The organism is Brotaphodocola sp. (genome assembly GCF_050873365.1).
Taxonomy (GTDB): domain Bacteria; phylum Bacillota; class Clostridia; order Lachnospirales; family Lachnospiraceae; genus Brotaphodocola.
Genome location: NZ_JBNMIQ010000020.1, coordinates 1 through 57,671, shown reverse-complemented (window position 1 = coordinate 57,671; position 57,671 = coordinate 1). Strand labels below are relative to the sequence as shown.

The following is a 57,671-nucleotide window of genomic DNA, read 5'->3' as shown; positions in this document are numbered from 1 at the left end:
GGAAGATTTAACTGGCGCACTTTCTCCATCACATCCGGCACAACCTTTCTTGTAGCACGGATCATTCCCTGAAGCGTCGCCGGAATCAAGAATGACTCCAGATTTTTGAGAAATCTCTCCTCACCGAACGCCTCTCCATTTACATAGACATCGTACATGGTATGAAACTGTTGCGCCATCTCAAGAATCTCGAGCGCCTGCGTGCAGGTTAATTTTCTCTCGTCAATGATCTGATGCTCCTTGACATCCTCCACGACTGCTCCATTTGTCGTGATCGCATAGCGAATGCCCGGGAATTCCCGGATGAAATCAGGGATTCCTCCCCAAATTCGTCCGGTACACGGCACTACATGAATTCCACGGCGCACACATTCCTCAAGAACCGACCGGTTTCGGTCGGACAGTCTCTTCTGACTGTCCAGAAGAGTTCCATCCAAATCCAGAGCAATTAACTTGATATCCATCTTTCTCCCCTTAATATGATGCAAATAATCTTACAGCGTACACCTAGTACATAGATTTCGCTAGATTTCGCGTAAACTCCCTCCGACTTACAGAAGTCAGAGCTTTCTGCTTAAATAAAATGCTCTTCCTTCAGAATCAACAGACCATCCTTGTCATACTTGGAGGAAAACAGTCCCTTTAAACGATTTCCCATCGAAGGCTTCTCTGCGCGATCTGCGGCTTCCTCGATCAGATCCTCCGCTGCCGTCTTCGTCAACGCAATTCCATCCTCTTCCATGATCTCGATTCTCTCATAGAGTGCAAGCATGCTCTTTCCGGTGATGCTACAATCGATATCCGATGCATATTTGCAACAGTACTGTGCAAACTCATCGATATCCATCTCTGCACCATCATCCTCCGGATAATCTTCCTGCTCATACTCTGGATCCGGGTCCGGAGCGCGCATTGCACCGTCGGTTACCGGCTCAACCTGTCTCACCGGACGTTCTTCTTCCCGCTCAAACTCAAAGCCGTCATTTCTTTCCGGTCTTTCCAGTCTTTCTGATCTTTCAATTCTCTCCGGCTCTTCCTTCTTGGAAAGTTTTACGGTTGCAGTTGCATTTACCTTCGCTTTTGCCTTCTGAGCCTCTGCGTATCTTCTGCCATCCTCATAGTAATCCGGCTCTGCACTTCTACCTTCGGATTTTCTATTTCCACCATCACCAATCGGCGGAAGCTCCAACTCAATCTCTGTCTGCTGAGACTTCGCCGGATGAGCTTCTGTCATCTGCACTGCCTGTGCCCGAGAAACTGATTTTTCCGCCGGACGCACTGCTGAGGTTCCGGAAACATGGTGAAGGCTCTCCTCTTCTCTTCCACTCTCACAGGAAATACGCTCAAAACGAGCTGTGAGGAATGGATTCTGGCGATTCATCGTCTCCATCTGTTTCGGATTATCGATCAGGAGAATTCTCATTCCCGTCGTGTCGCGCTCAATCATCTGATCCAGCTCTTTCAGCATTGCAGAGGTCAGATCGCCTGCCTCCTCGACAATCAGATCCTTTCCTGCCAGCTTGGAAGCACTTGCAAGAATTCCTCTCTTGTTCAAGCGGGAACCTGTAATCTTTGCAACCGGGTTCTTTCTTCCGCTCTCTCTGTGAATCTCCTTGAGCATCTTGACTGCAAGCTCAAGTCCCTTCTCCGGAGTGCGCGCCTCAATCATCAGATAATTCTTGATGCTCGGCTCTGCCTCATCCTCCTCGTCGAGATCTTCGACGATCATCTCCGGCTCTTCGATCTTAACTGCCTTCTCTGCAATTTTTGAAGTTGCAGAAAACGCGCTCGATGAAGATCCCAAAGTGGATGATGTCGCCGGTACCGGAGATGGAGCACGGCGAATCTCGCTGAGCACTCTGGTCTTTCCAAGATCAGAATCTTCCTGAACCGGAAGATCTTTTAAGCGGGACATTTCCCGCGCCAGACTCTGCTCAACCTCCGCCTGCTTCACTGCAACTGCAATGTTCTCCTTCTCATACGGCAGATCCGGCTTCGGAAGCGGAATCTCCTCCGAGATTTCTTCCGGTTCTGCAACCATAGTCGGTGCGGTCACTCTCTGTGCGGTCTCCGGCTCGACTTCTTCCTGAACCTCCACACCCATATCCTGACTCGGGGCAGACTCCTCCCCAGCAACAGCATTTGCGGACTCGCAAACCGAACTCTCGGATTCTGCCACTGTGCTCTTTGCCTCAGTCTCAGCATCCTCGTTTCCATCTACATTTGCTACTTCTGCTACTTCTGAACTTGCCACTGCAACCGGGGCTGTCTTCTTTGTCGCCGTCTGCTCCGCTTTCTCTGCCGTTTCTGCATTCACAGTCTCCACAGGAGCCACAGCTTCTGCGTCTGCGTCTGCCTTCTCAGACACCTGAACCTGATTCTCGTTCTGATTCTCGGTCTGAACAGATTCAGCCGTCTTAGCAGTTTTAACACTCTCAGCCATCGCTGTGTTTTCTACTTCTGCAACAGCTTCCTCATTCTCCTCAAACTGCTCATCCTGAAGAAGATCTGCATCATCCACCTCATCAGAATCATTCTCCATCTCAAGAGATGCCATTCCATCACCGGATGCAAAGGACTGCTCCACAGCGCGCAGTTTCTCCTCATACTTGTCACGGTTCTCCACAAGATCTGTCTGGTACTTGTTGAGCGGTGCATACTGAACTTTCAGCTCCATCGCCTTGTCCACGTATTTGCCCAGACCAAACATCAGCATGATCTTATCGCAGGTTGCAACACAGCGCTCAGCATTTCCTGCCTTCTGATAAAGCTCGGCAAGCTCGTACAGCCACTTCTCATCAAGCTCCTCTGCATTGTAGCTCTCGAGAGAGTGAATCTGCTGTTCCAACGGTGCGTTCATCTGCTTCAGAATCTTATAGCGCAGTAACTGCTGGCGCGGATCATCTCCCGCCAAATCACAGAACTCCCGATAATAATCCTCTGCCTCCTTGATATTGCCCTCTTTGAGTGCCAGATCGGTCAGCTTGTACAGCAGACGTTTTCCGATCGGGGCACGCTCAAATGCCAGAAGCAGAATGTCCTTGGAATCCTGATACTCTCCGTTTTTCTCATAAATTGTCGCAACCATTGAAAGCAAATTGGCATTGCGAACCTTCTTCCAGTCAATCGTGTCTGCAATCTTCATTGCCGTCTCATAATCTCCACGATTGACGAGCTTTCTCATCTGCTCTATTTTTATGTTAAACTCATACTTATCCATCTTATGCACTCCTCATCCGCATTCCATTTTCCTTACATTTGCGATTTTTATTGCACCTGCCATCTCTAATGCACCTGCAAGTTCCAGTACTCCAGTACATTCGCGATTTCTATGCACTGCACTTTCTATTCGCGCTCTCGCATCTCAAATTAAAGTGGAATACGGCCCTCCAGCGCCCTTGAAAGGGTCACCTCATCTATATATTCCAGATCTCCGCCAACCGGCACTCCGCTCGCAATTCGCGTCACACGAATTCCCGTCGGTTTCACCAGTTTGCTGATATACATCGCTGTCGTCTCGCCCTCAAGACTGGAATTGGTCGCAATGATCACTTCCTTCACATCGCCCTGAAGACGTTGCATCAGCTCTTTTAACTTGATATCATTTGGTCCGATTCCCAGCATCGGGGAAATCGCTCCGTGCAACACATGATAGACCCCGTTATATTTTCCGGTCTTCTCATATGCAGCAAGATCTCTGGTATTTTCCACTACCATAATCGTTTTATGATCTCTCCGATCACTGCTACAAATCGGACAGAGTTCCTGATCAGTCAGTGTCCAGCACTCCTTGCAGTACCGGATATTGGCTTTCGCCTCTGTGATTGCCGAAGCAAGGCTATCCACCTGCTCCTGTGGCATATTGATGATATGAAAAGCAAGTCGCTGGGCGGATTTATTTCCCACGCCCGGCAACTTTGACAGTTCTTCCATTAACCGCGTAATCTGACTGCTATAATAATCCATCTTAGAACGGGAATCCTCCGCCCAGACCGCCAAGTCCGCCGGTCAGTTTCGACATCATTGCCTGAGACTCCTCATCTGCCTTGCGCATTGCCTCGTTTGTTGCTGCGACAATCAGATCCTGAAGCATCTCGATATCGTCCGGATCTACAACTTCCTCAGAGAGTGCTACGGAGAGAACCTCCTTCTTTCCGGAAACGGTCACGGTCACAGCTCCGCCACCTGCGGATGCAGAGTACTGCTTCTCCTCAAGCTCCTTCGTCGTCTCCTCCATCTGTCTCTGCATTCTCTGTGCCTGCTTCATCAGATTGTTCATATTGCCCGGCATTCCGCCCGGGAATCCACCACGCTTTGCCATGTGTTTTTCCTTCTCTTTCTTTTCTATATTTTTCTGAGACGGGTTTTAAATTAAAATAAATATCTTCCCGTATCGCTTCTATAAAATCTTCTTTAAAATCTTCTTTAAATTTTTCTTCAAACGAAATAAATCTGAGACTTTTCTCTAGTCCTCCACCTGAATCTCCATGTGGATCGCCTCTTTGAGTTCCTCGTCGCTGACATAAATCGTGTTTAAGCGCTCGCCTTCCTCTCTGAGACGTGTCTTGAAATAAATGTCTTTCCCGTATCGCTCTTTTACATGTTTTTCAAGCTCACCGAGAATCGTCGGTCTGCTTCCAATCTCATAATTGTCGCGAATCGAAAAGACGATGCAGAGACAGCTCTCTCCGCTCGGCTCAAGAATCGTGTCGCGAAAACTCGGTCGAATCGCTCCTCCGAGCTCCCGGATGATCTTTCCCCACTCCTGACGGATCAGGTTCAGATCCTCGAGCTGTGCCTTCGGAATTGCCACCTGTTCAGGCGCAACTAAAGCAGACTGCGAGACCATCTGCATCCCGTCACCGCCTGCGACCGGGTTCCCCGAAAATCCGGAAATCTCTGCGCCAGCACCAGTCTGTGCGCCGGCAATGCCATTTCCCGGATTTCCGTTTGCCATTCCTGCCATCTGAACATTCATCTGAGCACTCATCCGGGCGCTCATCTGTTGCATCATCGCCTCCGTCATCACCGGAGTCTCATCAAGACGTTCCTCAAGCTCATTCAAGCGTTGCAGGATCGAATCAAGATTCTGCTCCATCTGAGGCTTCGTCAGCTTGATCAGCGCAATCTCAATCAGCACGCGCTTCTGACTCGCATAGCGAAGCTGACCGGAGAGTTCCGAGAAAATGCGGATGTAGCGCATCAGGGTCTCCCCCTCAATCATCTGCGCCTCTTCCCGAAGCTGATTCAAGTTTTCCTCCGACATCTCAAGCATACTCTCTGCGTCATCCGTCGTCTTTAAAATCAGCAGATTTCGCAGATACCAGATAAAGTCGATGACGAACTGTCCGAGCTCGCGTCCCTGAATCACCATCTCCTCAAGCTGTCTCATGCACGCAGTCGTGTCCTTCGCGATCACAGCGCGCAAAAGGGCACTGAAAACGGACGTGTCGACAGCGCCGAGCACATCGAGGACGTTGTCATACGTCAGGAGTGTGCCATAGTGAAATGCCACACACTGATCGAGAAGACTCAGCGCATCTCGCATCGAGCCGTCGCCAGCCTTAGCGATATAACGCAGTGCCTTCTCCTCGACCTCGATCTTCTCCGCGGTCACAAGTTCGCGCAGACGGGTCGCAATCGTGTCAATCGTAATTCGCTTGAAATCATAGCGCTGACATCTCGAGAGCACGGTGATCGGAATCTTGTGCACCTCCGTCGTCGCCAGAATAAAAATTACATAGGACGGCGGTTCCTCGAGTGTCTTCAAAAGTGCATTGAATGCCCCGACAGAAAGCATATGCACCTCATCGATGATGTAGACCCGGTATTTTCCCTCCGTCGGCGGATACTGGACCTGCTCACGGATTTCACGGATATTTTCTACACCATTGTTGGATGCCGCATCAATCTCCACCACGTTCATGGAACTTCCGCTCAGAATACTCTTGCAAGTCTCACATTCGTTGCACGGGCTTCCGTTGACCGGATGTTCACAGTTGACAGCCCTCGAAAAAATCTTTGCAATTGAAGTCTTTCCGGTTCCTCTCGTTCCACAGAACAGATAGGCGTGACCGATTCTCTGGCTGATGATCTGATTTTTCAGTGTCTGTACAATGTGATCCTGACCGTAGACATCATCAAATCGGACAGGACGCCATTTGCGGTAAAGTGCGGTGTATGACATAATGTTCCCTCAATTCTATTCGTCTCCGAAACTGATTCCCACCATCTTTGCTTCCTGAATCATAGCGCAGTTCGGATCGACGGTCTTTAAGCGTCCGGCAACTTCCTCCAACGGAATCTCTGCGATCTCGTTGTTTTTCACAGCTACCATATAGCCATATTTTTTATTCTGAATGAGCTTTGCTGCCTCAGCTCCAAGGCGAGTCGCAAGCACGCGATCGTAAGGACTCGGCTCTCCACCTCTCTGCATGTGACCAGGAACCGTCACGCGGACTTCCTGACCGGTCATCTCGGTGATCTTTGCGCCAAGCTCATAAGCAACAGACGGGTAAACCAGTCCGCTCTTTTTCTTTTCTTTCAGTTCTTTCTTTGTCAGTCCGGCATCCTCTTTTGAGATTGCGCCCTCTGCGACAGCAAGGATCGAAAAACGCTTGCCCTGACGGGTTCTCTCTCTGAGTGCGCTGATGACAACATTGATATCATATGGAATCTCCGGCAGAAGAATGATATCTGCGCCTCCGGCAATTCCTGCATAAAGAGTCAGCCAGCCAACCTTATGTCCCATGACCTCGACGATGAAGACACGTCCATGGGAAGCTGCGGTAGTGTGGATGCAGTCAATCGCATTTGTTGCCACGTTGATCGCACTCTGAAAACCAAACGTGATATCGGTTCCCCAGAGATCGTTGTCGATCGTCTTTGGCAGAGAGACAATGTTGAGTCCTTCTTCTCTCAGGAGATTCGCAGTCTTCTGGCTTCCGTTTCCACCGAGAACCACAAGACACTCGAGTTTCAATTTGCGGTAGGTGTGCTTCATCGCTTCCACCTTGTCTAAACCATTCTCATCCGGAGTCCGCATGAGCTTAAACGGCTGTCTGGAAGTTCCGAGAATCGTGCCTCCCTTAGTCAGAATTCCTGAAAAATCAGATGGTTTCATGATTTTATAGTCCGCATACATCAGACCCTTGTAACCATCCTCAAATCCTACAATCTCCACATCCTCATACATCTTGTATAAAGCCTTTGCCACACCACGCATGGTTGCATTCAGGCTCTGGCAATCTCCGCCACTTGTCAGCATTCCTACTCTCATGGAAGACACATCCTTTCTCTTTGCTCTCTTTGAATGTTATCCGATCCTATCATGTTACTGTTCACACACCCTGCAAACAGCAACGGTTTTTGCTTATTTTCTCAAATTCTTTTTAAAATGGGCGAGACTTCACCCATTTTGATATTATACTCCAACAAATTCCCGTTTGTCTATCAATTATTATCTCCGTTTCTTACGGTTTCTTGAATAAAACCCAAAAAGAATGTGCCTTGGCACATTCTCGCGCCGAGGCGCGGTTGCTTCAACAACCATCTTCCCATGCGCCGAGTGCGCATCCTTGCGGAGCATTTTTTGTTTTATAGGATGCAATTTCCTATAAAACAAAAGAGAAACCTGACAGCCTCTCGGTCTATCAGATTCCTCCACCAATTCTTAATATCATGATCAATATGTAATATATCGATTTTTATAATTAAATCCGCGCATCCCGCTTTGTATAAGGCTCACAGGCGTTACCCTGACAGCCAGCTCGGCCCAGGCTCCCTTACGGCACACAGAAGGTCCCACTTAGTGCTGCTGCATTCCTGCCCTGACACGGTTCATGAGGTTCTGTTGCGTAAGACCCAAACGTCAACGCCGCTTATCAGGGGCAGCCCTGCAAGTCCATATCCGAGGCGGGATATCACCTCTGCTGGAGCGGATTGCAGATACAGGGCACCGCTATCTCCCCGGCTGCGCGGAAACTTTATAACGTAGTCATTTGGACGACAACGCACTCTCATCTCTTTCACGTTGTCTCGTCTTGCGATCATTTTATTTTATGAACGCTGTTTTCTTAGTATACCGTTCCGTCCTCATTTTGTCAAGAAAAACGTTACTGTTCACACTCCCTGCGCACAGCAACAAATTTTGCAAACAAGTATCTATTTCTTTTTTCTCAGACCCAGAAAGAAATTCGTCAAGAGATCCGAACAGGTTTCTCCGAGAATTCCCTCTCTCAACTCTACCTGATGATTCAATCCTTTCTGGTGAAAGAGATCCATCACCGATCCGGCACAACCCGCTTTTGGATTTCTGCTCCCGATCACAACAGTCGGAATCCTCGCCTGCACGATCGCGCCCGCACACATCGGGCACGGCTCAAGTGTGACGTAGAGCGTGCAATCTTCAAGGCGCCAGTCCCCAAGTTTTGCGCACGCGCGCCGGATTGCCGTGACCTCCGCGTGGGAGAGCACAGTCTTGTCGGCATTTCGGCGATTGTATCCGCGGGAAATAATTTTTCCGTCTTTCACAATCACACAGCCTATCGGCACGTCACCAAGTTTTCCCGCCTTTCTCGCCTGACGAACTGCCTCCCTCATAAAACCTTCATCCGCCACTCTCTGCGCTTCCAAAACCTGCAAGCGACGCTGTTCTTCCTGACGCTTTTTTTCCTGTCTCTGCTCCCAACGTCTCTGCCTCGTTGCCTCGCCCTTTTCTCTCTCTGCCCGCTTCTGTTCCTCTGTCAAAATCACAGTCTCCACAGCCAGATTTTTATCACCCTGTTTTTTCTGATCCATCCTCAATTCCATCCTCGTTCTGTGCCGTTTCGTTTTTTCTAATATTTTTCTCTAAAATTCCTTTACATGCTTTCTGAGCTTCCCCTTCACTGTCTGTTTTGCTGTCCATCCCTGCAAACATGCAAAAAAGATCTGAAAAGAAAGTTCAGAGCCTTTTTTACAGACGAATCTCCGTGTACCAGTAACCAAACCGCCCATCCTGATCCGGCTGTTTTCTCGCAAGCACAAAATGCGGAAATCCAAACATGGATGCGAGATATTTTTCATTGCTGAAATAATGCCCCGGCACACCGAGCAGATAGCGGTACGGACCCTGTGGATTGTTCATCCTCGCAAGAATCAGATGACGGTAATTGTAATAGCCGTGCAGGAGAAAACTGTTATTCCCGTAATGCCAGATCTCGCGCGGTAAAAGTCCGATGTCCTGCGGGCGAATGGAAAGAATCTCACAGCCCTTCTCATAGTCAAATGCAAGCACACGGACATATCTGTGCTGAAGCTGTTTCCAGAGATGATCAGCTCCATTGTTCTCGCGCTCAAGGCGATCAAGTTCTCTGAGAAAATCGGAATTTTCGAGTTCCGGAAATGGCTCTGTCTCCGCCCGTTTCCGCTCTCCTTTTTTTCTATCATTGTCATTTTTCTGATCTTTGGAGGAATCTGCATCCTTTTGTGGAATGTTTTTCTTCGTCTCATTCCACCGCTCTTTTAGCTTTTCTTCGAGAACATTTTTCTCAGGTTTTTTTGACTCTGATTTTGGAGTTTCCGATTGTGGAAATTCTGCATCCGTCTCATTTGAAATGTCGTTCCCAAAATTATTTTCCATCGCAACATTTTGTACGGTGCGAATTGCGGAGGAGAGAAGCCCAGATGCCGTCCCGTTTCCGGAAATCGCCGTGCGAATTCCCGCCATCAGACGGGCGACCGTATCCACCTGCCCGAGCGTATTCTGGACAGAATTTGCCTGCACCGCACTCTGTTCCTCTTTTTTGAAATCTTCTTTTTCGAAATTCTCTCTTTTGAGATTCTCTTTTTTGAGATTTTCTTCGGGCAACACCGTCCGTGTTTCGTTCTTTTCTCCCCACGGAGCGACCTCGTTTTGTCGCACTTCCTCCGCTATCAGTTCTCGCTCGATCTCGCTCGAAATCGGAAGTTCCTCGTCGGCAACGTCCCTCTCTTGATCGACAGGATTCTGCTGGCTCTGATCCTCCGAGACTTCCAGATCTTCCAAACTTTCTGAACTTTGATCTACTGCATCCTTTTGATCTACATCCTTTTGATCTGCATATTTTTGATCCACATATTTTTGATCTTCCTGATCCGGAATATCCCTCGTCTCAGAATCCGTCTCGATAGCGTCGTTCTCCTCTTCTTTCTGCGCCGAATCTACTTCTGGATTTGGCTCGCTCTGCTTCCCTTCTGTTTGACTTTCTTTCTGGTTTTCTTCAACCCAAATCGCATTTTTCTGTTCTGCATCAATCTTTCTCTGGTTTTCCGCAGTCACATCCGCAAGCTCAAGCTCCGCAGTCTGAGCAACCGCATCCTCCCAGATCGTCGTCCAGCACTGCCATGCATTCTCCACATCGTGAATCGTGAGTCCATAGCACTGATCAATCCGGCATCCACTTCCGTCAATATTATCCGGATTCACCTGAGTGCGATATTCTCCCGCTCCATTCCGGATAAAAATTCGCCCCAGAAGCAATTCCTCTCCCGGGGTCAAAAGATACACGCCAATCTCGCCTCCGCCCACATAGACATGCTTCACATTTGCCTGAATCCGGCACTGTCCACCACGGATCTCAATCTTTGCATACCCGATATTTTTTCCTTTTACACTGCCCTCATACGCATATATGTATGAAATAAGTCTTCGATAATGAGACATGCCCTCACCCCTTTTTTCCGTCCACCCAGCGTCCATTTTCTCATGACTGAAAAACACTTTTTTCGTTTTTTGTGCTGTCATTTTTATGGACAACTCTCTGCTTTTCGCACAGAACCAGGATCGTCCTGCGCTCTTACATATCAAGTGTATGAGTGACATATCTCATTTATGATTTTTCTTTTAAGTTCAAGTCGACACAAGCGCCACCGGCGCTTTGCACGCTACGCGGAGCGTATAACTCAGTAGGCTCATTAGGGGAGACAGTCCCTTTCTGAGTTATGCTTCAACGAGAAGATCCGTCAATTTTGCAAACTGTTCAAGCGTCAGCGTCTCTCCGCGGACTGCCGGCGGAAGTCCCATGCTCTCGATTGCACTTGCAATCTGCTCCTTTGTGAAATGCAGATCCGACGCATTGTTGAGTCCGTTCTGCAACGTCTTTCTGCGCTGGTTGAACGACGCGCGAATCAGGCGGAACATCATCTGCTCATCCTCTGTCTGAACAGGCGCATCCTTGTGACGCGTCAGGCGAATCACCGCAGAACCTACACTCGGACGCGGGATAAAGCAGTTCGGCGGAACGTTTGCGACGATATACGGCTCTGCATAGTACTGAACCGCCAGAGAGAGTGCACCGTAATTCTTTGATCCCGGTCCCTCCTGCATTCTGTCCGCAACTTCCTTCTGCACCATAACCGTGATGTTGTCAATCGGGACATGGCTCTCAAAAAGTCCCATGATGATCGGCGTCGTGATGTAATACGGCAGATTTGCGACAACTTTGATCGGACGACCGCCGTTGTACTTCTCTGCCAGCTCTGCGATATCCACCTTCAAAATATCATTGTGGATCACGGTCACGTTGTCGTAGTCCTTGAGCGTCTCCTGAAGAATCGGGATCAGGTTGTTGTCGATCTCGACGGCAACCACACGTCCGGCTGACTCTGCGAGATACTGAGTCATCGTTCCGATTCCCGGTCCGATCTCAAGAACCATATCATCCTTCGTCACGCCTGCTGACGCGATGATTTTTTCCAGTACATGAGGATCAATCAGAAAGTTCTGTCCGAACTTTTTCTGAAAAGCAAATCCATATTTCTGTATTACTTCTATCGTATTTTTCGGGTTTCCAAGTTTTTCTCCCATCGGCAATTTTTACTCCTTCTTGTGTTCGGTTTTTCCCATCCAAAATGCGTTTTCATTGTATCAGCTTTTATGCCCCAGTGCAAGATTGCGACAAACACTTATGCCAGCTACTTACGGCAGGCGATACATCTTCTTCGCGTTCTGATTTGTCGCCTCAATCACCTGCTCCTCCGGAATCTGTTTGATCCGGCTGATCTCTGCAACCACATACGGCAGATTCAGCGACGAATTTCTCTTTCCGCGGTTCGGCACCGGGGAGAGGTACGGGCAATCCGTCTCAAGCACAATCCGGTCGAGAGGCATGTACTCCACAACCTCTTTCAGTTTTTTCGCATTATTGAACGTCAAGACTCCGCCGATTCCCAGATAGAATCCCATGTTCAGATATTCCTTTGCCTGCTCAAGGCTGTATGAGTAACAGTGAATCACACCGCCGATCTCTCCCGCCTTCTCCGCCTTCATCAGATCCATCGTGTCTTTCGCCGCCTCACGGCTGTGAATGATTACCGGAAGTTTTGTCTCTCTCGCGATCTCAAGCTGTCGCACAAACCAGTGTTTCTGCACCTCCGGTTCCGGCTCTTCCCAGTGATAGTCAAGACCGATCTCCCCGATTGCGACAACCTTCGGCTCTTTTGCGACGTGTCTCAGCCAGTCGATCAGATGGTCATTGAGTTCTCCGGTCTCATTTGGATGCACGCCAACCGCGCCGTAGACAAACGGATATTTTTTAATCAGTTCCAGTGTATTTTTTGTCGTCTGGATACTCGCTCCGACATTGACAACCGCCTCGATTCCGTGCTCCGGAAGACTGCGAAGAAGTTCATCTCTGTCATCATCAAAGGCTTCATCGTCATAGTGTGCGTGGGTATCAAAAATCATCCTTTTTTCCTCCTGTAAAATAGTTCTAAGTGTAAAATAATTCTAAGTGTAAAACAGTTCTAAGTGTAAAATAATTTAATTCGTAACCGTCTGTTCATTGCTTCCACAATCACAAGCAAAAATCTATTAAAAATTATCTTCCCCTGCGCCGAGTGCACATACGCGCGGAGCATTTTTTGTATAATCGGACGCAATTTCCTATCATATAAAAAAATACTCTGACTCAGAATGATACATGATACATTCCAAGCCAGAGCATTCTTATCCGAGGATTCTCGCAATTCCTGCAAGGAGCAGAAGGTGAAGCGGATAAAACGCATAGAAGAGATATTTCCAATTTCCTTTTCCCCGCTCCCCATTGTAAAAATAGATCAGGACAAACGCGAGCGGTGCGGAATTCTCCCAGAGAACGGACAGTGCGCCAAAGATTGCCTGCCAGCGCCGGTTTTCCCTGAGCGCATAAAGGAGCACAATCAGAAAGACTCCGAATGCCCCGTAATCACAGTCGACCATCATCGCCATCAGACAAAAGCCCCCTGCCGAGAGCACCTGAAAGACCGATTTTCCCTCACACTTTTTCCACGCGCTCATCGCGCCGATTCCGAGCAAAAGCGTAAAGGCGACATTCTGATAATCCCAGTAAAACGCTCTCCCGAAAATCGCCAGATCAAACGGAATCTCCGAGACACAGGCGAGCACGGCGATGCGCATCGCATAATCCTTGACACTTCTCGTGTGGACAAAGCCCTCAACCAAGAGAAAGCAGAAAATCGGAAACGCGAGACGCCCGATCAGGCGCATCGCAAGATCCAATTTCCACCACGGTCCCGGCTGGGCGAGCGCGAGAGCATAATCCACCCCCGCTGTCTGTCCGCCGAGAAACCGGTTCTCAATCAGCACAACCGCACTGTGATCGATGAACATCGTGATCATCGCAATCCACTTGAGTGCATTTCCGCTAAAATAAGCAGTGCCGGGATTTCCTGTTCTCCCGTTCTTCTGATTTGTCTGTGGTCTGTATGATCTGATTTGACTGCTTGTTCTATTTTGCGCAGTCATTTAGCAGATCTCCGCTCCTGCCGGCATCTTCTTCTCCGGAACCATCAGAGACAGATTTCCATCTGCATCCTCTGCGCACAGAAGCATACCCTCAGAGAGCACACCTGCGAGCTTTGCCGGCTTCAAGTTTACGACAACCATAACTTTCTTTCCGACCATCTCTTCCGGTGAGTAATGTGCCTTGATTCCGCTGACAATCTGCTTTACCTGGCTTCCGATCTTTACCTGAGAGCACAGCAGTTTCTTGGACTTTTTCACTGCCTCACACTTGATGATCTCGCCGACCTGGAACTGAAGTTTTGCAAAATCATCGTAGGTGATCTCCGGCTTTGCCTCGATGTCGATCACCGGCTCCTCGTCGGTCTTCTCCGGCTCAGCCTCAGCCTTTGCACTTGCCTGCATTGCCTCAACCTTCTCCATCACTTCCTTGAGATCCATACGGGCAAACAGGATCTCCGGCTTGTCGGTCACATGCTCACCTGACGGATACAGACCAAACTGGTTCATATCAGCCAGCTCACGCTTCTGTGCATGGAGCTGAGCTAAGATCTTCTCGGAAGTCTCCGGCATGAAGGACTCAAGCAGGGAAGCACCGATTGTGATTGCCTCGGTCAGGTTGTAGAGAACGGTTGCCAGACGATCCTTCTTCTCCTCATCCTTTGCAAGGGACCACGGCATCGTCTCATCGATGTATTTGTTGCAACGACGGAAGATGTTGAAGATCTCGGTGATTGCATCTGCAACGCGCAGATCGTTCATCTTTGCATCGGTCTTCTTCACAGACTCGAGAACCACATTCTTGAGATCCTCATCGACAGCCTCGCTCACGCCACCGTTTCTGACCTCTCCGCCGAAGTACTTGTTCGTCATCGAGATCGTGCGGTTTACCAGGTTTCCAAGGATGTTTGCAAGGTCGGAATTCATGCGCTCAACCATCAGTTCCCAGGAGATCACACCATCATTCTCGAACGGCATCTCATGAAGAACGAAGTAACGAACGGCATCCACACCGAAGAAGTCCACAAGCGTATCTGCGTAGAGCACATTTCCCTTGGACTTACTCATCTTGCCATCACCCTGTAACAGCCACGGATGACCGAATACCTGCTTTGGAAGCGGGAGATCGAGAGCCATCAAAAAGATCGGCCAGTAAATCGTATGGAAGCGGATGATATCCTTTCCGATCAGATGAAGGTCTGCCGGCCAGTACTTCTTGAACAGATCACCGCTCTCGCCGTCGCAATCGTAGCCAAGTCCGGTGATGTAGTTGGTCAGTGCATCCAGCCATACATAGGTGACATGCTTCGGATCAAACGATACCGGAATGCCCCAGGTGAAGGAAGTACGGGATACACACAGATCCTGAAGACCCGGGAGCAGGAAGTTGTTCATCATCTCGTTCTTTCTCGATACCGGCTGAATGAACTCCGGATGCTCGTTGATGTAAGCGATCAGACGATCTGCGTACTTGCTCATCTTGAAGAAGTATGCCTCTTCCTTCGCCGGCTGTACCTCACGTCCGCAGTCCGGGCACTTGCCGTCTACAAGCTGAGACGGAGTCCAGAAGGACTCACACGGCGTGCAGTACATTCCCTCGTAGTAACCCTTGTAGATGTCACCCTGATCATAGAGTTTCTTGAAAATCTTCTGCACCTGCTTCTCGTGATCCTCATCCGTTGTGCGGATAAATTTGTCGTAGGAGGTGTTCATCAGATCCCAGATTGTCTTGATCTGTCCTGCCACCTTGTCTACGAACTCCTTCGGCGTAATGCCCTCTGCTTCCGCTTTCAGCTCGATTTTCTGACCGTGCTCGTCCGTACCGGTCTGGAACCGTACATCGTAGCCCTGAGCCCTCTTATAACGGGCAATGCTGTCCGCCAGCACAATCTCGTAGGTATTGCCGATATGAGGCTTACCAGATGTGTAGGCGATGGCAGTTGTGATATAATATGGTTTCTTACAATTACAATCCTGATTCTGACACATGAGCCATTTTCCTCCAAATATATAAACTAAAGTACTCAAACTATATCACAATCCGTGGCAAAACTCAAGAAACAAGCGAATGGGATTCCATCCCCGCTTGCCAGATCTCGTTTTCTGTGCTTATAATACGTTCTGGAAGAGGAATGGAAAAAATCATGATGAATACACTATAAATAATACGGAGGGATTTTATGAAGCAATCACGAAAACGGATTTTTTATCGAGTGCTTGCGATTCTTCTGACCGTCGTCTGTCTGACCGGCTGTCTGCCCCAGATTTTGAGACCATCAGAACATTCGCAGTCCTCTCAGAATTCCACTCAGACTACCTCGACGCTCGACGGAATCGACGGATCGAACTCTTCATCCGAAGCATCCGGGAAGGAACCATACGAGCAATATGATGAGAAAAAACTCGCGGAACAGAAACGCTTTTCCGAGGTCGAAGACGAGATTTTCAAGTGGGAAGCATCCCGCTCCCTGCTCGACCTTCATTTTCTTCTGAGGAACCCCTCAGATGCCGGCATTGACGGCGCCGAACATCTCTACGCGCCGGTCTCCCTCGAGGAACTCAAACAGAACCGCACCGACCGCGAAACACTCAAGAAAACCCTCGACTCGTTCTCCCCGTCTCTTCTCACCGATGAGCAGAAACTCACGCTTCAGATCCTTGAAAGTTTTCTGCGAACGGAGTCAAAGAGCGACGGACTTGAACTCTATGCCCAGCCTCTCGCGCCGACAATCGGCGTTCAGGCACAGCTCCCTGTTCTTCTCTGCGAGTACCCGTTTTACTCCCGTGAGGATGTTGAAAATTACTTTGAACTTCTTGGTGGACTCAGTGATTATTATACCCAGATTCTTGCATTTGAACAGCAGAAAGCAGAGGCAGGACTGATGATGAGCGACGTCTCTTTAGATCGCGTGATTTCGTCCTGTGAGGGCTATCTTCTCGTCCCGGGAAACAACTTTATGATCGACTCGTTTAACAGCCGTCTCGATGGAATCAGCGATTTAAGCGAGGACGAAAAACAATCTTTCCGCCAGAAAAATGCCGAGCTTCTCGAGAGCGCATTTGTCCCCGCCTACCAGACCCTGATTAACGGTCTGACCGCACTCAAGGGAAGCGGAAAAAATGAGAAAGGACAGTGCGGATACCCGAACGGCAAGAAGTATTATGAGTATCAGGTTTTCTCCGCGACAGGAACTTCGTTTACTTCGCTCTCCGATCTTGTCTCCTCGATAGAGGGAAGCATCCGCGAATCCCTGCTCGAGAGTTCAGAGATCTTAAAGAGACGACCGGAACTTCAGGATGCTTTCATGAATCCGGAATTCCGACAGAAAGATCCGTCCGCAATCATGGAGGAGATTAAGGAGCAGACGCTTCAAGATTTCCCTGCACTTCCGGAATGTAATTACACGATCCGGGAAGTCCCGAAAGCACTGGAACTCTCCTTGAGTCCCGCATTTTACCTGACCTCCGCGATCGACGACATCGAGAACAACGTGATCTACATCAATCACAGCGACCGCTATGCCTCCCAGCCACTCTACTCGCTGATCGCACATGAGGGCTACCCGGGGCATCTCTACCAGACGGTCTATTTTCACTCTCAGAACAAGTCGTCTCTGCGGAAAATCCTCTCATTTCCGGGATACACCGAGGGGTGGGCGACCTACGTCGAGCAGTACGCCTACACGCTCGACAATGGACTCGACTCCGATCTTGGAAAGCTAATCTCCGAAAACGCAAGTGCCTCCCTCGGCATTCAGGCGTGCCTTGATCTCTACGTCAATGCCTACGGCTGGGAAATCCCTCAGATCGAGGAGTATCTCTCCGACTACTACGAGAAACCGGAGGAAGTCGCCTCCGCACTGTTTGAGACGCTCGTCGACAACCCGGCAAACGCACTTTCCTACTACGTCGGATTTCTTGAGTTTGAGCAGATGCGAAATACCGCTAAGAAAAAGCTCGGGGAGCGATTTTCGCTGATGGAATTTCACCGCTTCCTCCTTGATATGGGAAATGCCCCGTTCGATGTGATTCAGCCTCATTTCTCAGCATGGCTGAACAGCCAGAAGTTTTAAAAAAGAAAATCTTGGGGAACGGAAAACCTGGGAACGAAAGAAAAACTTTTTATGAAACAAAAAAAGAGAGAGCAAAGATCCAATCTTATATTTCGATCTCTGCTCTCTCTTTTCATTTTTCTTTTTAATTTCTCTTTTGATTTCTCTTTTTATTTTTCTCTTGAGTTTCGCTCACTTATTGTTCGCTTATTTCTCTGTCTATCGTTCTCTCTTACTTGTCGCTGAATCCCTGCTTGTCAGCAATTGTCTTGTCTCCGACTTTGATCGTCAGATACTGCACATTCAGATTCTCGGTAAAGGTATTTACCACTGCCTGTACGGTCTGATCCTTTGCATCGTCCGGGAACTGGCTTAATTCCAGAGTACCGTACTCATCCTGCTGAGCCGGTGCCTCCGTCGGCATACCCGGCTGTGGCTTTGCAATTCCAGGTCCAACTTCCTCGCTTGCAACGCTTCCCTCTGTCTTGTAGGAAACTGCCTTCGTTCCATCTGCAAGAACGTTATACTGAACCAGCAGATCGACAAGAGACTGTGCATCGAGAGTCTCAACGGACTCCATCTTTACATTCAGCTTTCTTCCGTCCTCAGCCGGTGCATAAACGGATACAACCTCCAACTGCGGAGCGTCCATATCCGGATTCTTGTCTGTCACAACACCCGGACCCTGCGTGGATGTCGGTCCCTGTGCCTCTGTCTGCTTTACTTCGCCTGTCTTATTCTTCTCTGTCGTCGGTGTACATGCTACTAACGAGAAAACCATCATGGCTCCGATGAAACACATGATTGCTCTTTTCATTTTCAAAGTGCCTCCTTCTACTTTTGCTGACCGCGAAACCATCGGTTCAGCTTTGCCATCGCTTTTACCAGACTCTCTGTTTCTTCCTGTGTCAGATCTTCCAAAATGGCATTGATCATCTGACGATGGAATTCTTCATGGTGCCGGTAGGCCTTTCTTCCTTTTTCCGACAGAGAGATGTAGACCACTCTCCGGTCCTCCGTTCCGCGCTCTCGATTCACATACCCCTTTTTCACAAGGCTGTTCATCGCGATTGTCAGCGTCCCGACCGTCACCGACAGTTCTCGTGCTATCGTTGACATATTTTTGGGTTCATCCAGTCCGATCGCCTGAATGACATGCATATCGTTATTGGTAATATCTTTATATTCCTGCGTGATAATCGCTTTTTCTTCCAGGTCCATCACATCCCGGAACAGATTTACCAACGCATCATTCAGAGTCGCATAAGTATCCACAATTTTCCCTCGCTATCCATGAAGACTAGAGCTTCTTCCTGATTATACATGATTTTATTTTTTTCGACAACAGCCAGATTGTTATAAAATCCTTACATCTCTGTGATTTTTTTGTGAACCAGACCTCAAACCGACCTTGTTGCATTTGATTTTCCTATCGCGTGATCCACAAACTCGCGATAATTCCGGCAAGCGTCGCCACAAGCGCACCGGGTAGTGTCCACCCCGTCTTTCGGATCTTCACCGCCCCGAAATAGACGCTGATGCAGTAAAAAACCGTCTCCGTACTGCTCATCAGCACCGAACCTGCCATTCCGATCCTCGAGTCCGGTCCAAATGTCTCAAACAGATCGAGAAGGAGTCCGGTCGCCGCCGAGTTTGAGACAACGCGCACGAGCGTAAGCGGAATCAGCTCTCGTGGAATATGCAAAATCCCTGCGATTCCCTGAAGCTGTCCCGCGACCGCGTCGAGAAATCCGGATCTTCGCAGAACTCCGACCGCGATCATCAATCCCACAAGAGTCGGCAGAATCTCCGCCGTCATCTTCATCCCATCCTTCGCCCCGCCAAGAAAATCCTCAAACACCGGACGACGCGAAATCAGGGCAAATCCGACTATATATCCGACGGTCAGAGGCAGAATCATCTGAGAAATCCACACGAGCATCTCTCTCACCTCCGGGAAATTTTCTGCATGATTTTACAGAAAATCACAGCGGTCAGTGTGGAACACGAGGTCGCCAAAAGTGCCGGTCCGATGACTGCGCCGGGATCTGGCGAACCGTACTGACTCCGATACGCAATCATACTCACCGGAATCAGTTGGAGCGATGAGATATTCAGAATCAGAAACGTGCACATCGCATCTGTCGCCCTACCGTCTTTCTTCTCATCCATCTCCTGCATCGCGAGAAGTCCCGCCGGTGTGCTTGCCATACCGAGTCCGAGCATATTTGCAATGATATTGACTGCGATCGGTGCACGCGCCGGGTGAACCGGTTTCAGATCTGGAAAAAGGAAATTCAGGAGCGGATTCATTTTCTGTGTAAACCATTCCAAAAGTCCTGCCCGCTTCCCGACCTCCATGATTCCGCACCAGAACGTCATCATTCCGAGCATAGTAATACCCAGAGCCACCGCATCCTGCGCAGATTCGATCAGACCCTGGGTTACCTCTCCCAAATTCCCGCAGACCGCTCCAAAGAGCAGTCCCGCAAGAATCATAAAACTCCATAAATAATTCAGCATGTGCAAATCCTGACGCTTTGATCTCCCTAAACTCTATGAAGAAATCTCAGCCGACAGAACTTTAAGTCCCATTTCACGTTTTCACTTGATTCTCTCGGATTTCCTAAATTCCTGCGAGATCACGCATCACTGCGTCCACCGTCTCAATGCGATCACAGCGGTAGGCATTGCTTCCACAGAACAGAAGTGCCTCCGACAATTTGCCCTCTGCCGCATTCGAGAGTGCCTTTGTGATGCAGTACGGAATGTCCGCCGGATTGCAGTGCTCCAGACACTGATAGCAGTGCGTAATCTTCGCCTTCTCTCCGCGCGCCTTGCACTCGGTGATCTTGTCAAGAAACGCATTGCGGATCGCACGTCCCGGCATCCCGACCGGACTCTGCGTGATCACAATGTCTTCCTTCTTTGCATCGATGTATGCCTGTTTGTAAGCCATCGGAGCGTCGCACTCCTCCGTCGTCACAAAACGGGTTGCAACCTGAACGGCGTCCGCGCCGAGATCCATCGCATGCATGACATCCTCATGGGTGTAAATGCCACCGGCAATCGCCACCGGAATGTGTTTTCCGTATTTCTCCGCAAACTGGGAAATCACTTTCATGATGCCACGAATTTCCTCGTCATATGCACTCTGATTGTAGGTATCCGGAACATCTGCGGTGTCTGCGCCGTACTTGCTCAAATCCTCCCTCGAGAATCCGAGATGACCACCTGCAAGCGGTCCCTCAATCACGACAAGATCCGGAATTCGCTTGTATTTGCGATCCCAGAGTTTGCAGATGACGGAAGCCGATTTCGCCGTTGAGACAATCGGTGCAATCTTTGTCTTTGCGCCCTCCACAAACTCCGGAAGAGAGACCGGAAGTCCTGCGCCGGAAACGATAATATCCGCCCCCGCTTTCACCGCTTCCTTGACATACTGCGCATAGTTTCTCGTTGCAACCATGATGTTGAATCCGAGAATTCCCTTCGGTGCAATCTGGCGCGCTTTCTCAAATTCTGCGCGGATTGCCCGCATATTTGCCTCCATCGGTGCTTTCAGAAAATCAGGGTCCTGAAAGCCGATCTGAGCGGTCGAGATCAAGCCGACACCGCCCGCCTTTGCGACTGCTCCTGCAAGCGAATGAAGGCTGATTCCAACTCCCATGCCTCCCTGAATAATCGGGATGTTTGCAGTCAGATCTCCGATCTTCAACGGTTTTAACATTGTCATATTTTATATTCTCCTTACATGACCCGGAAACGGTCATAGCGCTGACTGCGAATCTCTTCCCCAGTCAGACCCTCGTATTTTTTGAAGAAGTTTTCCATCTTGTCTGCCATCGTCTGTGCAAGCATGGGAAGCGTATCCTCGTTTGCCGGATTCTCCTCCGGAATGATCTCCTCAATCAGTCCGCGCTCATAGAGATCCTCCGCCGTGATCTTCATCACGCGTGCGGCATCCGGTGCCTTCTTGCTGTCCTTCCAGAGAATCGATGCAAATCCCTCCGGCGACAGAATCGAGTAAATCGCATTCTCCATCATCCAGACTTCATTTGCAACTGCCATTGCGAGTGCTCCACCGCTTCCGCCCTCTCCGATCACAATCGAGAGTACCGGAACCTTCAGAGCAGACATCTCAAACAGGTTTCTCGCAATCGCCTCGCCCTGTCCGCGCTCCTCCGCCTCGATTCCACAGAATGCACCCGGCGTATCGACAAAGCAGATGATCGGGCGACCAAACGTCTCCGCCTGCTTCATCAGGCGCAGTGCCTTGCGGTATCCTTCCGGGGACGGCATTCCAAAGTTGCGCTTCAAGTTGTCCTTCGTCGTCTTTCCCTTCTGCTGACCGATCACGGTTACCGGAACGCCGTGGAAGCTCGCAATTCCGCCGACGATCGCTCCGTCATCTCCGAAGTAACGGTCTCCGTGGAATTCCATGAAACCGTCAAAAATCGCATGGATGTAATCGAGTGCGGTCGGACGATGGCTGTCGCGGGAGAGCTGTACCATATCCCAGGCACTCTTTCCACTGTTGTTCCATTTTTTTCCGGATTCTTCCACGGTGTTATCCACATCTTCCACAGAGGTTGTGGATACTGCGCTTGCAGTCGTCTCTTCTGTGGAAATGGTTGTCTGAGCCGTCTCCAACTTTTCTTTTTCCGGTTTGCAATGCAGTTTCAAAATCTGTGCGAGAACCTCTCTCTGCTGGTCACGCTCAACGATCTGATCGACAAAACCGTGCTCAAGAAGAAATTCCGCTCTCTGGAATCCCTCCGGAAGTTTCTGTCCGATCGTCTGCTGAATGACGCGCGGACCGGCAAATCCGATCAGCGCACCCGGCTCTGCGAGAATGATGTCTCCAAGCATTGCAAAACTTGCGGTCACACCGCCGGTCGTCGGGTCTGTCAGCACGCTGACAAAGAGCTGTCCAGCCTCGTGGTGACGCTCAAGTGCGGAGGAGGTCTTTGCCATCTGCATCAGGGATACAAGCCCCTCCTGCATGCGCGCTCCGCCGGAACATGCGAACAGGATCACCGGAAGTTTTTCCTTCGTTGCCCGCTCGACCATCTGCGTGATCTTCTCGCCTACCACATGACCCATACTGCTCATCATGAAACGCGCATCGCAGACGCCGACTGCGGTCTCAAGACCGTCAATGCGTCCCTTACCGGTGACAATCGCCTCATTGAGTCCGGTCTTCTCTCTCGCGGATTCGACCTTCTTTTCATAGCCCGGGAAATCCAGCGGATTTGAGAAAGGCATCTCCTGATTCCACTCCTCGAAACTGCCCTCATCCAGAAGCATTTCGAGACGGCGGTATGCATGCACACGGAAATATCCTCCGCACTTCGGGCAGATGTAAAAGTTATTTTTTACATCCTCCACATAGATCGGCTGTCCGCACTTGTTGCACTTGCGCCAGAGTCCCTCCGGAATCGACGGTTCTTCCTTCTGGTCTTTCTGATGCTTGTAGTGAGAATCGATAATGGTATAAGTTTTTTTAAACATATTTCTGAGCATAGCAAATTACCCTGTCCTCTCCAGAGTGCATCCGAAAATTCCTCTCTCCGGCAATTTCCGGTCACCCTCTACTCCCGGCAGTACTGCGGGAAATAAGTGGGAATGAAATCCGTGTCCACCTCTCCGTTCTGATAAGCCTCGTTATTCAGAATCTCGTACTGGAAATCCAGATTCGTATCAATTCCCTCGATAATCAGTTCTCCGAGCGCGCTTCGCATCTTGGCGATCGCCTCCGCGCGGTCCCGCCCGTGAACGATCAGCTTCATCAGCATCGAATCATAGTTGGCAGGAACTTTATAGTCGTTGTAAATGTGAGTATCCACGCGAACTCCGTTTCCTCCCGGAACGTGGATATTCGTGATTGTGCCCGGGCACGGCATGAAATTGCGCTCCGGGTTCTCGGCATTGATTCGGCACTCGATCGCATGACCGCTCACATGGATGTCCTTCTGCGAAACACTTAAGTGCTCTCCGCTTGCAACGCGAATCTGCTCTTTGATCAGGTCAAGACCGGTCACAAGCTCAGTCACCGGATGCTCAACCTGAATTCTCGTGTTCATCTCCATGAAATAGAAGTTGCGGTTCTTATCGAGCAAAAATTCGATCGTGCCGGCGTTCTCGTATCCGACTGCCTTTGCAGCGCGAACAGCCGTCTCGCCCATCTTCTGTCTGAGCTCCTCAGAGATTGCGACAGACGGGGACTCCTCGAGAACTTTCTGGTGACGGCGCTGAATCGAGCAGTCGCGTTCTCCGAGATGAACGACGTTGCCGTACTTGTCCGCCATGATCTGAAATTCGACGTGGCGCGGTTTCTCGACGTAGCGCTCTAAGTACATCGTGTTGTCTGAGAAGCCCTTGATCGACTCCAACTGGGCGCTCTCAAAATTCATTGCGAAATCCTCCTCGCCCCAGGAGACACGCATACCCTTTCCGCCACCGCCGGAGGATGCCTTGATCATCACCGGAAAACCGATTGTCTTTGCCATCTCAAGTGCGTCCTCAACGTTGTAGACTGGCTCTTTGGAACCCGGAACAACCGGAATTCCCGCCTCAATCATCGTCTTTCGCGCCTCGGACTTATTGCCCATGCGGTTGATGATGTCTGCGGACGGTCCGATAAATGCAATGTTGCACTTCTCGCACAGTTCTGCAAAGCGGGCATTCTCGGAGAGGAATCCGAAGCCCGGATGGATCGCCTCTGCCTTCATGGCAACGGTGGCGGACAAAATCCGCTCCATATTCAAATAACTCTGTCCCGCCGGTGCCGGACCGATGCAGATTGCCTCATCTGCAAGCAGGGTGTGCAGGCTGTCCCGGTCTGCCTCTGAATAAACTGCAACCGTTTTGATTCCCATCTCCCGGCACGCCCGGATAATTCTCACTGCAATCTCGCCCCGGTTGGCGATTAAGATTTTCTCAAACATGTTTCTCCCTCGATCTCGATTCTTCGATTCTGTTCCTGGTTCTGGTTCTTATAGTGGCTCCTTCGATGAGTAAAGTCAGACAAACTCGCTCTCGCTCCGGGTTCGACGTAACGGTGCGTAAGGTCGCAAAATTGCGACCTAAACACCGACGTCTCACACGGGTTTGTCTGCACTTTCTCATCTTCGTCGCCAATCACCTATCATCTAATATTATCTAATATCATTTATTTTGCATTTTTATCAATCAACAGAAATGTAACTAGCATTTCTCTGATATGCAAAACACAATTCACATCGATGTTCACAAAAATTCAGCGATTAATTTTCCAATCCGAATTACCGCACATTCGTGTGATTTTCGTATATCGTTTACGCTCCAACTACAAAAGTAAGCTCTGCGGATACCGCAACCTTTCCCTCTGCATTTGTTGCGACTGCCTTGCCGACGCCGACCGGTCCCTTGCGCTTGATGATCTCACACTCGAGTTTCAGGCGGTCACCCGGAAGTACCATCTGGCGGAATTTTGCATTGTTGATTCCACCGAAGAATGCGGTCTTTCCCTTGTTCTCCGGAAGGCTTAAAATTGCAACTGCACCAACCTGTGCAAGTGCCTCGATCATCAGCACACCCGGCATAACCGGCTGTCCCGGAAAATGACCGTTGAACTGCGGTTCGTTAAACGTTACGGACTTATATCCAACTGCACGCACACCCGGCTCAAGCTCATCGATGAAATCGATCAGCAGGAACGGATGACGATGCGGAATGATCTCCTGAATTTCTTTGATTCCCAGTCTCATGACTTTGTATCTCCCATCTAAGTAACTAAAAACAATTTTTCACTCACAAAAATTATCATACGGATTGAATTTATCAGCCGATTCAATTTCATTTAGCGAATGCGGAATAACGGCTGACCGTACTCTACGACATCCTCATTGTTTACGAGAACTGCCTCGACTACACCGTCATACTCACTCTCAATCTCGTTCATCAGCTTCATTGCCTCGATGATGCCAAGAACCTGACCCTTCTTCACAGTGTCGCCGACCTGAACGAAAGCGTCTGCCTCCGGGCTTGCACTGCTGTAAAAGGTTCCGACAAGCGGAGAGAGAACAACTTTGTCTGATCTGATGTCGAGCGTGTTTTCCTGAGTAGAAGTGCTCTCCGTATTCTGAGCCGGTGCACTCTGAATCGTCATTTCCGGCTGAGTCATCGGAACTGCCATCGGACTCATCATCTGCGGAGCCGGCTGAGAAATCACAACCGGAGCGACTGGAGCCTGTGCGACGTTTTTCTTCTTTTTCTTCTTGAGGATCAGCTTCTGATCACCCTCCTCATAAGAAAAGCTCGTCAGACCATTCTCAGATACTGCTTCAATTAATTTTACAATCTCATCAATCGTCATGATCTGTCTCCTTACGCCTCAAATTTCTTTACAAGCAGGGTTGCGTTGTGTCCACCAAATCCAAGGGAGTTGGAGATTGCGCAGTTTACCGGCATGGATACGCCCTCGCCCTTGGTGTAGTCAAGATCACACTCCGGATCGTCGTTCTCAAGACCTGCGGTCGCATGAACGAAACCTTCCTGAATGGACTTCACGCAGGTGATGAACTCTACACCGCCGGCAGCGCCGAGCAGATGACCGATCATCGACTTCGTGGAGTTGATCTTAACCTCTTTTGCGTGATCGCCGAGCGCGAGCTTGATTGCCTTTGTCTCAAACAGATCGTTGTGATGGGTGCTTGTTCCGTGTGCGTTGATGTAATCAACATCCTCCGGCTTCATTCCCGCATCTGCGATTGCGTACTCCATTGCCTTTGCTGCACCGCTTCCGTCCTCTGCCGGGGAAGTGATGTGGTATGCGTCACAGGTTGCACCGTATCCGCTGATCTCTGCGTAGATCTTTGCTCCGCGTGCCTGTGCATGCTCTAAGGACTCGAGAACAACGATTCCTGCGCCCTCACCCATGACAAAACCATTGCGGTTTGCGTCAAACGGCATCGATGCGTGCATCGGATCTTCGGAGGTGGAAAGTGCGGTCAGTGCGGTAAATCCAGCGACACCGATCGGAGTGATGCTTGCCTCGGTACCACCTGCGATCATAACCTCAGCCTCGCCGTGCTGAATCGAGCGGAAAGCCTCACCGATGGAGTGGGTTCCGGTTGCACATGCGGTTACAACGTTGATGCACTTGCCCTTGAGACCGTACTGGATCGAAACATTTCCTGCTGCCATGTTGGAGATCATTAACGGAACGAGAAGCGGATTTACACGGCTCGGTCCTTTCTCAAGCAGTTTCTTGTGCTCACGCTCAACAGCCTGAAGGCTTCCGATTCCGGAACCAACGCTGACACCAACGCGGAACGGATCTTCCTTCGTCATATCGATTCCGGCATCTTCCATCGCCTCTTTAACTGCTGCAACAGCGAACTGGCTGAAACGCTCCATTCTTCTTGCAGCCTTCGGGTCCATATACTGTTTCGGATCAAAATCCTTTACCTCACCTGCCAGCTTTGCTTTGTACTCGGTAGTATCAAATGCGGTAATCGGACCGATTCCGACTTTTTTTGCCTTCAGACCATTCCAGAATTCTTCTACACTGTTTCCGATTGGGGTGATTGCACCCAGACCGGTCACGACTACTCTTCTGCTCATAAGGGACTCTCCTTTTCTATCTCTGCATATCGTTTATTTTGATTTCGTTCTATTTTTTGTTCGAGATGTTACGTTTTTCGTTCAAGTACTTTTCGCCAGATTCAAATGGCTTTTTCTTACATGTGCATTCCGCCGTCCACGCTGATCACCTGTCCGGTGATGTAGCTTGCATCATCCGATGCGAGGAAGGCAACTGTCTTTGCGACATCCTGGGTCGTACCAAATTTCTTTAACGGGATCTGCGCTACCATCGCCTCTTTCACAGCGTCGGAAAGCACATCCGTCATCTCGGTCACAATAAAGCCCGGAGCAACTGCATTGCAGGTGATTCCACGGCTTGCAAGCTCTCTTGCCACACACTTTGTCATTCCGATCAGACCAGCCTTGGATGCGCCGTAGTTTGCCTGACCTGCATTTCCCATCAGACCGACAACCGATGCCATGTTGATGATGCGTCCGGAACGCTGTTTGAGCATCTGGCGGGAAACGTGCTGCATGCAGTTGAATGCACCCTTGAGGTTCGTATCCATAACTGCATCAAAATCAGCTTCTGTCATCTTCATCAGAAGACCATCGCGGGTGATTCCTGCGTTGTTGACAAGAATGTCCACGCGACCATATTTCTTGACAACCGCACTGAGCATCTCGCCTGCGGATTCAAAGTCGGAGACGTTGCACTGCATGGCTTCTGCGCGTCCGCCTGCCTCCTCGATCTCCTTCACAACTTCCTCAGCCTTTGCGGTGGAACCGTTGTAATTGACAATTACCACAGCACCCTTTGAAGCCAGAGTCTTTGCGATCTCTCTGCCGATTCCACGGCTTGCACCGGTCACTACTGCAATCTTATCTGTCAGCATCCTATTCCTCCTGAGCGCTCAGCGCCTCTACTACTTTCTGCACATCCTCAAGTTTCTCCACGTTGTAGACTTTTGCACTTCTGTCGATCTTTCTCATGAAGCCTGCAAGCGTCTTTCCCGGTCCGATCTCGATGAAGGTGTCCACACCGTCAGCAAGCATCGTCTCGACACTCTGCTGCCATCTCACGGAGGAAGATACCTGCTTGGTCAGAAGCGGTTTTACCTCGTCTGCCTCAGTCACATAGGAAGCAGTCACATTTGCGACATACGGAATCTCAGGCTTGTGAACCTCTACGGAAGCAAGAACCTCACCGAGCTTCTCTCCTGCACCGGTCAGCATCTTGGAGTGGAACGGTCCGCTCACGTTCAGCATGATTGTGCGCTTTGCACCAGCCTCCTTAAGCTTCTCGCAGGCAGTCTCAACGGCTTCCTTCTTTCCGGAGATTACGATCTGACCTGGGCAGTTGTAATTTGCAATCTGAACCCCGTCAATGTCTGCGATCACTTCCTCGATTGCAGAAGCATCCATCGCAAGAACTGCTGCCATCGCACCCTGTCCAACCGGAACAGCCTCCTGCATCAGAATTCCTCTCTGACGAACCGTTGCGATCGCATCTTTCTCGCTCATCACACCTGCCACATAGAGTGCACAGTACTCACCCAGACTCAGACCTGCGGTCACATCCGGCTTCACGCCGTTCTCTTCCAGTACCTTTGTCATTGCAATGCTCGTCGTCACCATTGCTGCCTGTGTGTACTCCGTGATGTCCAGTCTGTCGTTCTTCTCAAAGCACAGCTCCGGCATAGAAAATCCGAGGATCTCCGTTGCCAGATCAAAGACCTTTTTTCCTGTCTCGGTCTGCTCGTAAAAATCCTGTCCCATTCCGCAAACCTGCGCTCCCTGTCCCGGGTAAATAAATGCGATTCTGCTCATGTTCTGCTCCTTTTCTCTTACTTGTGTCCCAGCAGTTTCTCTGTCTGAGCCATCATCTCTTCGATCATTTCCTTACAGGTCTGCTCTTTTCCTACCATTCCTGCAATCTGTCCTGCCATAACGGTTCCGTTCTGCACATCGCCCTCCTGAACGGCCTTGCGCAGAGTTCCGAGAGTCAGGTACTCAAGCTCCTCAAAGCTCTTGCCTTCGTTCTCCAGCTTGAGGTACTCTCTCGTCATCTGATTTCTCAGACAGCGAACCGGATGTCCGTGAGTTCTTCCGGTTACGGTGGAATCGATGTCCTTTGCCTTTAAGACGCGATCCTTGTAGTTCTGATGCACGATGCACTCTTTTGCTACGAGGAAACGGGTTCCCATCTGAACAGCCTCAGCTCCGAGCATAAATGCTGCTGCGATTCCTCTTCCATCTGCGATACCGCCTGCTGCGATAACCGGGATGGACACGGCATCGACAACCTGCGGAACAAGCGTCATTGTCGTCGCCTCACCGATATGACCGCCGGACTCACATCCCTCTGCGACAACTGCGTCTGCACCGTATCTCTCCATGCGCTTTGCAAGTGCAACGGATGCTACAACCGGGATTACCTTCACGCCTGCGTTCTTCCACATCTCCATGTACTTGGACGGATCACCTGCGCCGGTCGTTACAACCTTTACGCCCTCTTCCACAACTACTTTTGCCACGTCAGCCGCATACGGACTCATCAGCATGACATTGACACCGAACGGCTTATCTGTCACTTCTTTTACTTTTCTGATGTAATCGCGGATAACCTCTGCCGGAGCATTTGCTCCACCGATCAGTCCCAGTCCGCCGGCTTCTGATACCGCTGATGCCAGATGATTCTCTGCAACCCATGCCATTCCGCCCTGAATAATCGGGTACTCAATTCCCAGTAACTCTGTCACTCTCGTTTTCATGCTGTTTCCTCCATATGGGAACCGCGTCAGCCCGGCGTTTCCCGTATATAAAATCATTTTGAAATTCAAATACGCTGTCCCAGCGGAACATTTTTCATTGCACAGGATCTCTCCTGCACGGTTACTACTCACGCGTTGCACAAACAGCAACGGATTTCTTTTCCTGTGTAATGAAAAAGAGTCCGCTTACGGACTCTCACACCGGAATGCGGAGGCGTCATTTTCGCGCCCCCACATGATCTTTTCGCCACTGCTTTTGCCTTGCGCGGACAGTGACGCTTTTCCAGTGTAAAGACGCTTACGCCTCTACGCCTTTGCCCTTGAGGTAGTTCATAACATCGCCTACGGTCAGCAGGTTCTGAAGATCCTCAGACGGAATCTCTACGGAATACTCATCCTCGAGAGCCATTACCAGCTCGAATAAGTCGAGGGAATCTGCACCCAGATCATCCTTGAAGGAAGTGGTCTCGTTGATGCTGTCTGCATCTACGCTCAGCTGGTCTGCAATAATCTCTTTCATCTTCTCTAACATGATTTCAATCTCCTCTTCATTTATCATTTTAATTTTTTAATAACTTCATTTTTCTACCATTCCAGGAGCACAGCGCCCCAGGTCAGTCCGCCTCCGAAACCGGCAAGAACAATCTTGTCGCCCCGCTCAAGTTTCCCCTCTCGGTTCAACTCATCGAGAAGAATCGGCACGGTCGCACCGGAAGTATTTCCGAAGCGGTCAATATTCATCGGCACCTTTTCAAGTGGCTGTTTCAAACGCTTTGCGACAGCCTCACAGATCCGGTAATTTGCCTGATGCAGAACGAAATATTTGATCTCGTCCATGCTCGTTCCCGACTCATCAAGCACCTGCCGGATGCATTCCGGAACTTTCTTCACTGCAAATTTGAAAACTTCCTGTCCATCCATCTGGATGTATCCAAGCTGTGGGGTCTTTCCGTTGAAACAGTTGCCATCCGTGCGTGCCGTGCAGGTAAGTACCTGTCCGCGTGCCCCGTCTGATCCCATCACCATGTGGATCACTCCGGTCTCCCCTGCCTGAATAACAGCGGCTCCGGCACCGTCACCGAAAAGAACGCAGGTTCCACGGTCTGTCCAGTCCGTCAGTTTGCTTAAGCAATCTGCTCCGACAATCAATGCAGTCCGGTAAGTTCCGGAAGCAAGAAAGGCATGAGCGGTGCTCAGTGCAAACTCAAATCCAGAGCAAGCTGCGCTGATGTCAAATGCGACCGCGTTCTTTGCTCCGATCTCAGCCTGTACCTCACAGGCTGTACTTGGAAAGCAGTGATCCGATGAGGAAGTGGCCAGAACAATCAGGTCCAGTTCCGATGCATCAATTCCTGCATCTGCAAGCGCACGCCGTGAAGCCTCCGTTGCCATAAAACCGGTTCCCTCATCCATCGCTATCCGCCGCTCATGGATTCCTGTTCGTGTGACGATCCACTCATCATTCGTATCTACAACTTTTGCCAAATCCTCATTCGTTACAACCCGTTCCGGCACATAGGAACCGGTTCCAATCACTTTGCTCGTCATCGTCTGTTCTCCGACTTTATTTTTACTTTCAAATGTTTTGATATTCAAAGTATTCATCTGGTATTCTATATAAAGAAACGGGTTTTGTCAAGAAAATTTTTTCGACAAAACCCGTACATTCTAAAAGACTATTTTATTTTTCTAACTTCGTTTTCAAAGTGTTTCTTTTTCAATCACACTCTGAATCTCTACCCAGATTTCTTCCAAACTCACCTCAGGGAATTAAATCTCAGCTTCCTTCACATACCAGTAGAGCAGTTCCACCGTATCCACAACATCTCTTACATCGCACACCTCGTAGGAATGTACATAGCGCATCGGGATCTGGATTCCACCACTCTTGATTCCTCCGTTTAACGTCTGCATGAAGCTCGCATCGGTTGCACCCGCTGCATACGCCTCAATCTGATACGGAATCTCATGCGCCTTCGCAATCTTCTTCATGTCGCGCACAAGATCTCTGTTTGCAAGGATACCGCCCACACCACTGCTGAGCTTATCCATCACCTTGATCGAAGTTCCTCGTCCAAGTTCATTGATGTAACGGCTCTCCGATACGCCCGGAATATCGACAGCAAGGCTCATATCAAGCGCAATCGCAATGTCCGGCTTGATCCGTGTCGCCGCAGTGATCGCACCTCTCGCGCCGACCTCCTCCTGTGTGGAGAAGAGTGCATAGACATCCGGCACATCCTTATCACCATTTAACAGCTTCACAACTTCCAGCAGAATAAACACGAGTGCACGGTCATCGAGTGCCTTTGCGCCGACTCTGTGCTTTCCAAGGAAAATCACCGGATAGCAGATCGAAATCGGATTGCCCTCCTCGATTCCCATCTCGAGAACTTCCTCACGGCTCTCCGCTCCAACCTCAATATAAAACTCCTGAGCAGACTTCGGCATCTCAGAACAGCGATCCGGACGACCCGGATGCAGAGACTGCACGATTCCATCGACATGACCGGTCTCGGTCTTAATGATCACGCGCTTTCCGAAAAACTGCTGTGGAGCGATTCCACCGAGCGTCTCCACCCACAGAAAACCATTCTTGTCAATGTGACGGATAATCAGTCCGATCTCATCCATATGAGCAGCGATCAGCATGCTTCCCTTCTTATTGCCCTTCTTATAGGCAATCAGATTTCCCATCACATCATCCGACAATTCCACATCGTATCCTGCCATCTGCTCTCTCAGCAGATCCGCAACCTCGTCCTCAAATCCAGACGGTCCAACCGCATCACACAGCGGTCCAATCAGCGCGCGAAAATCTGCCTCAATCATACTGCGATCTAATTTCATATCCTCTACTTCCCTTCTTTTTATTTTTATCTATTTGATCGTTTATTTTCTGTACAGGGCTTCTTTTTCATCATACTCTATATACATTGATATACTGCTTCTTGAGTACTGTCCTTGGAAACTTTTTAATTATGTTTGCCTATATACAGGCTCCGATGGTGAAGAAGGCAATGCAAACCCGTGCGAGACGTTGGTGCTTAGGCTGTGTATTTTACAGCCTTATGCACCACTACGTCGGAGCCCGGAGTGCGAACGTGTTTGCATGACTTACTTCACCAGAGGAGCCGTACTCATACTCATACTTACACTCGTCTCCGTACCCATAGCCCAAAAACTATTCCGCCTGAAACGCCCTCTCAAACTGATCGAAATCCATCTTCTTTCCAATCTCCGGAATGCTTGCAAGCAGAAGTTTCGTATAATCATTTTTCGGGTTCTCAAAGATCTCGTCTCTTGTTCCCTCTTCCACGACATGACCCTGATACATCACAAGCACGCGATCCGCGATATGCTTGACGACTCCGAGATCATGAGAAATGAAAATATAAGAGATGTTCATCTTCGCCTGAAGCTCCTTCAAGAGGTTGATGATCTTCGCCTGAACCGACACATCAAGCGCCGACACCGGCTCATCGCAGACAACGATCTCCGGTCTCAGAATGATCGCACGCGCGATTCCGATTCTCTGTCTCTGTCCACCCGAAAACTCATGCGGATAGCGGTCAGCGAAATCCTTATTCAGTCCGACCATCTCCATCGTGTCGAGGATCAGCTTTTCTCTCTCCTCCTCCGTCTTGTAGACATGCTCAATATCAGCCGGCTCTCCGATGATATCCCGCACCGTCATACGCGGATTTAAGGAGCTGTACGGGTCCTGAAAAATCATCTTGATGTTTCTGCGCGCCTTCTTGAGATCTGCACCCTTTAACTTGAGGAAATCCTGTCCGTTTAAAATGACCTCTCCGTCCGTCGGCTCCACAACGCGAAGCAGAGACTTCACCGTCGTGGACTTTCCGCATCCACTCTCGCCAACAATCGCCAGTGTCTCTCCGCGGTGAAGCTCAAAACTGACTCCATCCACAGAACGGACATACTCCTTTTCCCCGAACAGTCCCTTGCGTCCGACCATGTAATATTTCTTCAGATTTTTGACCTGAAGAATCGTCTCTCTTCCGGATTTTTCATTCGCTCCAAACTCATTCTTTCCAGACTCGCTCATCCTTCTCCCTCCTCTCCGAGTTTCTTTTTCGTTTCAATCTTCGTTTCCTTTGTCTCTGTCGCTTTCATCTCTTTTCGCTGTGCATCCCTGCCCTGCTCATAGAGGAAACAACGAACTCTGTGACCATCTGCCTCCACAATCTGCGGGCGCTCACTGCGACAGCGATCCGTCGCATAAGCACATCTCGGCGAGAAGATACATCCCTTTGGAAGCTCATAGAGCATCGGCACATTTCCCGGAATACTCTCAAGGCTGTCCTTCTTCTCATTCATTTTCGGGATTGCTGCCTGAAGTCCCTGCGTGTACGGGTGAAGCGGATCTGTAAAAATCGCCTCCGCCTTGGCATACTCCACAAGCTGTCCGGCGTACATGACCGCCACGCGATCTGCCATCTGAGAAATGACTCCCATGTCGTGACTGATGAAAATAACGGAAGTCTTTTTCTCATTCTGAAGGCGACGAATCAGTCCCAAAATCTGCGCCTGAACCGTCACATCGAGAGCCGTCGTCGGCTCATCACAGATCAGAAGTTCCGGATTGCAGACAAGTGCCATCGCAATCATGATTCTCTGTCTCATTCCGCCAGAAAGCTGTGCCGGCACCTCGCCGTACACCTTCTCCGGTCTCTGGATTCCGACCGAGCGAATGATTGAGATCGCCCGCTCCTTCGCCTCCGCACGTCCGATTTTCTCATGTGCAACGATCGTCTCCACAATCTGACGCCCACAGCTCATCAGCGGATTCAAACTCGTCATCGGCTCCTGAAAGATCATCGAAATTCCCGTTCCGCGGATCTTTCTGAGTTCCTTTGCACTCATCTTCGTCAGATCCTGTTTCTCGTCTCGCCCGAAGAGAATCTCACCGCCGGTGATCTTTCCCGGACGCGCGACAAGACCCATGATTGCGGACGCGAGCATACTCTTTCCACATCCACTCTCTCCGACAATTCCAAGTGTCTCTCCGGCTCTGAGTGTCAGGTTCAACCGGTCGATTACCGGAAGTTCCCCGCGCTCTGTGAAGAGCCGTACATCCAGATCTTTTATCTCAAGAATATTTTCTCTCTCCATATTCTCCATCCTTTGTTTTCCTATGCTTTCCTGTCTTTCCTGTTCCGTTATTTTGCCCTTCTATAATTCTGCAATCTATCTGATTATTTCGCTATTCTTCTATCCTGTTATTTATCCTGTTATCCTATGATTTTGCGATCTATCATTTTACTTGATTCTACTTACTTAATTCTACTTACTTGATTCTACTATTCTGTTATCCTGCGATCCCACGACCTCTTAATCCGAAATCGTCTCCACGTATTTACTGTTTTTTATTATTTGCGCATCTTCGGGTCAAGCACATCACGCAGACCATCACCGAGTGTATTGAACGCAATCACGGTCAGAATAATGAAAATTCCCGGGAACAGGCTGTAATAGGTATTGGTGCGGATAAAAGTCTGGGCACCGGAAATCATCGATCCCCAGCTCGCCGTCGGACTCGGAACACCGAGACCGAGATAACTTAAACTCGCCTCTGTCAGAATTGCAGACGGAATACCGAGCGTACAGGACACGATCAGCATCGGAATACAGTTCGGAAACAGGTGCTTTAAGATGACACGCAGATTGCTTCCTCCGTCAATCCGGCATGCCTGAATGTATTCCTGCTCTTTGAGCTGAAGCACCGTACCGCGGATCAGACGCGCGGTGTTCGCCCATGACAGAAATCCAAGAGTCAGATAGAGGTTCATGATTCCGGAGCCCAGCGCATACATCAGAGCCATCGCAAACAGCAATGCCGGGAAACTTGAAAACACCTGAATCAGGAAGGAGATCACATCGTCGGTCTTCTTTCCAAAATAACCGGCGCACACACCCATGAAGTATCCGATCACGGATGCGATCAGCTGGGAGACAATGCCGACACTCAGTGACACGCGACAGCCGTAGAGACAGCGCGTCAAAATATCTCTTCCAAACTCATCGGTTCCGAAGAGATGCTTGGAACTCGGAAACAGAAGTTTGTCTGCAAGCACCTGCTTGTTCGGATCATACGGGGTCAGAACCGGCGCAAAAATGGCGGAAATCACAAGCACAACCAGAATCAGCAGGGACAGAACTGCAAGTTTATTTTTCCAGAACAGCTTCAGGCTCTCGGAATAATAATTCTTTTTTCTCATCAGCTATTCTCCTTTCGTCAGACGGATGTTCGGGTTGATCACCGCATAGAGCACATCCACAATAAAATAAATCAAAACACAGATTGCGGCAACGTAGATGACACCACCCTGCACGAGCGGAATGTCGCGGCGATGAATTGCATCGATCAGCAATTTTCCGATTCCCGGAATGTTAAATACATTCTCCGTGATCATCGAACCGGTCAGCAGAGCACCGATGTCTGTACCGATGACGGTGATGATCGGAACAAGCGCATTCTGGAAAATATGGATCAGAATGATCCGGCGCTGATAGAGTCCCTTCGCATACGCGGTCTTTACGAAATCCTGACCCATGACCTCAAGCATACTTGCTCTCGTGATTCGGGAAATCGATGCCGCATATCTCGTTCCAAGTGCAAGCGACGGAAGCACATAGCCGATCGGACTGGAAACTCCCGAGACCGGGAAAATACTGAATTTCAGACCTACATAAATCTGCAAAAGAATTGCCACCCAGAAGGACGGGGCAGAGATTCCAAATGCGGAAATGCTCATCAGAATCCGGTCAATCGGGCGATCATGATAGACAGCCGCCAGAATTCCGGCAGTCAGACCGAGAATCAGAGCAACGATGTAAGCCGCTGTCGCCATGATTGCGGTGTAATGAAACGCCTGAAGAATCAGGGTCACAACCGGTTTTTTCTGGAAATAACTCGTTCCCATATTTCCGTGCAAAAGATCTGTCAGCCAGTTGATATACTGGACCGGAAGCGGGGCATCCAGTCCCATCTGTGCTTTTACCTGGGCAATTTTGTCGGCATCTGCAAACTCTCCGAGCATCGCTGCCACCGGATCACCCGGAATGACATTCAAGATAAAGAATGTGATCAGCGAGATCGAGAAGATAATTCCAACTGCGAGAAATGCCCGTTTGATAATGTATCGAACCACTCTCTTCTTCCTCCTTTTACGACAAATATACAGCCAAACAGCCGACGCATAATGCGCCGGCCGGGGCTGTATACTCATCAATTAGTTACTCATCAATTTGTATAACTTTGAATCACACACCAAGTCAATGCTTGCGTTGACTTGAGCTCAAAACAATTTACTCCGTTGCTTAGTTCTGTGCAGACGGATCAACATCCACATTCCAGAAGTGGTAAATCAGGTTGCCGACCTTGAAGTCCTTGACATACGGCTTTGCAATGAACTGGCTCTGCGGATAGTAGAGCGGGATGCATGCATAATCTTCCTGAGAGAGAATCGAATCTGCCTGCTTGTACAGATCCGCGCGCTCATCCTCGTTTGTAGACTTTCTCGCATCGTCTAACAGCTTATCAAAGTCTGCGTTGTCATAGAAGACACCCTGTGCATTGGACTTGCTGGAGTAGAAATAGTTGTACATCTGGAAATCTCCATCCGGATACAGAGCATTCCAGGTGGAACCGGTCAGCGGGATCTTTCCTGCTGTTCTGTCAGAGCTGTAAGTTGCATTGTCGACAACTGTCAGATCAAGATTGATTCCAACCTCAGCGAGGTAACCCTGAATTGCGGAGTAGACAGCCTGATCTGCCTGACGAACCTCGGAAGAGATCGTGATGCCGTCCCCATATCCTGCGTCTGCGAGCAACTGCTTTGCAGCCTCCGGATCATACTCATAAACAGAGAGGGAATCGTCATGTCCCGGAATTCCGTTGTTCAGATAGGAAGTCGCCGGAATGCCTGCGCCGTTGAGCACTGCATCGACAAGCTCCTCACGGTTGATTGCCAGAGAGATCGCCTTTCTGACATTCACATCGCTCAAGTAAGCATCCTTGAGGTTCAGAGAAATGAATGCCGTTCCAAGCGGATAATATGCCGTGATCTCATCTGCGTACTTATCCTTGTACTGGCTCAGCAGGCTTGCATTTAAGTCTGCCAGATCGATATCGCCGTTCTCGTATGCGATCAGCTTTGTCTGGTCATCATCGTAGAACAGGATCTGCAACTCATCGAGGTTGACATCTCCGCCGTGGTAATCCTCATTCTTCACAAGAACCACCTTCGTCGTGTCATCGTTCTCCTGAATCTTGTACGGGCCGGTACCGATCAGGTTTGTTCCGAGACCCCAGTTTTCGCCTGCCTCTGTGCATGCATCCTCCGGGAAGATATCTGCGTAGGAAGTTCCAATGTTCTTTACGAACGGAGCAAATGCATAGTCCAGAGTGATTGTGAAGTGATAATCATCCACGATCTCAAATCCAGCCAGCTCGGTTGCATTTCCGTCGAGCATGTCCTTCGCACCCTTGATCATGTTGAAGTATGCGGTGCTCTTTGCAGCGGTTGCCGGGTTGAACATACGCTCAAATGTGAACTTGACATCCTTGCTCGTAAGCTCGGTTCCGTTCGTGAAATGAACGCCCTGCTTCAGCTCGAACGTATATACAAGACCATCATCGGAAACCGTCGGGAAATCGGTCAGAAGAACCGGCTCCTCGTTGTTGTCATCATCGAAACGCAGAAGGCTCTCAGTCACCTCGTCTGCGATCGAAGCAGATCTTGAGTTCGTGGAGGTCTGCATATCCAGACCCTCACCTGCATTTGCCTGTCCAAATTTCAGAACTTTCTTTGCACCCTCGCTACCAGCAGTGCTTCCAGATTCCTGCGCAGTGCTTGCATCCTTCTGGTCAGCTGTGTTTGCGCTGTCAGAAGAGGAACCACCGCATCCGCTCAATGCCAGAGTTGCCACCCCTGCGGAAAGGAGGGCTGTCATCAATTTCTTTTTCATAATATTTTCTCCCTTATATCTCCCTATAACTTATACTTATACAAATTGTGCATTCATCATAATAAATTTTACCTGGAATGTCAAATTCACGATTTTAATAGTTAGTTATAGATTTTATCTATATCTAACGTCCATAATTTCCTATTTTCACTCCTGTTTGTCAGCTATTTTTCGTTTGACGATTTGATTATGTGATACTATAATAAAAGAAACGGATAATTTTCAGATAATATGAAATAAAGAGAGGAGAACGAATATGATTTTTTTCATTGATACAGCAAATGTAGACGACATCCGCAAGGCAAACGATATGGGAATCATCAGTGGTGTTACCACAAACCCGTCCCTGATCGCAAAAGAGGGACGTGATTTCAAGCAGGTGATTCAGGAGATCACCTCGATCGTAGATGGACCGATCAGCGGAGAGGTTAAGGCGACAACCGTAGACGCCGAGGGTATGATCGCAGAAGCCCGCGAGATCGCAGCTATTCACCCGAACATGGTCGTTAAGATTCCGATGACCGCTGAGGGATTGAAGGCAGTAAAAGTACTTCACAAAGAGGGCATCAAGACGAATGTCACCCTGATCTTTTCCCCGGCTCAGGCACTCCTTGCAGCCCGCGCCGGTGCAGACTATGTATCGCCGTTCCTCGGCCGTCTCGACGACATCTCCACCCCGGGAATCTCCCTGATTGAGGACATCACCGAGATCTTCCAGATGCACGGCATCGAGACCCAGATCATCGCCGCAAGCATCCGCAACCCGATCCATGTGATCGACTGCGCAAAGGCTGGCGCCGACATCGCAACCGTTCCTTACAAGGTTCTGCTTCAGATGATTCATCATCCGCTGACCGACGAGGGCATCCGCAAGTTCCAGGACGATTACCGCAAGGTATTCGGTGAATAAAAATCGTCTTATCGTCTCCTGGATACAGACGTTCTCCATACCTCAAACAGACGCGGGTAAGCGTACTCAAAAAAGTGTTTGTATGCACTGCAAAAATAATTGACATTTGTGCCCTGTGCGGTGACCGGTTCGCGGTTTCTCCGACATCCATTCCGGCACAGACCATACCAGGAGCAGGTTCGGCATTCGTCCGGTACCTGCTCCGACCATTTTACAAAGCCGAGTGTCTCTCTCACCTTGTCCATCTGCTCAAACTCATCCGAATTTAGATTTCCAAGTTTCCACTCATCAAGCGCATAAAAATCGCACGGATAGACACTTCCGTCCGCTTCAACGACCCACTGTTTTCCGCAGGTTCCGCGCATACTGCAATTCTCCGGCATCTGCCGATTCAGGATCATCAGCAGGTTCTCAAAATAGCGGTTGTAGACGTAGCGACCCGCTTTCCAGTCGAGATACCACGCGTCAAACACATCCTTCAAAAACTGCTCGAGTCTCTGAGGAGTCAGCGAAAATTCCTGATTTCCCGGGATCTCGCCGATCGGATCAAGGCACTCGATATACTGTTGCCAGCCAAACCCATTTTTCTTGAAAAACTCATAGATTTTCCGCCCACTTCGCGCCGTCGTCGCCGTCACGACAGTCAAAATATTGTACTCCACCCGATGTTTCTCGAGAAGGCGAATTGCACTCATCACGCGGTTGTACGTTCCCTTTCCCTGCGCGTCGACGCGGTACCGGTCATGAACCTCTTTCCCACCGTCAAGCGAGATTCCGACAAGAAAATGATGCTTTGCCAGAAATAAAGCCCACTCCTCATCAATCACATAGCCGTTCGTCTGAATCGCATAGCGCACGCGAATATTTTTCGGGTTTGGATGCGCGCTCACATACTCGACAAGAGACTGAAAAAAGGAAAGCCCCGCAAGCGTCGGCTCTCCTCCCTGAAACATCATCATGCACTCCCGGTCCGCAAATCTCATCGCACGGTCAACCATCGCGTGCATCGTCTCCTCACTCATGATTCCGTAAGTCGCCTGCTCCCGGTTCTTTCCCTCATCTGCATAAAAACAATAACGGCATCTCATATTGCAACTGCCTGACGCAGGCTTGATCAATAGATTTAAAATCGGCATAGTTTCTCCCCTTCTCCTTCTCAGTCCTCGCTCACCCGCGCTTCCTGATTTCTCCACATCTCACACGCAGTTTTCCACTATTTTCCCGCATTTTCTCAATCGCCCCAGCAATGCACATCTCATCCGCTGTGTTCAAAACAATCCGCTGTATCTCGGCTGGGGATGCAGACTCTCATAATTTCTGCAAAGCTCCATAAAGTCGCGAATCGGTGCGGTCAAAAGTTTATCTCTGTGATAGACCATGTAAAAATAGCGCTGAAATTCCACTCCCCGCACATGAATCTCCCGAATCTGCCCGCTCTTTAAGGGTGCTTCCACCATCCGGCGCGGAACTATCGAGATTCCAAGTCCGGAGATCACTGCGTTGACCAGAGCTGTCGTGCTCGTCGCCTCCCACGATGTTTTTAATTGAATCGAAAAAGGTTCCAGAACTTTCTCAATCGACTCCCTCGTCCCGCTCCCCGGCTCCCTGAGAAGCAGTCTCTGAGATGCAAATTCCTCGACAGTCATCTCCTGAATTTTTTTCGGAAGTTCATCCGAAATCTCATCCGGTCTTTCTTGCCGTTTGGCAGGTGCTTCCTGTCCCTGCATGCCTCGTTGATCTTCACGGAACAAATCCTGCAAGTCCCGTTCTTTGGAATTTCCCGGCGCAATGATCACGAGATAATCCTCCATGTACTTCTCCGCAATCAGATGGTCCTCATGCACCGGACTCTCGACAAGCGCGATATCCAGCTCATTGTTCAGGATTTTTTTCTCGATCCGGTCTGACGGTCCGATCAGCACCTGCGTGTCGATATTCGGATGGGTCTTCGCATACTCCTCGACATAACCCGGCATAAACTGTGAGCCGATCGTGATACTGCTCCCAACCCTGAGAACTCCACGGCTTCCCCAGCTCTTCATCCCTTCTTCCATGTCGTCAAAGAGACCAAGAATGCGCACAACATACTCCCGAAACTGTTTACCCGCTTCCGTCAGATAGAGCCGTTTCCCGAGACGGTCAAAGAGATTGACCCCGTAATACTGTTCAAGTTCCTGAATTGCGACCGTCACCGCCGGCTGTGCCATGTAGAGCTGGTTTGCCGTCCGCGTCAGGTTGTTTCCATTCTCCGTCACTGCCAGAAAAATCCGCATATGCCGTATTGTCATATCTCTGCCTGTCCCCCTCCAGATCGATTCCTATCGTCTTATCGTTTTATTATAAGTTTTTCTCTGAAAGGGTACAAGCAATATTCTCCTGAATTTATATCACTATTTTATTTTTTGGTCCCGTTCATGCGTTGCACAAACTGCATCATTTATGTTTCTCTCGCGTTCTTTATCCCGTTCGGTTTTGAAGGTTCTCGAAACATCTGCCGTTCTCTCTGATTACTTTCCAAAACGCTTTCTCATAAGTGGCTTGATTCCACCTGCCTCCAGAATCTTCATCGCCTGATCGCCGAGCTTGTCGCATGGATAAGATTCTTTAGTCTCCTCCACCGTGATAAGTCCCTTTTCGATGTCCAGAGTCAAAGTCTGACCATCCTTCACCTTCTGGCTGATTCCCGGACAGGTTACCAGCACGAGTCCAAGGTTGATCGAATTTCGGAAGAAAATTCTTGCAAACGAGTCGGCAATTACCGCCCGTGCTCCCATATTTAAGAGTGCAATCGGAGCGTGTTCTCTACTGCTTCCACAGCCGAAATTCTTTCCCGCTACAACAATTCCACCCTCCGGAAAATTCTCCGCAATCTTCTCATCCACCCCGCTCAGGCAGTGAGTTCCGATCTCCTTCGGATCACTGATTGCCAGATAACATCCCGGATAAATCTGATCGGTATCAATGTTATTTCCCACCACAATAATTTTTCCTGTCATTCTTGTCTCCATCTTAACTGCTCCCTTCCTGATTTCTCCCACAACATTCTCTCTTGCCTGCACACTTGATTTTACTTACTCATTCGTTTTTTCTTGCGCATGCATGTTTCCTGATCGTTCTATCTCTTTCCACTCTTACAGATCTCACAGATACTTTCTCGGATCTGTGATCACACCATTCAAAATGCTGGACGCAACGGTTGCCGGACTTGCCAGATAAATCTTTGCCTCCTTTGAACCCATGCGCCCCGGAAAGTTGCGGTTCGTCGAGCTGATGCAGACCTCACCGGGTGCGAGAATTCCCTCATGTGCGCCAAGACATGCTCCACATCCCGGCGTCGTGATCGTCGCTCCCGCTTTCATCAGATCCTGAATATATCCCTTTTCCAGACAGGAAAGCATCACCTCATTCGATGCCGGAACAATGACAAGTCTCGTGTACTCCGGAATGTGTTTTCCTTTCAGAATCTTCGCTGCGATTGCGATATCTTCCTCGCGTCCACCGGTACAGCTTCCGATATATCCCTGATTCAGCTTCACCTCTCCGTTTTTCACAACCTCCGTCAGCGGGAATACATTCTCCACACTGTGCGGGCAGGAAAGCTGAGGCTCCAGTTCCTCCACGTTAAATACATAGCTCTCTGCATACTCAAAATCCGGATCGGTCTCCACAACCTCATAATCGCGCACCGCACGCGCAGATACATAGTCGAGTACATCCTGATTCGGTTGCATGTAAGCCGTCTTTGCTCCCATCTCCACTGCCATGTTGCAGACTACCATGCGTCCTGCGACATTTAAGTTTTCTACATAGCTTCCCGTGAAATCAATCGCCTTATAGACCGCTCCGTCTGCTCGAATCTTCCCGAGCACGCTCAGAATCACATCTTTTGGATACACTCCCTTAGGCGCTTCTCCCTCAAGACGAACCTCGATAATCTCCGGAACACGGAACCACAGCTCACCGGTCATCATAATCGTCGCCATATCCGTCGCTCCACATCCGGTTCCCATCGCACCAAATGCACCGTGAGTCGTCGTGTGGCTGTCTGTCGCCACAACAATCATTCCCGGATAAATCACGCCAGCTTCCGGCATAACCTGATGGCAGACACCACAGTTTGTATCAAAGTGAAACTTGAGATTATTTTTCTTCGCAAATTCTCTCATCGCCTTATGATTTTCCGCACTCTTGACATCCGGGGTCGGAGCATAATGATCAAATACAAATGCCAGCCGGGTCGGGTCCCAGACCTTCTCTCCTCCCATCTCATTAAAGGATAAGATCGTCTGTAAATACAGATCGTTGATCTCCGCAAAATCTACCTTTGCTGTCACGATTTCGCCCGCACTCACCTTTTCTCTTCCACTGTTTTTTGCAAGAATCTTTTCAATCGCATGCATCTTGTTATTCTCCCTTCTTTTTTGGTTTTCCCTCTGTACCTGTTCTCTCTGTACACATTGCCTTTTTCACATCTGGTCTCTTATTTCTTGTCTAGTCTCTCATCCAGTCTGTCTTTTTGTATTTCGTATATCGTATACGATATTCATTTATGTGAGTAAAACGATAGCATATTTGCTCTATTTTTTCAATATCTTTTTAATATTTTTTATATTTTATACATTATGCACATAATCGTGTCCCCATTTTTATCACATTTGACACGCTTTTTTATTGTATGATATGATTAACATTATTTCAGGAAGAGGTATGATTATGGAATCATTGGAACTAATTCCCGTCCGAATTCGGATCACTTCGATCTTAAAAAAAGCAATTTTTAACGGGGAATATAAAAGCGGAGATGAACTCAGTCTGACCGACATCGCAAAAAAGCTCGGCGTCAGCCGGACTCCTGTGCGCGAAGCCTTTCAGGCACTCGAGGCAGACGGTCTGATTGAACTTCGCATGAACAAAGGCGCAATCGTAAAGAACATTGATGAAAAATTCATCCGGGATCACTATGAGATGCGGATTCTGTTGGAGGGCGAGGCAACCGCCCGATCTGCCAGAAATGGAATGGAGGTTTCAGAACTTCTCACCCGTCTCTACCATTTTCAGGACAATTTTGACACCATGAGTGTCCGCGACTATGAGGACTTGAATTTCGACGTCCATTCTGCAATCTGGAAGGCCGCCGATAATCAGAAACTCTACGACTATCTCGTCAACCTCTGGAACGGTCCGTCTGTCGGAAAATACAATTCCGCAAAAGATCATTATGCCCAGTCCACAAAGGAGCATATCGAGATTCTTCTCGCCATCCGCAATCACGATGCAGAGTCAGCACGCCATGACATGCATCAGCATATTGAGCGCAGTATGAACAACATTCTTCGCAATTTAAACCAGACGCAGGAAGCCTGATTTTTTACTTGTCCTGCTCTGCAAATATCTAAAATCTATAACATTTAAATCTATAAAAACATCCTGTTTTCGTCTTATGGAGAACAGGATGTTTTTTATTTATATTTCCATTTATATGAATTTTCATATGATTTTGATATGATTATATTATTTTTCATATAAGCGTTCTGGTGATATAGTAGGGGAGGCATCAGAAAACGATTGAAAACAATTCTGATCTCTATTCAAAAAACTCTCTCGAAAGGAGTCAACAAGTTCTATGAGTTCTATGGAAAATGAAAAACCGGCGCAGGATAAACGCGCCATTCTGAAAAAACTTTTCTTCTCCACGCTCTATTTGAGCACATTCACATTCGGAGGAGGATATGTCATTGTCAGCCTTCTGAAAACAAAATTTGTGGACGAGCTCCACTGGATCGATGAAAATGAGATGCTCGATCTGATCGCGATCGCCCAGTCCTCACCGGGCGCGATTGCTGTCAACGGAGCGATCGTCGTCGGATACAAGCTCGCGGGCATGACCGGAATCCTCTTCGCGATTCTCGGTGCGATTCTTCCGCCGTTTGTGATCATCACCGCGATCTCTGCATTCTACACGGCATTTAAAGAAAACTTCTTTATCCAGAATATGCTGAGCGGAATGAGAGCCGGAGTCGGTGCAGTCATCATCTCCGTCGTCTACGATATGGGACGCGGTGTCGCAAAGCTCCGCTCCCTGATCCTGATCTTGATTATGATCGGAGCATTCCTCGCTAATTACTACTTCAAGATCAATGTGATCCTGATCATCCTGCTCACCGCCCTGATCGGAGCGATCCGAACCATCATCTCCACCAAAAAAAAGGCAGGTTCTGATTCCAACGCTCACTGAGACTGAGCAAAACAAAAAACATAAAGGAGTGTCCTATGATTTACCTTCAACTTTTTCTTGCGTTCCTGCAAATCGGCGCCTTCAGCTTCGGTGGCGGGTACGCTGCCATGCCGTTGATTCAAGCCCAGGTTATCGAAAAATATCACTGGTTGACTTTAAACGACTTCACAAACCTGATCACGATTGCGGAAATGACTCCGGGACCGATCGCCGTCAATTCCTCAACGTTCGTCGGCAATCAGGTTGCCGGAATTCCGGGCGCGATCGTCGCAACGATCGGCTGTATCCTCCCTTCCTGCATCTTCGTCACGATTCTCGCAAAGCTCTACGCGAAATACCGCAACCTGCGCCTGATGAAGGGAATTCTCGAGTCGCTTCGCCCGGCTGTCGTCGCAATGATCCTGACCGCCGGCATCACGATTCTCGTCCCGACCTTCTTCGGTGACGGAACGATTCACCTCACAAACGGAAACCTGCAAATCCGCTATCTGATCTACTTCGCAGTCGCAATGGTCTGCCTGCGAAAAGTGAAGATCGACCCGATCAAGGTCATGGTCTCCTGTGGCTTCGCAGAAGTGCTGTACCAGCTCGTACTGTCGTGGCTTCCGATCTAAAAAATAATTGTCCCTATTCCCTGTCAGAATCAGAGATCTATCCATCTTATGAACGGACAATGAAACAATTAAATCTATAAAACGACAAAAACCAGAGAGGTTTTCCATTTTTCGGAAATTCTCCCTGGTTTTATTTTTTATCACTATTTCTTTATTCCTTTATCCTGAAGATCTTCTCTGTTTCCCAAAACGATCGAATTATCAGTCAGACAAAAGAAATGTTTCACTCATCCTTCGCATCTGTCAAATAGCGGTAGACATCGCGCTTCGGAATTCCACGGTCTTTTGCGACGCGCTTCATCGCCTCTTTTTTGTCAATTCCCTGATTCAGATAGAGATCCATATGTTCCTCAATCGACATTTCTTCCCACGACTGTTGCTGTTCTTTTTGAATCTCATTGAAACTGCGTCCCGCAATGACAAGCACACACTCGCCCTTTGGCTCTTCGGTCTCAAATCGCTCCAAAAGTCCCGCAAACGTGCTCTGGAAACCCTCCTCGTACTTCTTTGTGAGTTCCCGACAAAGCGTCAGTTTACGGTCAGCTCCAAGCACCCCTGCAAGCTCCTCGAGCGTGCGCACAAGGTGGTGCGGTGCCTCATAGATAATCATCGTCCGCGTTTCCTGTTTGAGTTCCTCAAGCACCCACTGACGCTCCTTCTTGTCGACCGGCAAAAATGCCTCAAAGCAGAAACGTCTCGTCAACTGCCCGGACATCGTGAGCGCCGTGATGCAGGCAGCCGGTCCCGGAAGCGAAGTCACTGGAATTCCCGCCTCATAACACTGGCGCACCAGCTCCTCTCCCGGATCGGAAATGCCCGGAGTTCCCGCGTCTGTGATGACTGCAATATTCACACCTTTTTTCATCTGCTCCACCAGATAACGTGCCTTGTCCACCTTGTTGTACTCGTGGTAGCTCGTCATCGGAGTCTTGATCTCAAAATGATTCAGCAGTTTGATGCTGTGACGGGTATCTTCCGCTGCAATCAGATCCACTTCCTGAAGCGTCTTTAACACGCGCAGGGTAATATCATCCAGATTTCCGATCGGTGTGGCACACAGATACAGCTTTCCGACTGTCGTTTCTTCCATGCCATCTTCCCCCTTTTTCCTCTCTCTGTTCACGCATGATTTTTTCTCATTTTCAGATTTTTAAATTTCGTTTTTATTTACTATCGTTTCATCTGCTATCGCTCCACCGGCGAGTAAAGTCGGACAAACTCGTTTTCACTCCGGGTTCGGCGTAACGGTGCATAAGGTCGTAAAATAAATACACGACCTAAACACCGACGCCTCACACGGGTTTGCCCGTACTTTCTCGCCTTGTGTCGCTTCAAAATTTAGATTCATGCATTATGTGTTTTGTATTCTATCGTATCGACCTGTATACCCTGTATCAAATCACATTTTTAGTATCCGTAGATCGTATAAATCTCATCCGTATACACGCCCTGGCTTTTGTATACAATAATTGGTGGCTCTATGTTCATCATCGCCCCGCCTCCGCGCACTGCCTCGATCAAAACCATGTTTGCCTCCTTGTCGACAAACGGATGCACAAACTTAATTCTCTTCGGCTCTAAGCGATAGTCGTGCAGAAGCGTGATCATCTCCGTGAGTCTGCGCGGGCGATGAACCATGTAAAAATGACCACCTGACTTGAGAAGCGCACTCGCCTCGCGCACAACATCCTCAAGCGTGCAGAGCACCTCATGGCGGGCAATTGCCTTTGGCAGATCCGGATTCTTGAGTCCATGCGTATCGTTCATGTAAGGCGGGTTGGAAGTCACCACATCAAACGAAGCCTTTCCAAAAATCTGGCTTGCCTCCTTGATGTCTCCATTCACAATCGAAACTCGATCCTGAAGTCCATTGAGATTCACACTGCGCTGTGCCATCTCTGCCATCTCCGCCTGAATCTCAAGACCCGTAAAATGCTCTCCCTGTGTCTTCGCATTCATCAGAATCGGAATGATGCCCGTTCCCGTTCCAAGATCAATCGCGCGACCGCCCGGTTTCACACGCGCAAAACCGGATAACAGCACCGCATCCATACCAAAACAAAATCCGTTTTTCTTCTGGATGATGCGGTATCCGTTTCGCTGGAGATCGTCGATTCTCTCATCTTCGTGACACTCCGCCTCACACTTCAAATCATTATCCTTATTTTGATTTCTCTGCTCGTTCGGATTTTTCCTGTCGCTCAGACTTTTCTGTCCGTTCGGATCGCTCTGATTTTTCGGCTTTTTCTGATCTGTCTGCTCTCTCTGATCGATCTGATCTTTCCGATCTTTCTGACTCTCTTTTTCCATTATTTTTCGGTTTTCCTTCCCGCTTTTCCAGTGCCTCGAGTTTCTTCAATTCTGCGTCTTCGACATCGACTTTTCCTTTTCTGCGACGCGGACGGAATTTGAGCTGTTCCACCTTATACTCGCGAATCTCTTTCTCATCGCGCTCCACCATGACGATGACCTTGACTGTCTGGCGAAGCACATTGACACTCTGCACCTCTCCCTTTAAACCGTCATCTGTCGTCACATAATCTCCAATTCCCGGGAGCTTGCTGTTCAAATATTCGTAAGTCTCCTCCTCGTTTTTCAGACAGCACATCAGGCGACCGCAGACACCCGAAATCTTTGAGGGATTCAGGGAAAGATTCTGCTCCTTTGCCATCTTGATCGACACTGGAATAAACTCGGACAAATAAGAGTGACAGCAGAGTGCACGACCACAGATGCCGACTCCACCGACGATCTTTGTCTCATCACGTACTCCAACCTGACGCAGTTCGATTCTCGTCTTGAAGACGCTCGCCAGATCCTTTACCAGCTCACGGAAATCGATTCTGCCATCTGCCGTGAAATAAAATAGAATCTTGTTATTGTCAAACGTGTACTCGACATCGATCAGCTTCATCTCAAGACCATGCTTGCGAATTTTTTCTTTACAAATCCGGAACGCTTCTTTTTCTTTGACTTTATTATTTTCCTCTCTCGCCTCATCATCCTTATTTGCCATGCGGATCACGGTCTTCAACGGCTGTACCACCTTGCTGTCGTCCACATCCCGACTTCCCAGCACAACAAATCCAAACTCGATTCCGCGGGCAGTCTCCACAATTACATGTTCTCCAGCCTTAATCTCCAATTTTCCCGGAGAAAAGTAATAGATTTTTCCCGCCTCACGAAATCTGACACCAATTACTCTCGTCATTGACTCTTCTATCTCCTTCAATTATCTCCCTTAATTTCTTAATTTTCCTTCATCGTCAGCAGAAGCAGTTCCATCGCCAGCTCCATATTGACATTCGCATCGAGACGCACTCTCGCCTTGTCTACTGCCTCGAGAATCCGCTCAATTCCATCATAACCACTGTTCTGACTGATCTCATTTACCGTGCGGAATTCCTCCTTGAAAATCAGCTGGTTGATGTCTTTCGTAACCTTGTACAGCAGAATATCCCGATACCACAACTGAATGAAATCCAGACACTCGTAAATGTCCAGACCATCCTCCTTCATCTTTCGAATCTCGTCAAGAAGTTCGGAAATATCTGCCTGTTTTACATGGCGAAGCAGACCGAGAATCTCCTGATGAAGATGCTTGAAATCCTCCGAGGATGCCAGAGAAATCGCCTTGCCGAGATTTCCTCTCGCAAACGCCGAATAGATCTCCGCATCTGCCTCCTGCACATGCAACTGTTCCGTCAGATAATTTTTCACCATGTAATCCCGAAGCGGTTTTAATTTCAACTGAACACAGCGCGACAAAATCGTCGGAAGAAAGGCATCCACATTCGTCGTCAGCAACAGAATCACCGCATATGCCGGCGGTTCCTCAATCGTCTTGAGCAGAGCATTCTGCGCCTGCTGAGTCATCTTCTCCGCCTCATCCACAATGTAAATCTTATAATAACTGCTGTAAGGGCGCACCATGATCGTATCGTTGATCTGAGTACGAATATCCTCCACACCGATTGTATTCGGCTTCTCATGAGTCACATAAATCAGATCCGGATGACTTCCGCTCAAAACCTGCTTGCAGGCATGACACTCCATACATGGCTCTGTGCCATCCTGCTCACACAAAAGCGTCATCGCAAACGCATCTGCCAGAGTCTTCTTTCCCATTCCGGCTTCCCCTGAAAGAATATAGGCATGAGATACCTTGTGATTCCTTACCGCAGTCTGCATATGATCCTTGATCTGTTCATGTCCGATAATTTCCCGAAATGTCTTCATGGCACGCACCTCCCAATCTTTATCTGTTCAAAACGCACTCGATCTCTCATGCATCACCATCCATGCACGATCCAATCTTTCTTTCCTCATACGTTCTGAGTGAAATCTATTTGTTATTTAATTTCAACCAATAACTCTTTGCAAAGCAGTTATATAAAAAGAATGTGCCTTGGCACATTCTTGCGCTGAGGCGCGGTTGCTTCAGCAACCATCTTCTCCTGCGCCGAGTGCGCATCCTCGCGGAGCGTTTTTCGTATGATAGGATGCAATTTCCTATCATATGAAAAATATTGTAGCACAAATATATGGTTTTATCAAAATTTCTGTCGCCTAATTTTCGCTTTCTGCGCCGATGCAGTTACGGTTTATGCGCATGTGCCCAGTAACAGAATTGCCGTAGTTAATAAACACGGCAACCTTCCCTAAATCGTCTTAAGAATCTCATCCACGCACTTATCCAGACTCTCATTTACAAAGAAAGTGGAAATCCCCAATCGCTCCAACTTTTCCTGTGCAAAATCTTCCTCATCTGCAAGGAAACGTCTGCAAAGTTCCGCGTAATTCGGTTTCTTCTGCGTCTTCTCCCTCTCAAGTGCACGTTCGAGACGAACTCCATCATCGACCGTTATATACAGCGGTTTTACTACCTCTTCTCCGTAGTACTCCCTGAGTTTCTCGTAGGATTCCAACGTGCCGATTGCCAGATAATCTGCCTCATCCAGACAGATTCGTCCGTCATCAACAGTCGCATAACTCCACGGTCCACAGACCGTCTGGTATGTCCGCATCTCGATGATTCTGCCCTGCTCCCGAAATTTTTCCAGATCCTCCGGCTTTGCAAAATAATACTCTCTTCCCTCACACTCGCCGTCTCTCATCGGGCGCGTTGTATACAAAACAACTCTGCGCAGTCGCGGACATTTTTTCAAAAGTTCTCTGTAAATGGTATCTTTTCCCGATGCGCTTTTTCCCATCAAATAATAGATCTTCCCCATTTTGCACCCTCTCTATCTCAATCTCACGGATATTCCCATTTTTTATCACTTTATCTTATCGAACGAATTCCACCTTGTTGCCATTCGATATCTCCGGTCATTTTTCTCCTAATCTTCTGTGCAGACACGAAGAACATTTGCCTTTGTATCCGCCATGCCCTGAACCGGAAGTCCAATCTTTTTATAATAAAAAATCTGCCGAAGCATCTCTCTCTTGATTTTTTCTCCCGGCGCAATGATCGGAATTCCCGGCGGATAGAGATAGACAAATTCTCCGGAAATTCTTCCCTCACAGGCTTTAAGTGGCAATTCCTCCCATGGCGCATCGACCGCTTTTGCAGGTGTCATGCAGATTTCCGGAAGTTCCCATTTTTTCTGAAGATCAAACTCGGTTCCAAGTTGCATCTCTTTCCGATCTGCGCTCTCACTTTCCTCTTTCTCAAATTCAGAACACTTCTCTCTCTCAATCTTTTGATCGATCTCCTCGAGCGCCGTGCAAAGACGTTCAAAATTTTCTTCCGTATCTGAGGAAGTCGCGATCGCGACGACATAATCCGTCCCGCACATTTCCATCTCAATGTGGTACTCTTTTCGCAACCAGTCTCCAAGAATCTCTCCCGTCATCTTCTCGCGACTCACACGCTTCTCGATCTCCTGGCTTTCATCTTTCCCACATCGTTTCTGTGCACAATCCTGCTCTTCATGCTCAAGCGTATTTTCCGCAATCCTTACACAGCCCCCGCAGGAAACCACAATCTTCGCAGGGTCCATGTCGTAAATACCAGCCCTTGACTTTAAAGAATGACTCACCTTATTCGCGCTACACGTTGTGCTTTCCACGTTCTGCTCTTCTCTGCGACCTTCTACGCCATTTTTCCGCAAATCATAGGGCAATGCCACTCGCAGATAATTTAAGTGCTCCAAACGGCTGTAAACGCGTCTCAGACGCTCTGCAAGCACAGCCATCTGCTCTCTTCCGCTCTGCTCCATCTCATAGATACTGCTCTCAATCGATGCCATCATCACATAGGACGGACTGCTCGTCTGATAGATCTGAAGATATCGCTCAAGCCTTCCGAGATCAACCCTCTTTTCGCCCTCTCTCGTCAGATGAAGAACCGCCGTCTGCGTCAGAGACGGCAAGGTTTTGTGCAGACTCTGAATCACAAGATCTGCCCCACAGTCAATCGCAGAAACCGGAAAATCCTCCCCTCCAAACGGGAAATGCGCCCCGTGCGCCTCATCCACGATCAACGGAAGCTCATAGCGATGCACAACATCCGCAATCGCCTGGACATCCGATACCATTCCATCATAGGTTGGGGAGACAATCAGAACTGCCTCGGTGTCTGGATTTTTCTGAAGCATATTTTCCACATCTTCTGCAAGGATTCCACCCTGTATCCACAATCCCGGGAGGATTTGTGGATAAACATAGTCTGTTTTCAACTGATTGAGGATAACGCTATGGTAAGCCGATTTATGGCAATTTCTGCTCATCAGAATTCTTCCACCCGGATGAACACACGCGCTCACCGCACTCAAAATCCCGCAACTGCTTCCATTCACCAGATACCAGGTCTTCGCTGTTCCATACACCCCAGATGCCCAGTCCATCGATTCTCTTAGAATCCCCTCCGGGTGATGAAGATTGTCAAACCCGTCAATCTCCGTGATGTCAATCGCAAACGGATTCGGAAATTCCTCTCTCATTCCTTCCCCGCTCTGACGCTTATGTCCCGGCATATGAAATGGACATGCATCCGACTCTGCATAGCGCTTCAGACGCGAAATCAAAAGATCTTCTTTTCTCATATTATACAACTCCGATCACATGGTTATCTTTACGGTATCACCAAGAATTTTCTGTTCAGAAAGTTCCTGCCTGTATCCAATCACATAACCAGTTACTGTTCACGCGCACGTGCCCAGTAACGGAATTTGCCGTGGCTTCGCATTTAAATACGGCAAATTCCCGCTACCACCACGTTATCTTACGGTACTTTCGGTTCCAAAAGTGCCTACCTCTGAACAGTAACCATAACCACAAAAGTGCATTTTATTTTAGCACAGAACGGCTTTACATTCCACCACCTTTTTACTATAATATTTTGGGATTTTTATCGAAAATTCTATTGGAATTTATTTCTTGAATGAAAACCATAAATTTATTATTTAAGGAGATGATCGAATTGCGTGAAATGGAATTTAAAATGGAACGCCAAGGGCTCGTCAACATCGGAGACAAGGTAGAAGTCATCGAGCGAGAGGGCTTCAACTACAGCTACATCATTGAGCCTGCGGTCGCCATGTCCGGCTGTTACAAAAACCGTGATCGTCTGAAATCCAGAGAAGGAATTGTAAAAGACATCCGCGAGAATTCCCGCGGTTTCTATGTGATCGTAGAATTTGATGAGTAAATTTAAACACCGATCTCATCTACACAAAAATCTCGAAAAAATAGAAAAATCCGATTCATCGAATTTATAAGACGAATAGAAATTTGTTGCTGTATGATATTACGGTATGTACAAAGGTATTCTTGATTTCGTAGCAGATTAGAAAAGCGCCGGAGGTAGGAAAGTCACTGCAAACCCGTGCGAGACGTTGGTGCTTAGTTCGCGTATTTTGCGAACTTATGCACCATTACGTCGAGCCCGGAGCGAGAGCGCGTTTGCAGGACTTATTCTACCGTAGGCGCTATTTATTTTTGTTTTTATTTTATTCTTAATTCTTATTCTGTTTTTTGTTCCAGTATTTCCTTGCCGTTGTCAAGCGCCACTTCTCCATCACTCCACAAACGTCCGATCCTTATCCGGAATCACAAGCACTTTCCTCCAGATCGGCTCCGGCTCTTTTCCGCGTTTCCAGTTGTTATCCGTCCAGTAGCAATAGACTTCTCCATCCTGCTCCATTACAAATTGCAGATCATCATTTCCCGTCGTCTCCACCTGTTTCCGGAGCTCCTCATCATTCAGATAACTGATCTGTCCCGCCGGCGAGATCACCGCAATGATTCCGCGATTACTTACCCAGCTCTTCGGCTTATAGGACGCATAGATCTCGCCAGACGATTTCGAATACGACATTTCCATGATTCTTCCCTTAAAACGTTCTCCGATCATCACAGTCTCTCCGACATTTGCGAGCGGTCTGCGATAAATCTCACTGTACTGGATTCCATCTCTCTTGCGCACGAAAACACTGTAATACATCTGCCCATCCGCAATGCAGAAGCTGTCGATTCCTTTTCCCTGCTCAAGAAAAAGACTTTCCTCACCAGCTTCCTCCTTATAGATCGCAGATTCTCCATCCCCATTCTCACTCAGAAAATACGAGATTCCTGCATACTCGCGCTGTGCCGGATTGCACTCTGCGATCCGATTTCCGTCCATAATGAAAACCCGATCCTCATAGGGCAGGCTTCCATCCTCCTGCGTCTGAAGCGTTCGTCCGAGCATATCATAAAGCACGATATCATCGCCGTCCGCCATCGCATAAAAACTGCATGCCTTCTTCTCGAAAATCTCATTCTCCCCGATTCTCTGAATCCGGTCATACTGGGAAACGTAGATCCCATCTTCCCAGAACGAATAATTGTCGACATCCCGTGCAATGATCTCAATCTCATCCATCTTATCGGCATCTCCACTCATCCGATACAGGGTGTGATCCAGCTCACTCCAGACATTTTTGAGCTCACTGTCCTCTCTCTCCTGACACGGCAGATAGTACGTCCATCCGCCATGAGTCTGTATCTCCGGATTGCTCAGATCAGAGTCCGCAAATTCAGACTCCTCTAACGGAAGCGAGTAGAGCACTTGACCATTGTCGGACAGATAAACTGCCTTCGCTCCCACCTGAATGCAGTTCTCCTTCTTTTCGTCCTCCGTCTCCTCACTCTCCGATTCCAGATCAATCTTTCGCTCAAACGGAGCCTGAAGCACATCGATCTGATGCTTTACTTTCCAGATGCCGACCGCAAGAATCCCCATCGACACAAGAAAGAGGGCGACAGAGAAAACTCCCTGCACTGCAGTCTTTTTGACGCTCACGCGCTCCGGGATCTCCTGGTCATCCACGATTCCAAGCCGGTCCTCGATCTCCAGCAGAAGAGAGGTCTCATCCAAATTGGAGAAACGCTCCTTTTGTGCCTCCTTTGACTGCATCTTTTCTTCTGCATGAGATGCCTCAAGCATCTCCCGGCTTGCATCAAGTTTTGTCTCCGCAAGAAAGTCTTCCCGTTTGATCAGCCAGTCGATCGGCGACTTCTCCTTTTGAAGCTGTTCTCCCCGCTGATAGGCTTCCATATAGGTCAGAATCAGGAGTTCTCTGATCTTTTCCTCTTGATTAAAAATCAGCTTTGCATGGCGATAAAGTTTCTGATACGTCACAATATAGAGATTTTCAAACTCAATCAGCCACACCGCTTTTTCTGGTTCACTCTGATTTCTCATAGGCGTTTTCCTCATTCTTTCATCTTATCAGATTCCGCTCAATTTGACAATCAATTTGACCATCTTAACCATCTGACTTAAGCATCTGATTTGTTGTCATTTTCTTAGATTCCCATTGATTCTCGTTTTCAGATTTCCGGATAACAAAAATGGCGGAAACCCTTTTTCAAGGATTTCCGCCATAATACGCCTGAGCGTGCCGGGATTCGAACCCGGGACAACTTGATTAAAAGTCAAGTGCTCTACCGACTGAGCTACACGCCCATATGCCTTGGACCGGAATCGAACCAGTGACACGAGGATTTTCAGTCCTCTGCTCTACCAACTGAGCTACCAAGGCACAAAATTGCGGGGATAGGATTTGAACCTATGACCTTCGGGTTATGAGCCCGACGAGCTTCCAGACTGCTCCACCCCGCGACAATAATAACAACAATATTCAATTGTTGAGTGGGGGAAAGTGGATTCGAACCACTGAAGGCATAGCCAGCAGATTTACAGTCTGTCCCCTTTGGCCACTCGGGAATTCCCCCATATTTAATACTTTAAGCCGATAATCGGACTCGAACCGATAACCTGCTGATTACAAATCAGCTGCTCTGCCAATTGAGCCATATCGGCGAACCAGGTATATCAAGAAAAAGTATGGGGCCTATAGGGCTCGAACCTATGACCCTCTGCTTGTAAGGCAGATGCTCTCCCAGCTGAGCTAAGACCCCATATTTAATATGAGAATGTGTGTATCAACTCACATTCAGCGACCCGGATGGGGTTCGAACCCACGACCTCCGCCGTGACAGGGCGGCGCTCTAACCAGCTGAGCCACCAGGCCAAATGTTTGAAGATATTTTTGACATGTACCTTCAAAACTGCACATTGAATCATCCGTTTTCTGTATTTCTCCTAAACCGTCTTGGTTAAGCCCTCAACCTATTAGTGACAGTCAGCTCCACACATTACTGCGCTTCCACCTCTGCCCTATCTACCTCGTCGTCTTCAAGGGGTCTTACTCTTGCGATGGGATATCTCATCTTGAGGGGGGCTTCACGCTTAGATGCCTTCAGCGTTT

50 protein-coding genes, 7 tRNA genes, 1 rRNA gene, 1 other RNA gene and 2 pseudogenes (1 of these 61 running past the window's edge) are annotated in these 57,671 nt (G+C 48.8%); 7 read left to right on the top strand and 54 right to left on the bottom strand.

Annotated elements, in window-relative coordinates; all coding sequences use genetic code 11:
- The 14 genes and pseudogenes from ACR0QT_RS10205 to metG form a co-directional block, all read right to left on the bottom strand.
- On the bottom strand, positions 1-464 hold the 5' portion of the coding sequence (locus ACR0QT_RS10205) for a Cof-type HAD-IIB family hydrolase (protein ID WP_432630682.1). 370 nt of this gene lie to the left of the window's left edge; the window shows 464 of its 834 coding nt (coding positions 1-464); the start codon lies at positions 462-464; the stop codon falls past the left edge of the window.
- Positions 465-574: 110 nt separating this feature from the next.
- Complete coding sequence (locus ACR0QT_RS10200) at positions 575-3,220, bottom strand: hypothetical protein (protein WP_432630681.1); 2,646 nt, start codon at positions 3,218-3,220, stop codon at positions 575-577.
- 149 nt (positions 3,221-3,369) lie between these two features.
- Complete coding sequence (gene recR, locus ACR0QT_RS10195) at positions 3,370-3,966, bottom strand: recombination mediator RecR (protein ID WP_432630680.1); 597 nt, start codon at positions 3,964-3,966, stop codon at positions 3,370-3,372.
- A 1-nt stretch (position 3,967) separates the two neighbouring features.
- Complete coding sequence (locus ACR0QT_RS10190) at positions 3,968-4,321, bottom strand: YbaB/EbfC family nucleoid-associated protein (protein ID WP_432630679.1); 354 nt, start codon at positions 4,319-4,321, stop codon at positions 3,968-3,970.
- 144 nt (positions 4,322-4,465) lie between these two features.
- On the bottom strand, positions 4,466-6,187 hold the full coding sequence (gene dnaX, locus ACR0QT_RS10185; RefSeq protein ID WP_432630678.1) for a DNA polymerase III subunit gamma/tau: 1,722 nt from the start codon (positions 6,185-6,187) through the stop codon (positions 4,466-4,468).
- A 15-nt stretch (positions 6,188-6,202) separates the two neighbouring features.
- On the bottom strand, positions 6,203-7,279 hold the full coding sequence (locus ACR0QT_RS10180; RefSeq protein ID WP_432630677.1) for a 6-phosphofructokinase: 1,077 nt from the start codon (positions 7,277-7,279) through the stop codon (positions 6,203-6,205).
- Between the two features lie 439 nt (positions 7,280-7,718).
- Positions 7,719-7,980, bottom strand: an RNA gene (gene ffs, locus ACR0QT_RS10175) — signal recognition particle sRNA large type.
- 183 nt (positions 7,981-8,163) lie between these two features.
- Positions 8,164-8,799: a tRNA adenosine(34) deaminase TadA gene (tadA, locus tag ACR0QT_RS10170; protein ID WP_432630676.1), complete on the bottom strand. Its 636-nt coding sequence runs from the start codon at positions 8,797-8,799 to the stop codon at positions 8,164-8,166.
- Positions 8,777-8,908 (bottom strand): hypothetical protein, encoded by a 132-nt coding sequence (locus ACR0QT_RS10165; protein WP_432630675.1) that lies wholly within the window; start codon positions 8,906-8,908, stop codon positions 8,777-8,779. The genes tadA and ACR0QT_RS10165 overlap by 23 nt, the downstream gene beginning before the upstream one ends.
- Before the next feature lie 48 nt (positions 8,909-8,956).
- Positions 8,957-9,355, bottom strand: a pseudogene (locus ACR0QT_RS10160) (DUF6128 domain-containing protein); the annotation flags it as partial.
- A gap of 1,605 nt (positions 9,356-10,960) precedes the next feature.
- The gene (rsmA, locus tag ACR0QT_RS10155) at positions 10,961-11,827 is read right to left on the bottom strand and encodes a 16S rRNA (adenine(1518)-N(6)/adenine(1519)-N(6))-dimethyltransferase RsmA (protein ID WP_432630674.1); all 867 of its coding nucleotides are present in this window, start codon (positions 11,825-11,827) and stop codon (positions 10,961-10,963) included.
- A gap of 111 nt (positions 11,828-11,938) precedes the next feature.
- Entirely contained in the window at positions 11,939-12,706 is a 768-nt protein-coding gene (locus tag ACR0QT_RS10150) for a TatD family hydrolase (protein ID WP_432630673.1), read from the bottom strand.
- 261 nt (positions 12,707-12,967) lie between these two features.
- Positions 12,968-13,765 (bottom strand): TraX family protein, encoded by a 798-nt coding sequence (locus tag ACR0QT_RS10145; RefSeq protein ID WP_432630672.1) that lies wholly within the window; start codon positions 13,763-13,765, stop codon positions 12,968-12,970.
- Entirely contained in the window at positions 13,766-15,751 is a 1,986-nt protein-coding gene (gene metG / locus ACR0QT_RS10140) for a methionine--tRNA ligase (RefSeq protein WP_432630671.1), read from the bottom strand.
- Between the two features lie 191 nt (positions 15,752-15,942).
- Between metG and ACR0QT_RS10135 the strand changes: the two genes are divergently transcribed.
- Positions 15,943-17,835, top strand: a complete 1,893-nt coding sequence (locus ACR0QT_RS10135; protein ID WP_432630670.1) for a DUF885 domain-containing protein — start codon at positions 15,943-15,945, stop codon at positions 17,833-17,835.
- Between the two features lie 211 nt (positions 17,836-18,046).
- Here ACR0QT_RS10135 and ACR0QT_RS10130 read toward each other — a convergent pair whose 3' ends face one another.
- From ACR0QT_RS10130 to ACR0QT_RS10055, 16 genes are all read right to left on the bottom strand, one after another.
- A complete protein-coding gene (locus ACR0QT_RS10130; RefSeq protein ID WP_432630669.1) occupies positions 18,047-18,631 on the bottom strand; it encodes a hypothetical protein in 585 nt (194 codons plus the stop codon).
- A 17-nt stretch (positions 18,632-18,648) separates the two neighbouring features.
- Positions 18,649-19,089: a MarR family winged helix-turn-helix transcriptional regulator gene (locus tag ACR0QT_RS10125; RefSeq protein ID WP_432630668.1), complete on the bottom strand. Its 441-nt coding sequence runs from the start codon at positions 19,087-19,089 to the stop codon at positions 18,649-18,651.
- A gap of 154 nt (positions 19,090-19,243) precedes the next feature.
- A complete protein-coding gene (locus ACR0QT_RS10120) occupies positions 19,244-19,756 on the bottom strand; it encodes a spore maturation protein (RefSeq protein ID WP_432630667.1) in 513 nt (170 codons plus the stop codon).
- Between the two features lie 5 nt (positions 19,757-19,761).
- Positions 19,762-20,337 carry a nucleoside recognition domain-containing protein gene (locus tag ACR0QT_RS10115; RefSeq protein WP_432630666.1) on the bottom strand — a complete coding sequence of 192 codons (576 nt, stop codon included), beginning with the start codon at positions 20,335-20,337 and terminating at the stop codon, positions 19,762-19,764.
- A 103-nt stretch (positions 20,338-20,440) separates the two neighbouring features.
- Positions 20,441-21,550, bottom strand: coding sequence for an NAD(P)H-dependent flavin oxidoreductase (locus tag ACR0QT_RS10110; protein WP_432630665.1), 1,110 nt, complete (start codon positions 21,548-21,550; stop codon positions 20,441-20,443).
- A 14-nt stretch (positions 21,551-21,564) separates the two neighbouring features.
- The gene (locus tag ACR0QT_RS10105; RefSeq protein WP_432630664.1) at positions 21,565-23,340 is read right to left on the bottom strand and encodes an acetyl-CoA carboxylase carboxyltransferase subunit alpha; all 1,776 of its coding nucleotides are present in this window, start codon (positions 23,338-23,340) and stop codon (positions 21,565-21,567) included.
- 68 nt (positions 23,341-23,408) lie between these two features.
- Positions 23,409-24,764 (bottom strand): acetyl-CoA carboxylase biotin carboxylase subunit, encoded by a 1,356-nt coding sequence (locus tag ACR0QT_RS10100; RefSeq protein WP_432630663.1) that lies wholly within the window; start codon positions 24,762-24,764, stop codon positions 23,409-23,411.
- A 369-nt stretch (positions 24,765-25,133) separates the two neighbouring features.
- Positions 25,134-25,565, bottom strand: coding sequence for a 3-hydroxyacyl-ACP dehydratase FabZ (fabZ, locus tag ACR0QT_RS10095; RefSeq protein ID WP_432630662.1), 432 nt, complete (start codon positions 25,563-25,565; stop codon positions 25,134-25,136).
- A gap of 92 nt (positions 25,566-25,657) precedes the next feature.
- Positions 25,658-26,173, bottom strand: coding sequence for an acetyl-CoA carboxylase biotin carboxyl carrier protein (gene accB, locus ACR0QT_RS10090; protein WP_432630661.1), 516 nt, complete (start codon positions 26,171-26,173; stop codon positions 25,658-25,660).
- A gap of 11 nt (positions 26,174-26,184) precedes the next feature.
- Positions 26,185-27,423 carry a beta-ketoacyl-ACP synthase II gene (gene fabF, locus ACR0QT_RS10085; RefSeq protein ID WP_432630660.1) on the bottom strand — a complete coding sequence of 413 codons (1,239 nt, stop codon included), beginning with the start codon at positions 27,421-27,423 and terminating at the stop codon, positions 26,185-26,187.
- Positions 27,424-27,539: 116 nt separating this feature from the next.
- The gene (fabG, locus tag ACR0QT_RS10080) at positions 27,540-28,280 is read right to left on the bottom strand and encodes a 3-oxoacyl-[acyl-carrier-protein] reductase (protein ID WP_177977803.1); all 741 of its coding nucleotides are present in this window, start codon (positions 28,278-28,280) and stop codon (positions 27,540-27,542) included.
- 1 nt (position 28,281) lies between these two features.
- Positions 28,282-29,214, bottom strand: coding sequence for an ACP S-malonyltransferase (gene fabD, locus ACR0QT_RS10075; protein WP_432630659.1), 933 nt, complete (start codon positions 29,212-29,214; stop codon positions 28,282-28,284).
- Between the two features lie 17 nt (positions 29,215-29,231).
- Positions 29,232-30,158 carry an enoyl-[acyl-carrier-protein] reductase FabK gene (gene fabK, locus ACR0QT_RS10070; RefSeq protein ID WP_432630658.1) on the bottom strand — a complete coding sequence of 309 codons (927 nt, stop codon included), beginning with the start codon at positions 30,156-30,158 and terminating at the stop codon, positions 29,232-29,234.
- Between the two features lie 298 nt (positions 30,159-30,456).
- Positions 30,457-30,690 (bottom strand): acyl carrier protein, encoded by a 234-nt coding sequence (gene acpP, locus ACR0QT_RS10065; protein ID WP_432630657.1) that lies wholly within the window; start codon positions 30,688-30,690, stop codon positions 30,457-30,459.
- A gap of 53 nt (positions 30,691-30,743) precedes the next feature.
- A complete protein-coding gene (locus ACR0QT_RS10060) occupies positions 30,744-31,706 on the bottom strand; it encodes a beta-ketoacyl-ACP synthase III (protein ID WP_432630656.1) in 963 nt (320 codons plus the stop codon).
- Between the two features lie 222 nt (positions 31,707-31,928).
- Positions 31,929-33,008 carry a M42 family metallopeptidase gene (locus ACR0QT_RS10055; RefSeq protein WP_432630655.1) on the bottom strand — a complete coding sequence of 360 codons (1,080 nt, stop codon included), beginning with the start codon at positions 33,006-33,008 and terminating at the stop codon, positions 31,929-31,931.
- 131 nt (positions 33,009-33,139) lie between these two features.
- Here ACR0QT_RS10055 and ACR0QT_RS10050 point away from each other — a divergent pair, with 131 nt between their 5' ends.
- Positions 33,140-33,274, top strand: a complete 135-nt coding sequence (locus ACR0QT_RS10050; RefSeq protein ID WP_432630654.1) for a hypothetical protein — start codon at positions 33,140-33,142, stop codon at positions 33,272-33,274.
- A gap of 68 nt (positions 33,275-33,342) precedes the next feature.
- Here the strand turns inward: ACR0QT_RS10050 and ACR0QT_RS10045 are convergent, their stop codons facing one another.
- The 5 genes from ACR0QT_RS10045 to ACR0QT_RS10025 form a co-directional block, all read right to left on the bottom strand.
- The gene (locus ACR0QT_RS10045) at positions 33,343-34,227 is read right to left on the bottom strand and encodes an ABC transporter ATP-binding protein (RefSeq protein WP_432630653.1); all 885 of its coding nucleotides are present in this window, start codon (positions 34,225-34,227) and stop codon (positions 33,343-33,345) included.
- Positions 34,224-35,303, bottom strand: a complete 1,080-nt coding sequence (locus ACR0QT_RS10040; RefSeq protein WP_432630652.1) for an ABC transporter ATP-binding protein — start codon at positions 35,301-35,303, stop codon at positions 34,224-34,226. The genes ACR0QT_RS10045 and ACR0QT_RS10040 overlap by 4 nt, the downstream gene beginning before the upstream one ends.
- Positions 35,304-35,551: 248 nt before the next feature.
- Positions 35,552-36,400 (bottom strand): ABC transporter permease, encoded by an 849-nt coding sequence (locus ACR0QT_RS10035; protein ID WP_432630651.1) that lies wholly within the window; start codon positions 36,398-36,400, stop codon positions 35,552-35,554.
- A 3-nt stretch (positions 36,401-36,403) separates the two neighbouring features.
- Positions 36,404-37,333: an ABC transporter permease gene (locus ACR0QT_RS10030; RefSeq protein ID WP_432630650.1), complete on the bottom strand. Its 930-nt coding sequence runs from the start codon at positions 37,331-37,333 to the stop codon at positions 36,404-36,406.
- Positions 37,334-37,502: 169 nt separating this feature from the next.
- Positions 37,503-39,152 (bottom strand): ABC transporter substrate-binding protein, encoded by a 1,650-nt coding sequence (locus ACR0QT_RS10025; RefSeq protein WP_432630649.1) that lies wholly within the window; start codon positions 39,150-39,152, stop codon positions 37,503-37,505.
- 256 nt (positions 39,153-39,408) lie between these two features.
- Between ACR0QT_RS10025 and fsa the strand changes: the two genes are divergently transcribed.
- Complete coding sequence (fsa, locus tag ACR0QT_RS10020; RefSeq protein WP_432630648.1) at positions 39,409-40,062, top strand: fructose-6-phosphate aldolase; 654 nt, start codon at positions 39,409-39,411, stop codon at positions 40,060-40,062.
- A gap of 8 nt (positions 40,063-40,070) precedes the next feature.
- On the opposite strand, the gene ACR0QT_RS10015 is transcribed toward fsa, so the two are convergent.
- The 4 genes from ACR0QT_RS10015 to ACR0QT_RS10000 form a co-directional block, all read right to left on the bottom strand.
- Positions 40,071-41,198 carry an anaerobic sulfatase maturase gene (locus tag ACR0QT_RS10015; RefSeq protein ID WP_432630647.1) on the bottom strand — a complete coding sequence of 376 codons (1,128 nt, stop codon included), beginning with the start codon at positions 41,196-41,198 and terminating at the stop codon, positions 40,071-40,073.
- Between the two features lie 132 nt (positions 41,199-41,330).
- Positions 41,331-42,350: a LysR family transcriptional regulator gene (locus tag ACR0QT_RS10010; RefSeq protein WP_432630646.1), complete on the bottom strand. Its 1,020-nt coding sequence runs from the start codon at positions 42,348-42,350 to the stop codon at positions 41,331-41,333.
- Between the two features lie 219 nt (positions 42,351-42,569).
- Positions 42,570-43,100 carry a 3-isopropylmalate dehydratase small subunit gene (locus tag ACR0QT_RS10005; RefSeq protein ID WP_432630645.1) on the bottom strand — a complete coding sequence of 177 codons (531 nt, stop codon included), beginning with the start codon at positions 43,098-43,100 and terminating at the stop codon, positions 42,570-42,572.
- 102 nt (positions 43,101-43,202) lie between these two features.
- Entirely contained in the window at positions 43,203-44,462 is a 1,260-nt protein-coding gene (locus ACR0QT_RS10000; RefSeq protein WP_432630644.1) for a 3-isopropylmalate dehydratase large subunit, read from the bottom strand.
- A gap of 313 nt (positions 44,463-44,775) precedes the next feature.
- On the opposite strand from ACR0QT_RS10000, the gene ACR0QT_RS09995 reads away from it, so the two are divergent.
- From ACR0QT_RS09995 to ACR0QT_RS09985, 3 genes are all read left to right on the top strand, one after another.
- Positions 44,776-45,426 carry a GntR family transcriptional regulator gene (locus tag ACR0QT_RS09995; RefSeq protein WP_432630643.1) on the top strand — a complete coding sequence of 217 codons (651 nt, stop codon included), beginning with the start codon at positions 44,776-44,778 and terminating at the stop codon, positions 45,424-45,426.
- Positions 45,427-45,685: 259 nt separating this feature from the next.
- A complete protein-coding gene (locus ACR0QT_RS09990; RefSeq protein ID WP_432630642.1) occupies positions 45,686-46,297 on the top strand; it encodes a chromate transporter in 612 nt (203 codons plus the stop codon).
- A gap of 35 nt (positions 46,298-46,332) precedes the next feature.
- A complete protein-coding gene (locus tag ACR0QT_RS09985) occupies positions 46,333-46,911 on the top strand; it encodes a chromate transporter (RefSeq protein WP_432630641.1) in 579 nt (192 codons plus the stop codon).
- Between the two features lie 223 nt (positions 46,912-47,134).
- Here ACR0QT_RS09985 and rsmI read toward each other — a convergent pair whose 3' ends face one another.
- From rsmI to ACR0QT_RS09955, 6 genes and pseudogenes are all read right to left on the bottom strand, one after another.
- Positions 47,135-48,001 (bottom strand): 16S rRNA (cytidine(1402)-2'-O)-methyltransferase, encoded by an 867-nt coding sequence (gene rsmI / locus ACR0QT_RS09980; RefSeq protein ID WP_432630640.1) that lies wholly within the window; start codon positions 47,999-48,001, stop codon positions 47,135-47,137.
- A gap of 317 nt (positions 48,002-48,318) precedes the next feature.
- Positions 48,319-49,062, bottom strand: a complete 744-nt coding sequence (locus ACR0QT_RS09975; protein ID WP_432630639.1) for a tRNA1(Val) (adenine(37)-N6)-methyltransferase — start codon at positions 49,060-49,062, stop codon at positions 48,319-48,321.
- Positions 49,063-49,225: 163 nt separating this feature from the next.
- Positions 49,226-50,122: pseudogene (locus tag ACR0QT_RS09970) on the bottom strand (PSP1 domain-containing protein); the annotation flags it as partial.
- 38 nt (positions 50,123-50,160) lie between these two features.
- Positions 50,161-51,150, bottom strand: a complete 990-nt coding sequence (gene holB / locus ACR0QT_RS09965; protein WP_432630638.1) for a DNA polymerase III subunit delta' — start codon at positions 51,148-51,150, stop codon at positions 50,161-50,163.
- 422 nt (positions 51,151-51,572) lie between these two features.
- On the bottom strand, positions 51,573-52,145 hold the full coding sequence (locus ACR0QT_RS09960; protein ID WP_432630637.1) for a guanylate kinase: 573 nt from the start codon (positions 52,143-52,145) through the stop codon (positions 51,573-51,575).
- A gap of 108 nt (positions 52,146-52,253) precedes the next feature.
- Entirely contained in the window at positions 52,254-53,960 is a 1,707-nt protein-coding gene (locus ACR0QT_RS09955; RefSeq protein WP_432630636.1) for an aminotransferase class I/II-fold pyridoxal phosphate-dependent enzyme, read from the bottom strand.
- A gap of 377 nt (positions 53,961-54,337) precedes the next feature.
- On the opposite strand from ACR0QT_RS09955, the gene ACR0QT_RS09950 reads away from it, so the two are divergent.
- A complete protein-coding gene (locus tag ACR0QT_RS09950; RefSeq protein ID WP_177977783.1) occupies positions 54,338-54,565 on the top strand; it encodes a hypothetical protein in 228 nt (75 codons plus the stop codon).
- 369 nt (positions 54,566-54,934) lie between these two features.
- On the opposite strand, the gene ACR0QT_RS09945 is transcribed toward ACR0QT_RS09950, so the two are convergent.
- The 9 genes from ACR0QT_RS09945 to ACR0QT_RS09905 form a co-directional block, all read right to left on the bottom strand.
- The gene (locus tag ACR0QT_RS09945) at positions 54,935-56,602 is read right to left on the bottom strand and encodes a hypothetical protein (RefSeq protein ID WP_432630635.1); all 1,668 of its coding nucleotides are present in this window, start codon (positions 56,600-56,602) and stop codon (positions 54,935-54,937) included.
- 191 nt (positions 56,603-56,793) lie between these two features.
- Positions 56,794-56,866 (bottom strand) — tRNA-Lys (locus ACR0QT_RS09940).
- A 3-nt stretch (positions 56,867-56,869) separates the two neighbouring features.
- Positions 56,870-56,942, bottom strand: a tRNA-Phe gene (locus ACR0QT_RS09935).
- Between the two features lie 6 nt (positions 56,943-56,948).
- Positions 56,949-57,022 (bottom strand) — tRNA-Met (locus tag ACR0QT_RS09930).
- 31 nt (positions 57,023-57,053) lie between these two features.
- A tRNA-Tyr gene (locus ACR0QT_RS09925) sits at positions 57,054-57,135 on the bottom strand.
- A gap of 15 nt (positions 57,136-57,150) precedes the next feature.
- Positions 57,151-57,223, bottom strand: a tRNA-Thr gene (locus ACR0QT_RS09920).
- Positions 57,224-57,248: 25 nt separating this feature from the next.
- A tRNA-Val gene (locus tag ACR0QT_RS09915) sits at positions 57,249-57,321 on the bottom strand.
- A 39-nt stretch (positions 57,322-57,360) separates the two neighbouring features.
- A tRNA-Asp gene (locus tag ACR0QT_RS09910) sits at positions 57,361-57,434 on the bottom strand.
- A gap of 81 nt (positions 57,435-57,515) precedes the next feature.
- Positions 57,516-57,671 (bottom strand): 23S ribosomal RNA (locus tag ACR0QT_RS09905); the annotation flags it as partial.

What these genes read in the sequence shown, in the direction of transcription:
- ACR0QT_RS10200 (WP_432630681.1), bottom strand. Translation starts at nt 3,220, where the DNA reads ATGGATAAGTATGAGTTTAACATAAAAATAGAGCAGATGAGAAAGCTC.
- recR (WP_432630680.1), bottom strand. Translation starts at nt 3,966, where the DNA reads ATGGATTATTATAGCAGTCAGATTACGCGGTTAATGGAAGAACTGTCA.
- ACR0QT_RS10190 (WP_432630679.1), bottom strand. Translation starts at nt 4,321, where the DNA reads ATGGCAAAGCGTGGTGGATTCCCGGGCGGAATGCCGGGCAATATGAAC.
- dnaX (WP_432630678.1), bottom strand. Translation starts at nt 6,187, where the DNA reads ATGTCATACACCGCACTTTACCGCAAATGGCGTCCTGTCCGATTTGAT.
- ACR0QT_RS10180 (WP_432630677.1), bottom strand. Translation starts at nt 7,279, where the DNA reads ATGAGAGTAGGAATGCTGACAAGTGGCGGAGATTGCCAGAGCCTGAAT.
- tadA (WP_432630676.1), bottom strand. Translation starts at nt 8,799, where the DNA reads ATGGATCAGAAAAAACAGGGTGATAAAAATCTGGCTGTGGAGACTGTG.
- ACR0QT_RS10165 (WP_432630675.1), bottom strand. Translation starts at nt 8,908, where the DNA reads ATGGACAGCAAAACAGACAGTGAAGGGGAAGCTCAGAAAGCATGTAAA.
- rsmA (WP_432630674.1), bottom strand. Translation starts at nt 11,827, where the DNA reads ATGGGAGAAAAACTTGGAAACCCGAAAAATACGATAGAAGTAATACAG.
- ACR0QT_RS10150 (WP_432630673.1), bottom strand. Translation starts at nt 12,706, where the DNA reads ATGATTTTTGATACCCACGCACACTATGACGATGAAGCCTTTGATGAT.
- ACR0QT_RS10145 (WP_432630672.1), bottom strand. Translation starts at nt 13,765, where the DNA reads ATGACTGCGCAAAATAGAACAAGCAGTCAAATCAGATCATACAGACCA.
- metG (WP_432630671.1), bottom strand. Translation starts at nt 15,751, where the DNA reads ATGTGTCAGAATCAGGATTGTAATTGTAAGAAACCATATTATATCACA.
- ACR0QT_RS10135 (WP_432630670.1), top strand. Translation starts at nt 15,943, where the DNA reads ATGAAGCAATCACGAAAACGGATTTTTTATCGAGTGCTTGCGATTCTT.
- ACR0QT_RS10130 (WP_432630669.1), bottom strand. Translation starts at nt 18,631, where the DNA reads ATGAAAAGAGCAATCATGTGTTTCATCGGAGCCATGATGGTTTTCTCG.
- ACR0QT_RS10120 (WP_432630667.1), bottom strand. Translation starts at nt 19,756, where the DNA reads ATGCTCGTGTGGATTTCTCAGATGATTCTGCCTCTGACCGTCGGATAT.
- ACR0QT_RS10115 (WP_432630666.1), bottom strand. Translation starts at nt 20,337, where the DNA reads ATGCTGAATTATTTATGGAGTTTTATGATTCTTGCGGGACTGCTCTTT.
- ACR0QT_RS10110 (WP_432630665.1), bottom strand. Translation starts at nt 21,550, where the DNA reads ATGACAATGTTAAAACCGTTGAAGATCGGAGATCTGACTGCAAACATC.
- ACR0QT_RS10105 (WP_432630664.1), bottom strand. Translation starts at nt 23,340, where the DNA reads ATGCTCAGAAATATGTTTAAAAAAACTTATACCATTATCGATTCTCAC.
- ACR0QT_RS10100 (WP_432630663.1), bottom strand. Translation starts at nt 24,764, where the DNA reads ATGTTTGAGAAAATCTTAATCGCCAACCGGGGCGAGATTGCAGTGAGA.
- fabZ (WP_432630662.1), bottom strand. Translation starts at nt 25,565, where the DNA reads ATGAGACTGGGAATCAAAGAAATTCAGGAGATCATTCCGCATCGTCAT.
- accB (WP_432630661.1), bottom strand. Translation starts at nt 26,173, where the DNA reads ATGACGATTGATGAGATTGTAAAATTAATTGAAGCAGTATCTGAGAAT.
- fabF (WP_432630660.1), bottom strand. Translation starts at nt 27,423, where the DNA reads ATGAGCAGAAGAGTAGTCGTGACCGGTCTGGGTGCAATCACCCCAATC.
- fabG (WP_177977803.1), bottom strand. Translation starts at nt 28,280, where the DNA reads ATGCTGACAGATAAGATTGCAGTAGTGACCGGTGCAAGCCGTGGAATC.
- fabD (WP_432630659.1), bottom strand. Translation starts at nt 29,214, where the DNA reads ATGAGCAGAATCGCATTTATTTACCCGGGACAGGGAGCGCAGGTTTGC.
- fabK (WP_432630658.1), bottom strand. Translation starts at nt 30,158, where the DNA reads ATGAAAACGAGAGTGACAGAGTTACTGGGAATTGAGTACCCGATTATT.
- acpP (WP_432630657.1), bottom strand. Translation starts at nt 30,690, where the DNA reads ATGTTAGAGAAGATGAAAGAGATTATTGCAGACCAGCTGAGCGTAGAT.
- ACR0QT_RS10060 (WP_432630656.1), bottom strand. Translation starts at nt 31,706, where the DNA reads ATGACGAGCAAAGTGATTGGAACCGGTTCCTATGTGCCGGAACGGGTT.
- ACR0QT_RS10055 (WP_432630655.1), bottom strand. Translation starts at nt 33,008, where the DNA reads ATGAAATTAGATCGCAGTATGATTGAGGCAGATTTTCGCGCGCTGATT.
- ACR0QT_RS10050 (WP_432630654.1), top strand. Translation starts at nt 33,140, where the DNA reads ATGTTTGCCTATATACAGGCTCCGATGGTGAAGAAGGCAATGCAAACC.
- ACR0QT_RS10045 (WP_432630653.1), bottom strand. Translation starts at nt 34,227, where the DNA reads ATGAGCGAGTCTGGAAAGAATGAGTTTGGAGCGAATGAAAAATCCGGA.
- ACR0QT_RS10040 (WP_432630652.1), bottom strand. Translation starts at nt 35,303, where the DNA reads ATGGAGAATATGGAGAGAGAAAATATTCTTGAGATAAAAGATCTGGAT.
- ACR0QT_RS10035 (WP_432630651.1), bottom strand. Translation starts at nt 36,400, where the DNA reads ATGAGAAAAAAGAATTATTATTCCGAGAGCCTGAAGCTGTTCTGGAAA.
- ACR0QT_RS10025 (WP_432630649.1), bottom strand. Translation starts at nt 39,152, where the DNA reads ATGAAAAAGAAATTGATGACAGCCCTCCTTTCCGCAGGGGTGGCAACT.
- fsa (WP_432630648.1), top strand. Translation starts at nt 39,409, where the DNA reads ATGATTTTTTTCATTGATACAGCAAATGTAGACGACATCCGCAAGGCA.
- ACR0QT_RS10015 (WP_432630647.1), bottom strand. Translation starts at nt 41,198, where the DNA reads ATGCCGATTTTAAATCTATTGATCAAGCCTGCGTCAGGCAGTTGCAAT.
- ACR0QT_RS10010 (WP_432630646.1), bottom strand. Translation starts at nt 42,350, where the DNA reads ATGACAATACGGCATATGCGGATTTTTCTGGCAGTGACGGAGAATGGA.
- ACR0QT_RS10000 (WP_432630644.1), bottom strand. Translation starts at nt 44,462, where the DNA reads ATGCATGCGATTGAAAAGATTCTTGCAAAAAACAGTGGAAGAGAAAAG.
- ACR0QT_RS09995 (WP_432630643.1), top strand. Translation starts at nt 44,776, where the DNA reads ATGGAATCATTGGAACTAATTCCCGTCCGAATTCGGATCACTTCGATC.
- ACR0QT_RS09990 (WP_432630642.1), top strand. Translation starts at nt 45,686, where the DNA reads ATGAGTTCTATGGAAAATGAAAAACCGGCGCAGGATAAACGCGCCATT.
- ACR0QT_RS09985 (WP_432630641.1), top strand. Translation starts at nt 46,333, where the DNA reads ATGATTTACCTTCAACTTTTTCTTGCGTTCCTGCAAATCGGCGCCTTC.
- rsmI (WP_432630640.1), bottom strand. Translation starts at nt 48,001, where the DNA reads ATGGAAGAAACGACAGTCGGAAAGCTGTATCTGTGTGCCACACCGATC.
- holB (WP_432630638.1), bottom strand. Translation starts at nt 51,150, where the DNA reads ATGAAGACATTTCGGGAAATTATCGGACATGAACAGATCAAGGATCAT.
- ACR0QT_RS09960 (WP_432630637.1), bottom strand. Translation starts at nt 52,145, where the DNA reads ATGGGGAAGATCTATTATTTGATGGGAAAAAGCGCATCGGGAAAAGAT.
- ACR0QT_RS09955 (WP_432630636.1), bottom strand. Translation starts at nt 53,960, where the DNA reads ATGAGAAAAGAAGATCTTTTGATTTCGCGTCTGAAGCGCTATGCAGAG.
- ACR0QT_RS09945 (WP_432630635.1), bottom strand. Translation starts at nt 56,602, where the DNA reads ATGAGAAATCAGAGTGAACCAGAAAAAGCGGTGTGGCTGATTGAGTTT.